Here is a 40,656-nt window from a genome sequence, read left to right as displayed (position 1 = left end):
TCACCGACTTGGCGAGCATCGGCTTCACGGGCGGCATCACCGGCAGATCCATACATAGGGTTCTGCGGCGGCCCCCCCCCCCCCCCCCGCTCTCCCCCCCCCCCCCCCCACGCCTACCGTGGCGCACATGGGTGCTGCCGGTGGTGCGATCGAACTCGAGGCGGGCGGGCGGACGGTACGGCTGTCCAGCCCGGACAAGGTGTACTTCCCGGAGCGGGGCCTCACCAAGCGGGACGTCGCCGAGTACTACCTGGCCGTCGCCGACGGGATCACCCGCGCCCTGCGCAACCGTCCCACCACCCTGGAGCGGTACCCCGACGGAGTGGAGGGGGAGTCCTTCTTCCAGAAGCGGGCCCCGAAGAACCTGCCCGACTGGATCCCCACCGCGCACATCGCCTTCCCCAGCGGCCGTACGGCCGACGAGATCTGCCCGACCGAGCCGGCCGCCGTCCTGTGGGCCGCCAACCTGGGCTGCCTGACCTTCCACCCCTGGCCGGTGCGCCGGGAGGACACCGACCGGCCGGACGAACTGCGGATCGACCTCGACCCGCAGCCGGGCACCGACTACCACCACGCGGTGGCGGCCGCGCACGAACTGCGGGCGCTGCTGGACGAGCTGGGGCTGCGCGGCTGGCCCAAGACCTCCGGTGGCCGGGGCCTGCACGTCTTCGTCCCGATCGCACCGCGCTGGACCTTCACCGAGGTCCGCCGTTGCGCGATCGCCCTGGGCCGGGAGCTGGAGCGGCGGATGCCCGGGAAGGTCACCACGGCCTGGTGGAAGGAGGAGCGCGGCGAGCGGATCTTCGTCGACTACAACCAGACGGCGCGTGACCGGACCATCGCCTCGGCGTACTCGGTCCGCCCCCGCCCGCACGCCCCCGTCTCGGCGCCGCTGCGCTGGGACGAGGTGGACGACGCGGAGCCGCGCGACTTCGACATCGTGACGATGCCGGCCCGCTTCGCCGAGCTGGGCGACCTGCACGCCGACATGGACGAGCACGCCTTCAGCCTGGACGCCGTACTGGAACTCGCGGCCCGGGACGAGCACGAGCACGGCCTCAGCGACATGCCGTACCCGCCGGACTACCCGAAGATGCCGGGCGAACCGAAGCGCGTCCAACCGAGCCGGGCGAAGCACGAGGACTGACGCCTAGTCTGGCGGCATGCCCGCTCTTCCCCCGCGCCCCTTGCTCTTCCTCGATGTGGACGGCCCGCTGATCCCCTTCGGCGGGACGGGTTACCGCACGGCCGCCGGCCCCTGGGAGGGATCCGGCAATCCCCTGCTCGCCAGGCTCGACCCCGCCCTCGGGCCCCGGCTGCTCGCCCTGCCGTGCGAACTGGTGTGGGCCACGACCTGGTCGGACGAGGCCAACGAGACGCTCTCCCCGCGCCTGGGCCTGCCGTGCCTGCCGGTGGTCGACTGGCCCGAGCCCTCCCACGACGAGGGCCGGGATGGCCTCCACTGGAAGACCCGGACGCTCCTGGCCCGGGCGGCCGGGCGCCCCTTCGCCTGGGCGGACGACGAGATCACCCCCGCCGACCGGGCCTGGGCGGCGGCCCGTCACCCGGCCCCCGCCCTCCTCCACCGGGTCGACCCCCGCACGGGTCTGACGGACGCGGACTTCGACACCCTCGCCCGCTGGCTCGAGCGGGCGGCGGCACCGGTCCGTTAGTCCGTGTCCGTGGCCGCGAGGACCGCGAGGCGGCGGCGGTCCGGGGAGAGGGCGGCGATGCCGAAGTCGGCGCCGATCTCGTTGTGGAACCACTCCGAGTCGGCCTCGAAGCGGAACCAGGTGGTCCCGCGTGCCAGGCGCTCCACCTCTTCCGCGCCGGCGCCCGCCGGGGCGCCGGCCAGACCCGCCATCGAGCGCCACGCCCACATCCGCCCGTAGGCTCCGCCCACGCCCCCTCCGTACACCCCGCCCATCGAGGCGGCGGCGAAGAGCAGCCGCCAGACCTCGCCGAGCGGGCTGAGCGCGACCTCGAAGCGGCCCGTCGGCCCGGCCTCGGCGCAGGGCATGGGCAGCACCGGCAGCAGAGCCGGCACCAGCCCGGGGGCGAGTTCCTCGTCCAGCCGGAAGACCCAGGCGTCGAAGTGCCCCCAGTCGCCGGCCTGCGGAGCGGAGACGATGTTCTCGTGGACCTCCACGGTGGCCGTGTTCCGCAGGGCCGGCCGCACGGTGGTGCGGGGCACCGGCGGGTCGAGGCGTCCCTCGGTGGGCATCGCGGTCCCGAGCCCGCCGGCGGAGCCGTTGACCGTGCGGCGCGGGAAGGCGGCGCCGGTCTCGAAATCGCGCAGCCGCGGCGGCAGCCAGGCCAGGGTGTGCGAAGAACGCGGCCGGGGGATTCCCCGCATGTCCGCGCTCCGGAGCAGCAGCTCGTGGAAGAGGCACGGGCCCAGCTCGTCCGCCGCCCCGGCGCCGGGGCGGTCGAAGACGGTCGCGGCGAGGTCGGCGGGCCGCTGGTGCTCCGCGAGGAGCGAGGCGAGCTCGCGGGGATGGGACGGGGGCCGCTTCTCGTCGACGAGCCGCAGCAGCTCCACGAGGCTCTCCCGGCCCGGTGTGAGGGCCAGCACCCGTATCACGTGCCCGAGCTGGTGAGCGTACGTCCGTGCCCGTTCCGTGGCGTCCTGGTACTGCTCGCTGAGCCGTGCCCCCAGCTCCCGCAGGTACGCGACGTCGCCCAGCGCGGCCCGGCGCTCGGCCTCGCCCCATACGAAGGCGCCGACGGGATCGTCCTGAGTGTCTTCCATGATCGTCAGCCTAGTCCCCGCGTTCTAGACTCCACGGATGACCAGCGACCTCCTCGGGCTCACCGTCCTGGGCTCCGCGACGCCCTACGCCCGCGTGGACAACCCGTGCTCCGGCTACCTGGTGTCCGGCGGCGGCACACGGGTGTGGGTGGACGCGGGGAGCGGGACGCTGGCGCAGTTGCAGCGCTACGTCGGGCTGGACGGCCTGGACGCGATCTGGATCTCGCACCTGCACGCCGACCACAGCGCGGATCTGCTCACCGCGTACTACGCCGCGCTGTACGCGGACATACGGCTGACCGCTCCCATCCCCCTGTACGGCCCCCCGGGCACCGCCGACCGGCTGGCCCACTTCCTCACCAACGGCTCGACCCGCAGCCCGGTCGAAGCCGCCTTCGCCGTCCACGAACTGCACGACGGACACCGGGCCCGGATGGGCGCCCTCACCCTGACCAGCCGGGCTGTCGCGCACGGCATCCCGGCCTTCGCCCTGCGGGTCGACACCGCCGGCGGGTCGCTGGTCTACTCCGGGGACACGGCGCCGTGCCCCGCCCTGACCCGGCTGGCCGAGGGCTGTGACGTACTCCTGTGCGAGGCGGACAGCGACCGGCCGCCCACCGACGGCGAACAGGTGCACCACACTCCGGAGGACGCGGGCGACACGGCGACCGCCGCCCGGGCGGCCCGGCTGATCCTCACCCACGTCGGCCACGCGCTCACCCCCGCACAGGCGGTGGCCCGGGCCGCCGCACGCTTCGAAGGCCCCGTGTCCTACGCCGCCCCCGGGGCCGCCTTCCCGATCGCCTGATCAACGGGGGCACGCGTGCCGGCCGCACCGTCTGCCGGAGCGCGCCCGAGGCCGTGGCCCGGTGTTGATGAGGTGTTGATCGGACGTCCATCCGGCCCGTTCACGATCGGCACATGTCGATGAACTCCACAGCCGCCCCCGCCTGGTACGACCAGGCCCTGTGTGCCCAGACCGGCCCGAGCTTCTTCTTCCCGGAGCCGGGGTCATCGCTCCAGGACGCGAAGCGGCTCTGCGGGGCGTGCGAGGGCAGGGCGGCGTGTCTGGAGTACGCGCTGGCGAACGACGAGCGCTTCGGGGTCTGGGGCGGGCTGTCGGAGGCGGAGCGGTTCGCCCTGCGCCCGCGCGGCTGACCGGTACGTCCGGCCGCGCGGGCCCGACGCGAACCACCCGGGACCGGCGGAAGGGTCCGGCGGAGCCCCCGGCGCGGCGGAGCCCCCGGCGCGGCCGGGGGCTCAGGGGGCGCGGCTCAGCCCTTGCGGGCGGCCAGGCGCGCGGCGCGCGCGGCCAGGCGCTCGTCGAACTTGCGGGCCTCGCTGTCCAGGCCGTTCATGAAGAGTCCGAGCTCCTCCTGGGCCTTCTGTCCCTCCGGACCCAGGTCCTGGATGTCCATGATCTTGAGGAAGCGGATCACGGGGCTCAGCACGTCGTCGTGGTGGATCCGCAGGTTGTAGACCCCGCCGATCGCCATCTGCGCGGCCATCCGCTCGAAGCCGGGCATGCCGTGGCCCGGCATCCGGAAGTTGACGACGACGTCCCGCACGGCCTGCATCGTCTGGTCGGGGGCGATCTCGAAGGCCGCGGCGAGCAGGTTGCGGTAGAAGATCATGTGCAGGTTCTCGTCCTGCGCGATGCGGGCCAGCATCCGGTCGCAGACCGGGTCACCGGACTGGTGGCCGGTGTTGCGGTGCGAGATCCGGGTCGCGAGCTCCTGGAAGGCGACGTACGCCACCGAGTGCAGCATCGAGTGGCTGTTGTCGGACTCGAAGCCCTCGGACATGTGCTGCATCCGGAAGGCTTCCAGCTTGTCCGGGTCCACGGCGCGCGAGGCCAGCAGGTAGTCGCGCATCACGATGCCGTGGCGGCCCTCCTCGGCGGTCCAGCGGTGCACCCAGGTGCCCCAGGCGCCGTTGCGGCCGAAGAGGGTCGCGATCTCGTGGTGGTAGCTGGGGAGGTTGTCCTCGGTCAGCAGGTTCACGACCAGGGCGATCTTGCCGATGTCGGTGACCTTGGACTGCTGCGGGTCCCAGGCCTCCCCGTCCTCGAAGAAGCCGGGGAAGTTGCGGCCGTCGCTCCACGGGACGTACTCGTGGGGCATCCAGTCCTTGGTGACCTTCAGATGGCGGTTGAGTTCGTTCTCGACCACCTCTTCCAGCGCGTACAGCAGCTTGGCGTCGGTCCACGCCTCCGAGCTGCCGAGGTGGGGAGAGGTGATCGTCACGGGTACTCCTGGGGACAAAGCGAATTACCTACGGTTCCGTAGCCTACGGAGTCGTAGGTTAAGCGCGACATCAAGGAGCGCCAAGCCCCAGGCATCGTTCTGCCCGGCTACATCCGGTTATCTATGCAGTTGGACGGGGTCCCAGGCCGCTCCACAGCGGTGAGAATCACGCGAGAAGGTGGTCCGTGGCTCCCGCCTTGACGGCGGAAGCCACGGGGCCGGGGGCTATCCGGGCCCTGACCCCGTCCGGCGGGGTCAGGACCCGGGCGCTACTGCGCCATGGCGGCCCGCACCTCCTCGGCCGTGGTCGGCCGGAGCCCGCCGTCGAGCGCCAGCCACCGCGTGATGCCGATCGACTCCAGGAACGGCACGTCGTGGCTGGCCACCAGCAGCGCGCCCTCGTAGGACTCCAGCGCCCCGCAGAGCTGGCGGACGCTCGCCAGGTCCAGGTTGTTCGTCGGCTCGTCCAGCATCAGCAGCTGGGGAGCCGGCTCGGCCAGCAGCAGCGCCGCCAGCGTCGCCCGGAAGCGCTCGCCGCCCGACAGGGTCCCCGCCGCCCGGTCCGCCCGCGCGCCCCGGAACAGGAAGCGCGCGAGCCGCGCCCGGATCACGTTGTTCGTGGCGTGCGGAGCGAACCGCGCCACGTTCTCCACCACCGAGCGCTCGTCGTCCAGGACGTCGAGCCGCTGGGGCAGGAAGCGGGCCGGAACGTGCGCCACCGCCTCTCCGGACGCGGGCGGCAGCAGCCCGGCGATGGTCCGCAGCAGGGTCGTCTTGCCCGAGCCGTTCGCGCCGACCAGGGCGATCCGCTCCGGACCGCGCACCTCCCACTCGCCCGCCGCCCCCGCGCCGTGGGCCAGGCGCAGATCGCTCAGGGTCAGCACCCGTCGGCCCGGTGGGACCTGGGTGGCCGGCAGCTCGATCCGGATCTCGGCGTCGTCGCGTACCGCTTCGACGGCCTGGTCCAGTCGCTCCCGGGCGTCCGCCAGTTTCTCGGCGTGCATGACGCGGTGCTTGCCCGCCGACTCCTGGGCGGCGCGCTTGCGGGCGCCCATGACGATCTTCGGCTCGCGCTTGTTCTCGTTCATCTTCTGGCCGTACCGCTTGCGCCGGGCCAATTTGACCTGGGCTTCGGCCAGTTCGCGCTTCTGGCGCTGTACGTCGGCCTCGGCGACCCGGACCATCCGCTCGGCCGACTCCTGCTCGGCCGCGAGCAGCCGCCCGTAGTCGGTGAAGTTGCCGCCGTACCAGCGGACTTCGCCGTCGCGGAGATCGGCGATCTGGTCGACCCGCTCCAGCAGCTCGCGGTCGTGACTGACCAGCACCATCACCCCGGACCAGGACTCGACGGCCGCGTAGAGGCGGCGCCGGGCCCGCAGGTCCAGGTTGTTGGTGGGCTCGTCGAGGAACAGGACGTCCGGCCGGGCGAGCAGCAGCGCCGCCAGCCGCAGCAGGACGCACTGGCCGCCCGACAGCTCGCCGACGGTCCGGTCCAGGCCGATCCCGGCGAGGCCGAGCTGGTCGAGCATGGCCAGGGCGCGCTCTTCCACGTCCCAGTCGTCGCCGACGGCGGCGAAGTTGGCCTCGGTGGCCTCGCCCGCCTCGATGGCGTGCAGGGCGGTGCGGGCGGTGCGGATGCCGAGCGCCTCGTCCACCCGCAGGGCGGTGTCGAGGGTGGCGTTCTGCGGCAGGTAGCCGATGCTTCCGGCGACCGACACCTGTCCCGAGGACGGGGTCAGTTCGCCGGCGAGGAGCTTCAACAGGGTGGACTTGCCACAGCCGTTCAGTCCGACCAGGCCGGTCCGGCCGGGCCCGACGGACAGGTGGAACCCGTCGAAGACGGGAGTGCCGTCGGGCCAGTCGAAGGAGAGGTCGGAGCAGGTGGCGAAAACAGGGGCATGACTCATGGAGGCCTCCAGGTTGCGTGAAAGGTGCGTGCAACGCGGGGAGACAGCCGACTGTCACGGGGATCGCGAGGATGCGGTGGTGGTCGGTGTCTCGGACCTCAGAAGAGCAATGTCCTACTCCGTTTCGGCGACTACAGGGCCTTCACGAAGGTACGGACGGCCGGTAGCCGCCCGCAAACGAATAACTCAGCAGGAGCCGCGCATCAGCTCGGCGAGGCTGTGATCCATGTCGAGGTAACGGTGTTCCAGCCCTGGCGGTACCAGCGCGGAGGTGCGTTCGAGGAACCGCTGGAGCTCGCCCGTGGTCATCAGTACGATCGCCACCCCCTCGGGCGCGTGGAACTCGACCGTCGTCCGGTCCCCGTCGTACGGCCGTACCCGCACGTCGCCGCAGCCGGCCGGGTGGCGGAGCCCGGACATCAGCAGCTCCCGGGCGAAGGTCCAGGAGACCTCGACGCCCTCCAGCGTGGCCAGGGCGGGGAAGGCCATGCGGACGGCGAAGGGATCCGAGCGGTCGTAGCAGAGGGTGACGGGGACGGTCTCGACCTTCGGTGCGGTGGCGATCAGTCGGGCCTGCACGGCCTGCTCGATGACAGTGATCAAGGCTCGCTCCCTTACGGCGGATCTGCTGTCGGGCCCTGGGGTGGAGCCCGGCAACCGGATAGACGCCGGAATCGGCACATCCGTGCATGGCGGATGACGTGAGCTGGGTCACCGATTGGCGGGATCTCGCCCGTCCGATCGCACAGAGTGAGGGCGCGTGCCGTATGGGTAAAGGGTGCCGCGGGGCTCCTGCGTCCCGCTCGGCGATCACAATACGTCCGGTATTCGATCGCTCCACAGGCGTAAGCGGATGCCGGAAGGGGCCGGAGGGGCGGGGGAGGCGCCCTGGACGGGGCATGCGGGGTGCGTTAGCTTCCCGCGCCATGAGACTTCTGCGAGTTGGCATGTGCGCGGCAGCCCTGCTGGTCGGTGCGGCCGTGGCGCCGGCGCGGGCGGACACCGGCGCGGACCCGTCGCCGGTGATCTCCGGACCCGGCCTGCGGGGCGTCAGCTGGGCGGTCAAGGAGACCGGGCAGGAGGCCGCGAAGGACGTCCGCTTCCGCGGCCTGGCGGCGGTCAGCCGCAGCACGGCCTGGCTGGCGGGATCCAAGGGCAGGGTCCTGCGCACCGGCGACGGCGGCCGCCGCTGGCGCGACGTCTCACCGCCCGGGGCGGTGGCCGAAGGCCTGGAACTGCGCGACATCGAGGCCTTCGACGGACGGCGTGCCGTCGCCCTGTCCATCGGCGAGGGAGAGGCCTCCCGGATCCTGCGCACCGAGGACGGCGGCGCCACCTGGACCGAGACCTTCCGCAATGCCGATCCGCGTGCCTTCTACGACTGCCTGACCTTCTTCGACTCCCGGCACGGGCTCGCCGTGAGCGACCCGGTCGACGGCAGGTTCCGCCTGCTGGCCACCGACGACGGCGGGCGCAGCTGGCGGGTGCTCCCGGACGCCGGGATGCCGCCGGCGCTGCCCGGCGAGGCCGGATTCGCGGCGAGCGGCCAGTGCCTGACGGCCGCCGGGCCGCGTGACGTGTGGCTGGCCACCGGCGGCGGTCCGGCCGCGAGGGTGATGCACTCCGCCGACCGGGGCCTGACCTGGCGGGTCGCCGATTCCACGGTGCCGGGCGGCGACCCGGCGCGCGGGGTGTTCGCCCTGGCCTTCCGCGACCGTACGACCGGCCTCGCGGTCGGCGGCGACTACCGCACGGGCGAGGCCTCGCCCCGGGCCGCGGCCCGCTCCGCCGACGCGGGCGGGAGCTGGACCCAGGCGGCGGTCCCGCCGCCGGCCTACCGCTCGGGCGCGGCCTGGTACCCGTACGGGCACGCCACGGCCCTGGCGGTCGGACCGACCGGCACGGACGTCACCACGGACGCGGGACGCACCTGGCGGCCGCTGGAGACGGGGTCGTTCGACACCGTCGACTGCGCCGCCGACGGGGGCTGCTGGGCGGCGGGGGAGAAGGGGCGGGTGGCACGGCTGGAGCGGCGCTGAGGCGGGCTACGACGGGAGGGTCTCGCGGACCGGGTCCAGGTGGGACGAGGTCGTGGAGGCGATGAACTCCGTGATGCGGTACGCGCAGACGCCCGCCACCGCGAAGGGGTCCTCCGACGCGATCTTCTCTATCTCGGCCCGGGAGACCCCGCGGGCCAGGATCATCCCGCCGTCGCGCGGGACCTTGCGGCCCGAGGCGAGGAAGACGCCGGAGGCGTAGTGACCGTCCAGCCAGGCGACGTGCGCGTCCATGCGCGCTTCGACGGCTTCGAGGGGCGCGGTGTAGGTGAGCTCCATGACGAACATGATCGCCAGGCTACTCTCGCACCCCATGACGACTGTGAAGACCCCCGCCGACGAGGCCGAGGCCCGGGCGATACAGGATGAACTGCGCGATCTCGTCGTCCTCGACGAGGCCGGCCCCCCGCCCGGGCGGGGGCTGGTCGCCGGGGTGGACGTGGCCTACGACGACGAACGCGACCTGGTCGCGGCCGCCGCCGTCGTGCTCGACGCCGCGACCCTGGAGGTCGTGGCCGAGTCCACCGCCGTCGGGCACGTCAGCTTTCCCTACGTGCCCGGCCTGCTCGCCTTCCGCGAGCTGCCGACCCTGCTCGCCGCCCTGGAGGCCCTCCCCGTCACCCCCGGCCTCGTCGTCTGCGACGGCTACGGCCTCGCCCACCCGCGCGGCTTCGGCCTGGCCTGCCACCTCGGGGTGGTCACCGGCCTGCCCAGCATGGGCGTCGCCAAGAACCCCTTCACCTTCACCCACGAGGAGCCGGGAGCCCCGCGCGGCGAAGTCTCCCCGCTGCTCGCGCCCGACGGCACCGTCGTCGGCCGGGCCCTGCGCACCCAGCACGGGATCAAGCCCGTGTACGTGTCCGTCGGCCACCGGATCTCCCTGGACAACGCCTGCGCCCACACCCTCGCGCTGAGCCCCCGCTTCCGCATCCCCGAAACCACCCGCCGCGCCGACTCCCTGTGCCGGCGCGCCCTGCGCGAGGCGGTCGACGCCGTTCAGTGACGGGCGGCCGCCCGCCGGTCCGCGCCGTCGTGCGGTGGTTACGCCTCCGCCGCCACCCGGAAGCGGATGCCGGCCTTCTGGAGCCGGGACAGCAGGGCGTCGCCCATCGCCACCGCCGTGGTCAGCTGGCCGGAGCGGTCCGGGAGGGAGTCGTGGGCCAGGCACAGCGCGGACTCCGCCAGCATCTTCGCCGTCTCCCCGTAGCCCGGGTCGCCGCCCGAGACCTCGGTGAACACGCGGCGGCCGCCGCCCTCGCCGACGAAGCGGACGGTGAACCAGCTGCGGGCGCGCCGCTCGGCGTCCGGGCCGCGGCCCGGTTCCCAGTGGCTCAGCAGCCACCGCCGGGCGGCCGGGACCTGTGCCAGCGCCGCCGTCGCGCCCACCGCCGCCGTCAGGCCCACGGCGACCGGCAGGTGCCGTACGGAGGCGTAGTGGCGGTAGCGGAAGTCCGGCCCGTACCGCTCCAGCGCGGCCGCCGACCGGGTCACGATCCGCGGGTCCAGCACGGGCAGCGGCAGCGCCCAGGTCCCGGTCTCCCGGCTGAACCGCGGGGCGCCCACGGGGCCGCGTACCCGGCGCCCCGGCAGCCGGGGCTCGTGCAGCCTGCGGGCCCGGGCGGCCGCCAGGGTCTGGGGCCCCCGGCCCAGCGCCGTGACGGCGGAGGCCAGCGTGCCGCCGGAGGCCAGCGCACCGGCCCGCAGGAACCCGTCCACCCGCAGCGGCACCCCGGAGGGCAGCAGGCCCACCGTGAAGTACGCCCCGAGGTCGGCCGGGATCGAGTCGAACCCGCACGCGTGCACCAGCCGCGCCCCCGTCTCCCGGGCCCGCGCGTCGTGCTCGACGTACATCCGGTCCACGAACTCCGGCTCGCCGGTGAGGTCCACGTAGTCGGTGCCCGCCTCGGCGCACGCCGCGACCAGCTCCGCCCCGTACCAGACGTACGGCCCGACCGTGGTGGCCAGCACCCGGGTGCTCGCCGCCAGTTCGCGCAGGGCCCTCGCGTCCCCGGCGTCCGCCCGCAGCAGCGGCAGGTCCGCGCAGGCCGGGTTCAGGGCGGCCAGCCGCTCGCGCAGCCGCTCCAGCTTGCCGGGGTCGCGGCCGGCCAGGGCCCACCGGCAGCCGGCGGGCGCGTGCTCGGCGAGGTACTCGGCGGTCAGCGCGCCGACGAACCCGGTCGCGCCGAAGAGCACGAGGTCGAAACCCCGCTCCGGACGGCCTCCGCGGACGGGCTCCTCGTGGACGTGCTCGGTCATGAACCGCTCCTCCCAGCTGGTGTCGGTGGCTGAGGTTAGCGTTGGAGCCCACTGTCCGTGCGAGCAGGTGTGACCGGCGGAAACCGGAGGCGTCGATGAGGGCTGCGGTGCGCAAGTGGGAGGCGGTGCGGGAGTTCGCGCTGGGGCTTCCGGAAGCGGTGGAAGAACATCCCTGGGGGCCGGAGGACGGCGTGGTGAAGGTCAACAAGAAGATCTTCGTCTTCCTGGGGAACGCGGACGGCCCCCGGCCGCCCGGCCTGTCCGTCAAGCTGAAGGACGAGGACCTGCACGGGCACGCGATGACCGCCCCCGGCGCCGAACCCACCGGGTACGGACTGGGCAGGGCGGGCTGGGTCTCCGTGCCGCTGGGGGAGAAGGGGGCGCCGTCGGTGGAGGTGCTGTGCGAGTGGGTGGAGGAGAGCTACCGGGCCGTCGCCCTCAAACGGCACGTCGCGATCCTCGACGCCCGGACCGCGGAGGGGACCTGACGGAGACGGGGACGGTACGGGGACTCCCGGCGGGAACGCCGCCGGAACTCCCGGCGCGAACGAGCCAAAGGCGAAACCGGCTAAGCGCTTGCTCTTGTGCTGAGTGGAACGCGTTCCTAGCATCACTGGTGTTACATCAGTTGTGTCACACACGCGCACACACCCACCCTCACACCAGGATGCCGGGGGCTCGATGGCAGTGACAGCAGGCCCGCTCGCGGGAGTACGCGTCGTCGAACTGGCGGGCATCGGCCCCGGCCCGTTCGCCGCCATGCTCCTCGCCGACCTCGGCGCCGACGTCGTCCGCGTGGACCGGCCGGGCGGCGGCGGTCTCGCCGTCGACCCGGCCTACGACGTCACCAACCGCAACAAGCGCTCCGTGCTGGTCGACCTGAAGGCCGCCGGGGGCCCCGCCCGGGTGCTGGACCTGGCCGAGCGCGCCGACGTACTGATCGAGGGGTTCCGCCCCGGGGTCGCCGAGCGGCTCGGCGTCGGCCCGGACGACTGCCTCGCCCGCAACCCGAAGCTGGTCTACGGCCGGATGACCGGCTGGGGCCAGGAGGGGCCGCTGGCCCACACCGCCGGGCACGACATCGCGTACATCGCCGTCACCGGCGCGCTCGGCATGATCGGCGGCCCCGGCGAGCCCCCGGCCGTCCCCGCCAATCTGGTCGGCGACTACGCGGGCGGTTCGCTCTACCTCGTCATCGGGATCCTCGCCGCCCTCCAGCACGCCCGCACCCCGCAGGGCGCCGGCCAGGTCGTGGACGCCGCCATCGTCGACGGCACCGCCCACCTCACCGCCATGATCCACGGCATGGTCGCGGCCGGCGGCTGGCAGGACCGGCGCGGGGTCAATCTCCTCGACGGCGGCTGCCCCTTCTACGGCACCTACGAGACCTCCGACGGCGGGTACATGGCGGTCGGCGCGCTGGAGCAGCAGTTCTACGACACCTTCGTGGAACTGCTCGGCATCGAGGACCGGGCACCCGCCCGCAAGGACCTCGCCCGCTGGGGCGAGCTGCGCGAGGCCGTCGCCGCCCGCTTCAAGTCCCGTACGCGCGAGGAGTGGACGGCGCTCTTCGAGGGAACCGACGCCTGTGTGGCGCCCGTGCTCTCGCTGCGCGAGGCCCCGCACCACCCCCACCTCGCCTCCCGGGGAACCTTCACCGAGTACGGCGGGATCACCCAGCCCGCCCCCGCCCCGCGCTTCTCCGCGACCCCGACCCGCGTCACCTCCGGACCCGCCCTGCCCGGCGCGGACACCGAGTCGGTGGCCGCCGACTGGGGCGTACCCGCGCTGCTCCCGAAAGAGGCCTGATGGAACTGTCCATGCTGCTCGACTACGCCGGTGACCCGCGCCGGGCCGCCGACGAGGCGGCCGCGCTGGAGTCCGCCGGTCTCGACGCCGTGTGGGTCGCCGAGGCCTGGGGCTTCGACTCCCCGACGATCATGGGCTACCTGGCGGCCCGCACCGAGCGGATGAAGATCGGCTCGGCCATCGTCAACGTCTACTCCCGCACCCCCGCCCTCATCGCCCAGACCGCCGCCGGCCTGGACGCGGTGTCGGGCGGCCGGGCCCTGCTCGGCCTCGGGGCCTCCGGCCCGCAGGTGATCGAGGGGTGGCACGGGAAGCCGTACGACAAGCCGCTCGGCCGGACCCGCGAGACCGTCGAGCTGTGCCGGCGGATCTGGCGCTGCGAGACCATCGACCACCACGGCATCACCGACATGCCGCTGCCCGCCGCCAAGGGCGGCCGGCACGGCAAGCCCCTGAAGATCCTCACCCGCCCGGTCAGGGACGCCATCCCCGTCTACGTCGCCTCCCTCGGCCCGGCGAACGTGGCACTGACCGCCGAGATCGCCGACGGCTGGCTCCCCACCCTCTTCATCCCGGAGAAGGCCCGCGACGTGTGGGGCGGAGCCCTCGCCGAGGGCATGGCCAAGCGGCCGCCGGAGCTCGGCCCGCTGCGCACCGTCGCGGGCGGCCTGCTGGCCATCGGCGAGGACGCGGCCGCCGTACGGGACCTCGCGCGGCCCCAGATCGCCCTGTACGTCGGCGGGATGGGCGCCGTCGGCAAGAACTTCTACAACGACCTCGCCGTGGCCTACGGGTACGGGGAGCAGGCCCGCCGGATCCAGGAGCTGTACCTCGCGGGCCGCAAGCGCGACGCGGCGGCGGCCGTCCCGGACGAGTTCTGCGAACTGATGACCCTCTGCGGCCCCGAGGGGTACGTGCGCGAGCGCGTCGAGGCCTTCCGGGAGGCCGGGGTCACCATGCTCAACGTCACGCCGGTCGGCCCGGAGCCGGCCCGGCTGATCGAAACCGTCAAGAGCTGGCTGTAGGGGGCCCCGATGCGACGACGCATCTACGACGCCGACCACGAGGCGTTCCGCGAGACCGTACGCACCTTCCTGCACAAGGAGGTGCTGCCGCACTACGAGCAGTGGGAGAAGGACGGCATCGTCAGCCGGGACGCCTGGCGGGCCGCCGGCCGGCAGGGCCTGCTGGGCCTGGCCGTCCCCGAGGAGTACGGAGGCGGCGGGAACCCGGACTTCCGCTACGCGGCCGTGCTCGCCGAGGAGTTCACCCGGGCCGGGACCCCGGGGCTGGCGATCGGCCTGCACAACGACATCATCGGTCCCTACCTGACCTCGCTCGGCACGGAGGAGCAGAAACGCCGCTGGCTGCCCGGGTTCTGCTCCGGCGAGACCGTCACCGCGATCGCGATGACCGAGCCGGGCGCCGGTTCCGACCTCCAGGGGATCCGCACCAGTGCCGAGGACCGGGGCGACCACTGGCTGCTCAACGGCTCCAAGACCTTCATCTCCAACGGCATCCTCGCCGACCTGGTGATCGTCGTCGCGAAGACCACCCCCGAGGGCGGGGCGCACGGACTGTCCCTGCTCGTCGTCGAGCGCGGCGCGGAGGGCTTCGAACGCGGCCGCAACCTCGACAAGATCGGCCAGAAGGCCCAGGACACCGCCGAACTGTTCTTCAACGACGTACGCGTCCCCAAGGAGAACCTGCTCGGCGAGCCGAACGGCGCCTTCCTCCACCTGATGACCAACCTCGCGCAGGAGCGACTCGGCATCGCGATGGCCGCCATCGCCGCCGCCGAACACCTGCTGGAGATCACCACCACGTACGTCAAGGAGCGCGAGGCCTTCGGCCGGCCGCTCTCCAAGCTCCAGCACGTCCGCTTCGAGATAGCCGAGATGGCCACCGAGTGCGCGGTCACCCGTACCTTCCTCGACCGCTGCATCACCGACCACGCCCACGGCGAACTGGACCACGTCCACGCGTCGATGGCCAAGTGGTGGGCCACCGAACTCCAGAAGCGGGTCGCCGACCGCTGCCTCCAGCTGCACGGCGGATACGGCTACATGACCGAATACCGGGTCGCGCGGGCGTTCACCGACGGCCGCATCCAGACCATCTACGGCGGCACGACCGAGATCATGAAGGAGATCATCGGCCGCTCCCTCCTCGGCTGACCACCCCTCGGCGCACCGGCCCCGGGACCTCCCCCGGGACCTCCCCCTCCGGACCATCCCCCGGACCATCCCGTGGACCACCCCTTGGACACCTCCGAAAGGCTTGACCAGTGAGCACCGAAGCTTACGTATACGACGCGATCCGCACCCCGCGCGGCCGCGGCAAGGCCAACGGCGCCCTGCACGGCACCAAGCCGATCGACCTGGTCGTCGGCCTCATCCACGCCCTGCGCGAACGCAACCCGGATCTGGACCCCGCCGCCATCGACGACATCGTGCTCGGCGTCGTCGGCCCCGTCGGCGACCAGGGCTCCGACATCGCCCGCATCGCGGCCATCGCCGCGGGCCTGCCGGACACGGTGGCCGGCGTACAGGAGAACCGCTTCTGCGCCTCCGGTCTGGAAGCCGTCAACCTGGCCGCCGCCAAGGTCCGCTCCGGCTGGGAGGACCTGGTCCTCGCCGGCGGCGTGGAGTCCATGTCCCGCGTCCCGATGGCCTCCGACGGCGGCGCCTGGTTCGCCGACCCCATGACCAACTGGCACACCGGCTTCGTCCCGCAGGGCATCGGCGCCGACCTCATCGCCACCATCGAGGGATTCTCCCGGCGGGACGTGGACGAGTACGCGGCCCTGTCCCAGGAGCGGGCCGCCACCGCCATCAAGGAGGGCCGTTTCGCCAAGTCCGTGGTCCCCGTCACCGACCGCAACGGCCTGGTCGTCCTGGACCACGAGGAGTTCGTCCGCCCAGGGACCACCGCCGACACCCTGGCCAAGCTGAAGCCCTCCTTCGCCGACATCGGCGACCTCGGCGGCTTCGACGCCGTCGCGCTCCAGAAGTACCACTGGATCGAGAAGATCGACCACGTCCACCACGCCGGCAACTCCTCCGGCATCGTCGACGGCGCCTCGCTCGTCGCCATCGGCACCCGCGAGGCGGGAGAGCGGGGCGGTCTGCGCCCGCGCGCCCGGATCGTCTCCGCCGCCGTCTCCGGCTCCGAGCCCACCATCATGCTCACCGGCCCCGCCCCGGCGACCCGCAAGGCCCTCGCCAAGGCTGGGCTGACCATCGACGACATCGACCTGATCGAGATGAACGAGGCCTTCGCCGGCGTCGTGCTGCGCTTCGTCAAGGACATGGGCGTCTCCCTGGACAAGGTCAACGTCAACGGCGGAGCCATCGCGCTCGGCCACCCGCTCGGCGCCACCGGCGCCATGCTGCTCGGCACCGTCGTCGACGAACTGGAGCGCCAGGACAAGCGCTACGGCCTCGTCACCCTCTGCGTCGGCGGCGGCATGGGCGTCGCCACCATCGTCGAACGCGTCTGACCCGTCCTGATCCCCGATCCGCCCCCGACACGGAAGTAGCGAACATGAGCGAGTCCACCACGATCCGCTGGGAACAGGACGAGACCGGCGTCGTCACCCTGGTCCTCGACGACCCGGACCAGTCCGCCAACACCATGAACCAGGCCTTCAAGGACTCCATCGCCGCGGTCGCCGACCGCGCCGAGGCCGAGAAGGACTCCATCCGCGGCATCATCTACACCTCCGCCAAGAAGACCTTCTTCGCGGGCGGCGACCTCAAGGACATGATCCGGCTGCGCCCCGAGGACGCCGGACTCGCCTTCGAGACCGGGAACGCCATCAAGCGCTCGCTGCGACGCATCGAGACCCTCGGCAAGCCCGTGGTCGCCGCCATCAACGGCGCGGCCCTCGGGGGCGGTTACGAGATCTGCCTCGCCTCCCACCACCGCGTCGCCCTCGACGCGCCCGGCTCCAAGATCGGCCTGCCCGAGGTCACCCTCGGCCTGCTCCCCGCCGGCGGCGGCGTCACCCGCACCGTGCGCCTGATGGGCATCGCCGACGCGCTGCTCAAGGTGCTGCTCCAGGGCACCCAGTACGACCCGCGGCGCGCCCTGGAGAACGGCCTGGTCCACGAACTGGCCGCCACCCCCGAGGAGATGCTGGCCAAGGCCCGCGCCTTCATCGACGCCAACCCCGAGTCGAAGCAGCCCTGGGACGTCCCCGGCTACAAGATCCCGGGCGGTACCCCGTCCAACCCGCGTTTCGCCGCGAACCTCCCGGCCTTCCCCGCCAACCTCAAGAAGCAGCTGAACGGGGCCCCGTACCCGGCGCCGCGCAACATCCTGGCCTGCGCCGTCGAAGGCTCCCAGGTGGACTTCGAGACCGCCCTGACCATCGAGGCGCGGTACTTCACCGAGCTGGTCACCGGGCAGACCGCCAAGAACATGATCCAGGCGTTCTTCTTCGACCTCCAGGCCGTCAACGCCGGCCGCAGCCGCCCCCAGGGCACCGAACCGCGCAAGGTCACCAAGGTCGCGGTCCTCGGCGCCGGGATGATGGGCGCCGGCATCGCCTACTCCTGCGCCCGCGCGGGCATCGAGGTCGTCCTCAAGGACGTCACCGCCGAGGCCGCAGCCAAGGGCAAGGCGTACTCCGAGAAGCTGCTCGGCAAGGCCCTCGCCAAGGGCCGCACCACCGAGGCCAAGCGGGACGAGCTGCTCGCCCGGATCACCCCGACCGCCGACGCCGCCGACCTGGCCGGCTGCGACGCCGTCATCGAGGCGGTCTTCGAGGACACCGCCCTCAAGCACAAGGTGTTCCAGGAGGTCCAGGACGTCATCGCACCCGACGCGCTGCTCTGCTCCAACACCTCCACCCTCCCCATCACCGGACTGGCCGAGGGGGTCGCGCGTCCCGCCGACTTCATCGGCCTGCACTTCTTCTCGCCCGTCGACAAGATGCCGCTGGTGGAGATCATCAAGGGCGAGCGCACCGGTGACGAGGCCGTCGCCCGCGCCTTCGACCTGGTCCGCCAGATCAACAAGACCCCGATCGTGGTCAACGACTCGCGCGGCTTCTTCACCTCGCGCGTCATCGGCCAGTTCATCAACGAGGGCGTGGCGATGGTCGGCGAAGGCATCGAGCCGGCCTCCGTCGAGCAGGCCGCCGCCCAGGCCGGCTACCCGGCCAAGGTGCTCTCGCTGATGGACGAGCTCACCCTCACCCTGCCGCGCAAGATCCGCAACGAGACCCGCAAGGCCTTCGAGGCCGAGGGCCGCGAGTGGACCGAGCACCCCGCCGACCGGGTCATCGACCGCATGGTCGAGGAGTTCGGCCGGCCGGGCCGCAGCGGCGGGGCCGGCTTCTACGAGTACGACGAGACGGGCAAGCGCGTCCGCATCTGGCCGGGCCTGCGCGAGCACTTCGCCAAGCCGGACGCCCGGATCCCCTTCGAGGACATGAAGGAGCGCATGCTCTTCTCCGAGGCCCTGGACACCGTCCGCTGCCTCGACGAGGGCGTGCTCACCTCCATCGCCGACGCCAACATCGGCTCCGTCATGGGCATCGGCTTCCCCGCCTGGACGGGCGGCGTGATCCAGTACATCAACGGCTACGAGGGCGGCCTGCCCGGCTTCGTGGCCCGCGCCCGTGAGCTGGCCGCCACCTACGGCGAGCGCTTCACCCCGCCGGCCTCCCTCGTGGCGAAGGCCGAGCGCGGCGAGACGTACGCCGACTGACGCCAGCCGCCGGTGCTGCCCGCCCGGGCCCGCGGAGGCGGGCCCGGGACCCGGGCCTAAGGCCGGAGGTACGCGAACGCCCCACGCCGCCCGGAGCCGTCCGGGGCGGACCAGCCGGCCACCACCTGCGCGAGCAGGCCGTCCGCGGAGGCGGTTCCGGGACGCAGCACCCGGTTCAGGGCCAGGGTCAGGGTCGGGGCGTCCAGGCCCGCCGGGCCCACCACGACCTCGGTGTGCCCGGCGGCGTCCGTCACCGTCCCGGGGCCGGTCAGGCCCGCCGGTGCGCCGGAACCCTCGGAGCGGACCTCGACCGTCGGGTCGGGGGTGTCGCTCTCGCTCTGGGCCTGGGCCGTCACCCGGCCCGCCAGCAGCGCCAGCAACTGCTCGACCGCGACCGGGTCGTGGGCGCCGTCGTACACCCAGCGCTTGCCCAGCACCCCGTGCTCCATGGTGCCGATCAGGCCCGCCTCCGCACCCTCCAGCGGGGCGCCCCGGTAGGTGAGGGGCACCAGGTAGGCGACGGGCTCCGAGTCGGTGCCGGTGCCGGAATCGGAGCCCGAGGAGTCGGTGACCACCATGAACTCGACGCCCACCTCGCCCTCGGGGTCGTCGAGCCGGAAGCCGCCCGCCTTGGCCAGCGGTGCGGTCTTCTCCGTACCCCGGTACCAGGGCCTCAACGGCAGCCAGTCGGCGAGGAGTTCGAGTTTGGTCGGGGACAGCGTGGTGTGGTGGATGATCGCCATACGGCCGAACCTACCCTCCCTCCGAGGCGAACGCCGCCCGCAATTCCTCCTTCAGCGACCGCTGGAAGGCCGTCACCAGGGCCTGCACCACCATCGGCTGCATGTGCGCGGACAGCGCCTTCATCGACTCCACCCGCTCCGGGTCGTCCTCGTCCTGCGTGAACGGCCCCCACACCTCGTCCCGGAACAGCGCCGTGAGCTGGTGCGCCGCCGTCCGCGCGTGCTCCAGCAGGATGCCCCGCGCCACCAGCAGTGTCTCGTGGGCGATCGGTACGTCCAGCAGCGCGACCCCCAGCCGCAGCAGACCCACGTCCACCCGGAAGCCCTCCCCGGAGGGCGACACCACGTTCATCGCGGCCAGTCGGCGCAGGTCCCCGTCCGACAGGCGCCGCCCCGCCCGCCGCTCCAGCTCCGCCCGCGACACCTCCTGCGCCGCGTCCGGCGCCCAGGTCGCCACCAGAGCCCGGTGGATCGCCAGGTCGTGCGCGCTCAAGTCGTCCGGCAGGGCGTCCAGATAGCGCTGGATCGCCGACAGGGTCATCCCCTGGTGCTGGAGCTCCTCGATCAGCGCGAGCCGGGACAGGTGCTCCGGGCCGTAGTGCCCCACACGACGCGGTCCGATCACGGGAGGGGGCAAAAGCCCGCGCGTGCTGTAGAACCGTACGGTGCGGACGGTGACACCGGCCCTGGACGCCAGTTCGTCCACGGTGAGCATCGGCTCGGTCGCCCGGTCGGCCATCGTCTGCGCCTCGCTCTCTGCTCCACGGCTTGGTTCAACAGTATTGCTGTCGCACCAACGATGTGAAACGTCCAGGAGCTGCCCATGACCACGAACCTGCGACTGCCCGGACAACCCGCCGACCTCACCCTCCCCGCCCTGCTGGCCCGCAACGCCGCCGAGCACGCGGACCTGCCCGCCCTCTCCTGGCGCGAGGGGGACGGCTGGACGACCCTCACCTGGGGCGAGGCCCGCCGCGGGATCGCCGTCCTCGCCGCCGGCTACGCCGCCCTCGGGGTCGAGCGCGGCGAACACGTCCTGCTGATGATGGGCAACCGCCCAGAGCACTGGCTCAGCGACCTCGCCCTCGTCCACCTCGGCGCCGTCCCCGTCACCGTCTACGGGACCTCCGCGCCCGAACAGATAGCCCACATCGCCCGCCACAGCCGGGCCCGGGTGGCCGTCGTCGAAGGCGCCCGCGAACGCGACCGGTGGGCGCCGCTGCTCGACGACCCCGGGATCCCGCTGGAACGCCTCGTCATCGCGGAGGCCGCCGAGGCCGGCCCGCACACCGCCTACGCCTCCGTGTACGCGAGCGGCGCCCGCCCGCACCGCGCCGACGACTTCGAGAAGGCCTGGCAGGAGATCCGCCCCGAGGACCCCCTCACGGTCGTCTACACCTCCGGCACCACCGGTGACCCCAAGGGCGTCCGCCTGACCCACCGCAACATCCTGCTCCAGTCCGTCCGCCTCGACCGCGACGTCCAGCTCCCCGAGCACGCCGAGCACGTCTGCTACCTGCCCTTCGCGCACATCGCCGAGCGGATCCTCGGCATCTACCTGCCCCTGCTGCGCGCCGCCCACGTCCGGCTGGTCGCCGACCCCACCGGCGTGGCGGCCGCGGTCCGCGAGCTGCGCCCGGTGCAGTTCTTCGGGGTGCCCCGTGTCTGGGAGAAGCTCGCCGCCGGCGTACGGGCCGTCCTGGCCGGCCTCCCCGAGGAGCGGCGGCGTGCCATCGAGGACGCCGGGGACGTGGCGCGCGCCCGCGCCGGCCACCGGGAGCGCGGGGAGGAGGTGCCGGCCGCGCTCGAAGCCTCGTACGCCGAGGCGAAGGAGCGCGTGCTGGACCCGCTGCTGCGGATGGCGGGGCTGGACCGGCTCGTCTGGACGGCCAGCGCCACCGCGCCGATGCCGATCGACGTGGTGCGGTTCTGGGCCGGCTGGGGGATCACCATCATGGACGCCTGGGGGCTGACCGAGACCGCCGGTGTGTGCACCGTCAACAGCGACACCCCCGACGGGTTCAGGCTGGGCTCGGTGGGCCGGCCCATCGAGGGGCTGGAGCTGAAGGTGGCCGCGGACGGGGAGATCCTCACGCGCGGTGCGACCGTCTTCGACGGCTACCTGCGCCCCGACGGGTCGGTGGAGAGCGCGGTCGACGCCGAGGGCTGGTTCCCCACCGGGGACATCGGGCGGCTCGACGAGGACGGCTTCCTCTGGCTGACCGACCGCAAGAAGGAGCTGATCATCACCTCGAACGGCAAGAACGTCTCCCCGGCCCTGGTGGAGAACACCGTCAAGGAACACCCGCTGATCGGCCAGGCCCTGGTGCACGGGGACGGCCGCTCCTACTTGGTCGCCCTGCTGGTCCTGGACCCCGAACTGGCCCCGGCCTGGGCGGCCGCCCGCGGCATCCGGGCCACCTCGCTCGCCGAGCTGGCCGAGCACCCGGCCGTCCTGGAGGAGGCCGACCGGGCGGTGGCCGCCGCGAACGCCCGCCTCAACCGCACCGAGCAGATCAAGCGCTACCGGCTGCTGGCCGAGGAGTGGGGCCCGGAGACGGGAGAGCTCACCCCGTCGCTGAAACTGCGCCGCCGGGTGGTCCGGGAGAAGTACGGGACGGTGATCGAGGGGCTGTACGGGGCCTGACGGGGCCGACGGGGGCGTCAGAGCCGGCAGGGGCGGGAGGGCGGGTCCCTCAGGGATGCGGCAGGAGCCGGGAGCCGGCCCGCCGGGCCCCCGGGAGGCCCGGCTGCCCGCACCACATGTTGGCCGGCCCCCCTGCGGAGTGCCCAGCCGCATCAGATCGCTAGGCGCGCCTTACCGGCGCGGCCACGGCGCCTGACCTCAGCGGCCGATGACCGGGTAGTGGTCCGAGAGGTTCGAGTACGTGTAGGACTTGCCCCAGCTGGAGACCGTCCAGGGGGCCGACTCCTCCTTGACCACGTTGTTCTCCCAGCCCGCCGGGCGGGCGTTGCCCTTGCGGTACAGGACGTAGTCCAGGTCCTCGCGCGGGTCCGTCGGGTAGCGGTAGCTCGCGATCGTGTTCAGCGCCGTGTCGAAGGAGTACGGGTGGCCCGTGCGCGAGTCGGTGCCGGCCAGGTCGGCGTCCGCGAGCATGGAGGCGTACTCGGGGGTGCGGGAGTCCACGTTCATGTCGCCCGCGACGATGACCTGCTCGTTCGCCGGGATGGCCTTGGCGTCGAGGAAGGCGTCTATGTTCTTGAACTGCCGGCTGCGCATCTGCGCCGCCTCGCCCGCGCCGCAGCCGGGGTCGGTGGACTGGGCGTGGGTGCCGACCACGTGCACCTTGGCCCCGTTCACGTTCAGCACCACGTACGCGAAGCCCTTGTTGGACCACCAGTCGGCGCCGCAGGCGTCCTTGTAGACGACCTGCTCCTTGCGCAGGATGGGCCACTTGCTCAGGATCGTGACGCCGCCGTCCTCCGGGGTGGTGGTGGAGTAGGAGCCTCCCGTGGCGTCCCAGCCCGTCTTGCCGCGGCCCACGACCGGGGTCTGGTACGGGTACTGCGCCGCGGAGTTGGCCTGCAGCGCGTCCGAGGCGCCGTTGTCGAAGGCCTCCTGGAGCACCACCACGTCGTGGCCCTGGTAGAAGGAGGTCCTGGGGATCTCGGCGGCCCGGTGGTCCTGGCCCCAGTTCGGGTACAGGCTCTTGCTCATCAGGAACACGTTGTACGTGAGGACGCTCAGCCGCGGGGCCACGGCGGAGCCCTCGGCGGCGGTGGCGGCGGGCGCGGTGGTGAGGGCGAGCGCTGCGGCGGCGGTCGCGGCCACGGCCGTGGCGGCGGCGCGGCGCGGGCGGTGCGAGATCTGCGGCATGGAGGTCTCCGTCATTCCTGCGGGGGAAGATCGACGCCGTAATCCAAGCAGCCGCGGTTACCTCTGGGTAACACCCATGACAAGACTTTCTGTCCGGACCGAGGACTTCTCGCGCTCGCATAATTGACCCATGAACGACACGGCCCGCATCACCGGGCGTCTCGACCCCGAGCCGCCGCCGCCCGGCGGGGTGCTGTGGACCACCACCGGCGACATCCGCTCGCTGCTGACCCTGCCCGCCGCCTTCACCCTGCAGGTCGCCCACCCCGCCGTCGGGGCCGGCGTCGACCAGTACTCGGTCTTCCGCACCGACCCCTGGGGGCGCGGCGAGCGCTCCCTGCGGTCCGTGATGCTGTGGGTCTACGGCGGGGCCGAGGCCGCCGCCGAAGGGCGCCGGGTGCGCCGCCTGCACAAGGGGATCCGGGGCACCGACACCCGGGGCCGCAGCTACCACGCCCTCGACCCCGCCTGCTACGCCTGGGTGCACGCCACCGGCTTCCCCGTCGCCGTGTACGCCGGGCGCTACCTCTTCCGCCGCATCACCCCCGCCCAGGAGCGGCAGCTGTACGCGGAGTGGCTCCGGGTGGGCCGGATCCTGGGGCTGCGCGACCGGGACATGCCGCAGAGCGTCGAGGAGTTCTGGCCGTACTACCACCGGATGCTGGCCGAGGAGATCGAGCCGACCGAGGTCGCCCGCGAACTGCTCTCCACCGAGGTGGACCTGCCCCGCCCCGAGGCGGCCTCCCCGGTCCTGCGGCTGCTGCTGCGGATGACCTGGCCGGTCCTGCGCGTCGGCTACCTGCGCTTCCGGGCCTTCGTCACCGTCGGGTACATGCCGCCCGACGCCCGGGCCGCCCTCGGCCTGGAGTGGACCCCCGCGCAGGAGCGCCGGCTCCGGCGGTTCAGCACCGCCGTACGGCTCCTCGTACCGGTGCTGCCCGAGCGGCTTCGCTACCTGCCGAGGGCCCGCGCCGCGCGGGCGCGGTGGCGCGCCGGCACCTGGTAGGGCGGCCGGCGCGCGAGTCCGCGTACCGCCGTGGGTCAGTGGTCGTGGACCGAGTTCGTCGCGGCGATCTTCTTCCAGGACTTGGGCTCGGCGACCGGGCCGGCCGGGGACTGGAGGGCGCGGGCGCCGGTCTTGGCGGCCGGCGGGGCGAAGGCCGGCTTGCCCGGGGTGTACAGCCAGGTCTCGAAGAGCTGCGCGAGCGGCTTGCCCGAGACCTTCTCCGCGTACCGGACGAAGTCCCCGACCTTGGCGTTGCCGTACGCCCTCTCGGTCGGCCAGCCCTTGAGGATCGTGAAGAACTTCTCGTCGCCGATCTCGTTGCGCAGCGCCTGGAGCGCGAGCGCCCCACGGTCGTACACGGCCCCGTGGAACTGGTTGTCCGGACCCGGGTCACCGGGCTTGACCTGCCAGAACGGGTCCTCGGCGGGGCGGGAGGCGTACGTCCATTCGGCGAGCTCCTGGGCGGTGCCCTCGCCCTCCTTCTCCGACCAGAGCCACTGGCTGTAGCGGGCGAAGCCCTCGTTGACCCAGATGTCCTTCCAGTGGTCCACGGACACGCTGTCGCCGTACCACTGGTGGGCGAGCTCGTGCACGACGACCGAGATGTTGGCGCCGTTCGCGAACTGCCGCGGGCTGTAGAACGGCCGCGTCTGGGTCTCCAGCGCGAAGCCGCTGGGTACGTTCGGGACGTAGCCGCCGAGCGCGTTGAAGGGGTACGGGCCGAAGATCCCCTCCAGCCACTCCGCGACCTCGCCGGTCCGCTCCACGCTGGCGCGGGCCGCGCCGGCGTTGTCGCCGAGGTCCTTGCTGTACGCGTTCAGGATCGGCAGGCCGTTCGCCGTCCTGCCGGTGGTGATGTCGAACTTGCCGATCGCGAGCGTGGCCAGGTAGGTCGCCTGCGGCTTGTTGGAGCGCCAGTTGTAGCGGGTCCAGCCGAGTCTCGAACTCTGAGACTGGAGGACGCCGTTGCTGATGGCCTGGGTGCCGTCCGGGACGTTGACCGACACGTCGAAGGTGGCCTTGTCCAGGGGGTGGTCGTTGCTGGGGAACCACCAGGCGGCCGCGTCGGGCTCCTGTGCCGCCACGCCGCCGTCCGGGGTCCGCTGCCAGGCCGACCAGCCGTCGACCTTGAACTCCGAGGGCTTCCCCGCGTACTTGACGACGACCGTCGCCTGACGGTCCTTCTGGAGCGGCTGGGCGGGCGTCACTTCGAGCTCGTGCGTGCCGGATGTGGCGAACTTCGCCTTGGCCCCGTTGACCCGGACCTCGCTGACCTTGAGGCCGAAGTCGAGGTTGAACCGGGACAGGTCCTGCTTCGCGGTGGCCAGAAGGGTGGCCGTGCCCTCCAGCAGGTCCGTCCCGGGCTGGTACTTCAGGCGCAGGTCGTAGTGGGAGACGTCGTAGCCGCCGTTCCCGCTGGCCGGGTAGTAGCTGTCGCCGATGCCCGGGGCGCCGGGACCCGCGCTGGCCGCCGACGCCGGGATCACCAGCAGGAGGGAGGCGGCCAGGACGCTCGGGGCGATGACTTTGCGGTGCACGAAGAGCTCCAAGGGGTAGGGGAGACAAGTCGGTTCGTGGTCCGACGTCCGAGGTTCGTCGTTCGACGGTATTCACCCGTGATCGCTCACGTCATGTCCATGGCCCCTGCTGTCACACGATCGCCATTCGGACGTCACGAACCCGGCCCAGTCGGCCCGCCGCCGGCCGGGCGTACCGTCCGAGCTGCACCGATGCCCCGGTGACGGCAGGGCGCAGAGTGGCCGGAACGGCACGGTTCCCGGGCCGTCGAGGGGACGGGGGAGGGGCCGACGTCAGCGACATACTGAGCAGTCGGTAACCTGCGGCGCATGACGCTTCCCCAGCACGCCGCGCGCCGCGTCTGGCACGCCGCCATCAACCCCCTCCACGCCACCAGCTACTTCTCCCCGGACCTGGCCACCGAGCTCGGCGCCCTCGGCATCACCCACCGGGTCGCCGTCAACCTCGCCAGCCGCTCCGCCGCCATGGGCGCCGTCGGCCCCGGCGTGGTCACCGCCGCCTTCTACAACTACCGGCACGACCTCGTCGCCGCCCACCTCCCCGCCGTCTGGGACACCGCCACCCCCGAACAGGTCCTCGCCGCCCGGCTGCGCGCCGCCGACAGCACCCTGCGCCGCCTCCTCGGGGACGAGGTCATCGCCTCACCCGAACTCGCCGAAGCCGCCGGCCTCGCCCTGCGCGCCACCGAGGCCTGCACCCGCCACGGCCGGGCCCTGTACGCCGCGCACGCCGACCTCCCCGTCCCAGAGGAGCCGCACCTGCGGCTGTGGCACGCCACCACCCTGCTGCGCGAGCACCGCGGCGACGGACACCTCGCCGCGCTGCTGCAGACCTGCCTGGACCCGCTGGAGGCCCTGGTCAGCCACACCGCCACCGGCCGCGGCATGAACCCCAAGTGGGTCAAGAGCATCCGCGGCTGGGACCAGGCCGACCTCGACGCCGCCGCCGGCCGGCTCCGCGACCGCGGCGTCCTCGACGCCGACGGCGAGCTCACCGAGGAGGGCCACGCGCTGCGCGAGCGCCTGGAGACCGAGACCGACCGCCTCGACGCCGCCCCGTACGAGCACCTCGGCGCGGCCGGCCTCGCCCGGCTCGGCGAACTCGGCGGCGCGTTCGCCAGCCGGGCCATCGGCGCCGGAGCCTTCCCCCGCGACCTCTTCGGAAAGGGCTGAGGGGCTCCCCGGGTCCGCCCGCGGCACCTGCCACAATTGACAGCCTTCCACGCAAACGCACGAAGGCAGGCGGGACCGCACTGTGACCATGTCCATCGAAGGCAGGATCGCCGAGGAGCTCGGCGCACGGGAACGGCAGGTCAGGGCCGCCGTCGAGCTGCTCGACGGCGGCTCCACCGTGCCGTTCATCGCGCGCTACCGCAAGGAAGCGACCGAGATGCTCGACGACGCCCAGCTGCGCACCCTCGAGGAGCGGCTGCGGTACCTGCGCGAGCTGGAGGACCGCCGCGCCGCGATCCTCGACTCCGTGCGCGAGCAGGGCAAGCTCGACGCCGCGCTGGAGGCCCGGATCAACGAGGCCGACACCAAGGCCCGGCTGGAGGACATCTACCTCCCCTTCAAGCCCAAGCGCCGCACCAAGGCGCAGATCGCCCGCGAAGCCGGCCTGGAACCCCTCGCCGAAGGACTGCTGGCCGACCCGTCGGTGGAACCGGCCGCCGCCGCGGCCGCGTTCGTGGACGCGGACAAGGGCGTCGCCGACGCGGCCGCCGCCCTGGAGGGCGCCCGCGCCATCCTCACCGAGAAGTTCGCCGAGGACGCCGACCTGATCGGCGACCTCCGCGAGCGCATGTGGAGCCGGGGCCGGCTCGCCGCGAAGGTCCGCGAGGGCAAGGAGGAGGCGGGCGCGAAGTTCTCCGACTACTTCGACTTCGCCGAGCCGTTCACCGCCCTCCCCTCGCACCGGATCCTCGCCATGCTGCGCGGCGAGAAGGAGGACGTCCTCTCCCTCGACCTGGAGCCCGAGGAGCCCTCCGACACGCCCGGTCCCTCCACGTACGAAGGGCTCATCGCCCGCCGCTTCGGCATCGCCGACCGCGACCGCCCCGGCGACAAGTGGCTCGCCGACACCGTCCGCTGGGCCTGGCGCACGAAGATCCAGGTGCACCTCGGCATCGACCTGCGGACCCGGCTGCGCGCCGCCGCCGAGGACGAGGCCGTACGGGTCTTCGCCGCCAACCTGCGCGACCTGCTGCTCGCCGCCCCGGCCGGCACCCGCGCCACGCTCGGCCTGGACCCCGGCTTCCGTACCGGCGTCAAGGTGGCCGTCGTCGACGCGACCGGCAAGGTCGTGGCCACCGACGTGATCCACCCCCACGTCCCCGCCAACAGGTGGGACGAGGCCCTCGCCAAGCTCGCCCGGCTCGCGAAGGAGCACGCGGTCGAGCTGGTCGCCATCGGCAACGGCACGGCCTCCCGCGAGACCGACAAGCTCGCCGGGGACCTCATCACCCGCCACCCCGAGCTGGGACTCACCAAGGTGATGGTCTCGGAGGCCGGCGCCTCCGTGTACTCCGCCTCGGCCTTCGCCTCGCAGGAACTCCCGGACATGGACGTGTCGCTGCGCGGCGCGGTCTCCATCGCCCGCCGCCTCCAGGACCCCCTGGCCGAGCTGGTCAAGATCGACCCGAAGTCCATCGGCGTCGGCCAGTACCAGCACGACCTGTCCGAGGTGAAGCTGTCCCGCTCGCTCGACGCGGTCGTCGAGGACTGTGTGAACGGCGTCGGCGTGGACGTCAACACCGCCTCCGCCCCCCTGCTCTCCCGGGTGTCGGGCATCAGCGGCACCCTCGCCGAGAACATCGTCGCCCACCGCGACGCCAACGGCCCCTTCCGCAGCCGCAAGGGCCTCAAGGACGTGGCCCGCCTGGGCCCGAAGGCGTACGAGCAGTGCGCGGGCTTCCTGCGGATCCGCGGCGGGGACGACCCGCTGGACTTCTCCAGCGTGCACCCCGAGGCCTACCCCGTGGTGCGGGCCATGGGCAAGGCGGCGGGTGCCGAGGTGGCGGCGCTCATCGGCAACACTTCCGTACTGGCCTCCCTGCGGCCCGAGCAGTTCGTCACCGAGGCCTTCGGCCTGCCGACCGTCACCGACATCCTGCGCGAGCTGGAGAAGCCGGGCCGCGACCCGCGCCCCGCCTTCAAGACGGCCACCTTCAAGGAGGGCGTCGAGAAGATCGGCGACCTGGCGCCCGGCATGATCCTGGAAGGGGTGGTCACCAACGTGGCCGCCTTCGGCGCCTTCATCGACATCGGCGTCCACCAGGACGGGCTGGCGCACGTGTCCGCCCTGTCGAAGACCTTCGTCAAGGATCCCCGCGACGTGGTCAAGCCCGGCGACATCGTCCGGGTCAAGGTCATGGACGTGGACATCCCGCGCAAGCGGATCTCGCTCACCCTGCGGCTGGAGGACGAGGCCGGCGCCGAGCGCGGCGCCGGGGCCCCCAGGCAGCGGGACGAGCGCCAGGGCGACCGCCGCGGCGGCGGGCGCCCTCCGCGGCAGCGCGGCGGCGGCCAGGGTCAGGCCCAGGCTCAGGCCCAGGCGCAGGGTCAGGCCCAGGGGCAGGCCCAGGCGCAGGGCCAGCGCGGCGGCGACGGCAGGCGGCAGGGCGGCCAGGGCGGCGGAGGACAGCGCCAGGGCGGCGCGGGCCAGCGCTCCGGCGCCCCGGCCCCGGCCAACAGCGCCATGGCCGACGCCCTTCGCCGGGCCGGGCTGACCGGACAGGAGGAAGGCCGGGGGCGCCGTTAGGCCGTCCCTTCCGGATCTTGCCCGACCCGCGCCGCTCCCCGGCTACCGCTGGGAGGTGCCCCCGGGCCACGGCCCGGCCGCCGACCGGCAGGAGTGGCCGAATAGCCACCCCCGCCAGGGGGACGCGCTTGCCAACCGCCCCGGATGATCTGTAGGCATGGTGGAACGTCCGTTCGCCCGTTCGCCGGCGCGGACGGGCGTTCCCGCTCCTCCCTCCGGGACCGCACCCCCCGAGGCCGCCTCCAGGCACAGGACCCCATGCCGATGCCCACCCCCCACGCCTACCGCCGCTGCCCGAGAAAAGGCCCGAAGAGGGAACGCATGCCCTACCGGGACCTCGGCCTGCGCAAACGCTGCGCGACGATTCTCGGTCACCTGGATCTGACGCCCCCGTTCTCCCTGGAAGGCCTGTGCGCGCACATGGCCGACCGCCGCGGCCGGCCCATCCGGCTGCACCCACTGCCCAGCGAGGCCGCCGGATCCGGCGTCTGCGGGCTGTGGGTCGGCACCGACACCGTGGACTACGTCTTCTACGAGGCCCAGACCACCCCCCTGCACCGCGAGCACATCGTGCTCCACGAGCTCGGGCACATCCTCTTCGGCCACCACTCCCTGGAAGGGGAGGAGACCGACGGCCGGGCCCCCGTCGTCCGCGGCCGCACCGACTACACCACCCGCCAGGAGCAGGAGGCGGAGATGCTCGCGAGCATGATCCGCGTCCACACCTCCGCCCCGGGCCGCCCCTGCCGCGCCACCGCCCCCCGGGGCGCCCTCGACCGGCTGGAATCCGCCATGGGTTACGCACGGGGTCACCGCGATGGCAGCTGAACTCGCCGCCGCCGGCGACTGGCTCGCCGTCCCCGCAGTCGTCTGCCTGTGGATCGCCGTCCTGCTCCGGGCTCCCGGCGCCCTGCGCTCCCCGGAACAGCGCGGACTGTGGCTCGCGGTCGCCACCGCGGCCGCCGCGATGACCCTGAACCTGCCCGCCGTCGTCCGGTACGCCATGACCGCCGGGCCCTCGTACGCGCACACGGTCGGCCTCGCCCGCAATCTGATCGGCGTCCTGTCGGCGGGCGCCGTGCTCTACTTCGTCGCCGCCGCCACCCGCGGCCGCAGGCTCCAACTCGCCTCCTGGGCGGGCGCCGTGCTCTGGATCGCCGTCCTCCTCACCCTGGACGCCGCCGCGCCCGGACACGGCACGCACACCATCCCGCCCGCCGGGAGCCCGGTGCCCTCCCTCGCGTACTGGCTCGTGCTGATCTCCGCCCACCTGATCGCCAACACCATCTGCGTCCACGTCTGCCGGCGCTACGGCCGCCGCTCCGAGAGCCGCGCGCTCGCCCTCGGACTGCGCCTGTTCGGCCTCGGCACCGCGCTGGCCTGGGTGTTCTGGTTCGTGTACCTGCTCAAGGCCCTCTTCGGCAGCACCTGGGCGCTGCCCGCGCTGCCGCTGCTGATGAGCCTGCACGGACTGCTGCGCGCCGCCGCCATCCTCGTGCCGACCCTGTTCACGCTGCGCCGCGCCCTCGCCGACACCACCACCGCCTGGCTGCTGTGGCCGCTGTGGCGGGACCTGGTCCAGGCCGTCCCGTACGTGGCGCTCACCGAGCCCCGGACGGGACGGCTGCTGGAGCTGCTCTGGCCGCCCGTGCCGCGGGACCTGCTCGTCTACCGCAAGGTCATCGAGACCCGCGACGCGATCCTGATCCTGGGGGAGTACGTCCCCCCGGGCCTGCCCGAGCTCGCACGCGGCCACGTCGCCGGTGCGGACGTCCCCGAGCGGCAGCGCGCGGCCGCCGCGCTGGCCTGCGTACTGAAGGAGGCCCGGCGCACGAAGCTCGCCGGACTGCCCGGGCAGCCGTCCGGGGCCACCGCACTGGAACTGCCGGCCGCGATGCGGACCTCCATGGAGGGCGGCGGCCTGGAGGACGAGGCCAGGTTCCTCGTGGACGTCGCCCGGGCCTACCGCTCGCCCGCGGCCGCCGCCTTCGCCCCGCCACCCGGACCGCCTGAACGCCAGGAAGCGAACGCCACGTGACCACCACCGTACTGATCACCGGGGCCAGCGCCGGCCTCGGCGCCGCCTTCGCGCGGGCCTTCGCCGCCAAGGGCTGCGACCTGGTCCTCGTCGCCCGGGACAAGGACCGCCTGGAGGCCCTGGCCGCCGAACTCACCCGCCGGACCGGCAGCACCTGCGAGGTACTGCCCGCCGACCTGCTCGACCCCGCCGCCCGCGCCACCGTCGCCGACCGGCTCGCCGACACCGCGCGGCCCGTGGACGTCCTGGTCAACAACGCCGGATTCGGCCTGCCCGCGCCCTACCCGTACAACCCCGTCGAGGACGAGGAGCGGATGCTCGACCTCCTCGTGAAGGTCCCGCTCCGGCTCACCCACGCGCTCCTTCCGGGCCTGCGGGAGCGCCGCCGGGGCGCCGTGCTCAACGTCTCCTCCGTCGCCGGCCTGCTCCCGACCGGGACGTACGGGGCGGCGAAGGCGTGGGTCACCGCCTTCAGCGAGTCCCTCCGGGTCGACATGGAGCCCTACGGGGTCCGGGTGCTCGCGGTGGTCCCGGGCTTCACCCGCACCGAGTTCCAGGAACGCGCCGGCATGGACGTCAGCGCCCTGCGCGACGCGGTGTGGCTGGAGCCCGAGGCGGTGGTCGCCAAGGCCCTGCGCGACCTCGCCCGCCGCCGCCCGATCAGCGTCACGGGCCGCCACTACCAGGCGTACGCCTTCGCGGCCCGCCACCTCCCGCGCGCCTTCGTGGCCCGCAGGATGGCCCGCGCGCGGCGCCCCCCGGCCGGCCCGCGGGCCTGAGCGGACCGGTTTGCGGGGCCGCGGTCCGGGCAGCCGCCGGACGAGGGGGACAACGGCCCTCGGCAGAGGAGGACGTGCCATGGACGAGCAAGGCGGCGCCGGAGGCGTCCCGCTCCACGGCGAGGACGAAGGACAGCAGCAGCGCAAACCGCACCCCGGGCGGCACCACACCTCCCGGGAATCCCGGCCGAAGCCGGGGCCCGGCCCCGTCCGGGCCGAGGACACGGACGAGGCGAGCCGCCTCGACCACCCCCGGACCCAGGACCCGGACGAGCCGCGCAAGCACCGCAGCCACGGCAAGGGCCCGAAGGAGTTCTAGGGCGCCCGCCCCGGAGCTCTCGGCTCAGAGCTCGGTGACCTTGCCGTCCGCCACTTCCAGCCTGCGGGTCACGTGCACCGCGTCCAGCATCCGGCGGTCGTGCGTGACCAGCAGCAGCGTGCCCTCGTAGACCTCCAGGGCCGACTCCAGCTGCTCGATCGCCGGCAGGTCGAGGTGGTTCGTCGGCTCGTCCAGCACCAGCAGGTTCACCCCGCGCCCCTGGAGCAGGGCGAGGGCCGCGCGGGTGCGCTCGCCGGGCGACAGGGTCGCCGCCGGGCGCAGCACGTGCGCCGCCTTCAGGCCGAACTTGGCCAGGAGCGTACGCACCTCCGCCGGCTCGGTGTCCGGGACGGCCGCGCAGAAGGCCTCCAGCAGCGGCTGACCGCCGAGGAACAGGCCGCGCGCCTGGTCCACCTCACCGACCAGCACGCCCGAGCCGAGCGTGGCCGAGCCCGAATCCGGGGTCAGCCGGCCCAGCAGCACCGCGAGGAGGGTGGACTTGCCGGCGCCGTTGGCCCCGGTGATCGCCACCCGGTCCGCCCAGTCGATCTGCAGGCTCGCCGGGCCGAAGGAGAAGTCGCCGCGCTCGACGGCCGCCTCGCGCAGGGTCGCCACCACCGAGCCGGAGCGCGGGGCCGCCGCGATCTCCAGGCGCAGCTCCCACTCCTTGCGGGGCTCCTCGACGACCTCCAGGCGCTCGATCGCCCGCTGCGTCTGGCGGGCCTTGGCGGCCTGCTTCTCGCTGGACTCGCCGCGCAGGTTCTTGCCGATCTTGTCGTTGTCGCTCGCCTTGCGGCGGGCGTTGCGGACGCCCTTGTCCATCCAGTTGCGCTGCATCTGGGCCCGGCCCTCGAGCGCGGACCTCTTGCCGGCGTACTCCTCGAACTCCTCGCGGGCGTGGTCCCGGGCGCGTTCGCGTTCCTCCAGGTACGAGGCGTAGCCGCCGCCGTAGAGGTTGATCTGCTGCTGCGCCAGGTCCAGTTCGAGGACCTTCGTGACCGTCCGGGTCAGGAACTCGCGGTCGTGGCTGATGACCACCGTGCCCGCGCGCAGCCCCGTCACGAACCGCTCCAGGCGCTCCAGCCCCGCCAGGTCGAGGTCGTTGGTGGGCTCGTCCAGCAGGAACACGTCGTAGCGGGACAGGAGCAGCGAGGCGAGGCCGGCCCGGGCGGCCTGGCCGCCGGACAGCGCCGACATCGGCAGGTCCAGGCTCACCGCCAGGCCCAGCTCGTCCGCCACCTCCTGGGCGCGCTCGTCGAGATCGGCGCCGCCGAGGTCCAGCCAGCGGTCGAGGGTCTCCGCGTACGCGTCGTCCGCGCCGGGGGTGCCGTCCACGAGGCCCTGCGTGGCCTCGTCCAGCGCCGCCTGCGCGGCGGCCACACCGGTCCGGCGGGCGAGGAACTCCCGCACCGACTCGCCGTCGCGCCGCTCCGGCTCCTGCGGGAGGTGGCCGACGGCCGCGCCGGGCGGGGAGAGCCGCAGCTCACCGGTCTCCGGGGTGTCCAGCCCGGCGAGCACGCGCAGCAGGGTCGACTTCCCGGCGCCGTTGACGCCGACGAGTCCGATGACGTCGCCGGGCGCGACGACGAGGTCGAGACCGGCGAAGAGCGTGCGCTCACCGTGCGCGGCGGTGAGGTTCTTGGCGACGAGGGTTGCAGTCATGATGCCCCGATCCTATCGGCGCGCCGCCGCCCTACCGCCCGATCAGCCGCAGTCCCGCCCACAGGGCCGTCACCGCCGCCGCGAGGGACACGGGCGTGGTGAGCAGCCCGAGCCGGGTGAACGCGCCCAGCCGGACGTCCTCGCCGTGCGCGTGCAGGAGCCGCCGCCACAGCAGGGTGGCCAGGGAGCCGACGTACGTGAGGTTCGGGCCGATGTTCACGCCGATCAGCACGGCCAGCACCACCCCCGCCCCGCCGGGCGCGGCCAGCGGCAGCAGCGCGAGCACCGCGGGCAGGTTGTTGATCAGGTTGGCCAGTACGGCGGCCACCCCGGCCACGGCCAGCAGCGCGGGCAGCGAGTCCCCGTCGGGCAGCAGCCACTGGAGCCCGTCACCGAGCCCGTGGTCCACCACGGCCCGTACGACCACCCCCAGCGCCAGCACGAACAGGCAGAACGCCGGCGCGGTGGAGGCCACCAGCCGCCGCGGGGTGGTCTCCCGGCGGAGCAGGGCCCGCACCCCCAGCGCCACGGCCCCGGCCAGCGCGGCCCAGACGGGGCCGGCCCCCAAGAGGGAGGCCAGCGCGAAGCCCGCCAGCGTCAGCAGCAGCACGGCCAGGGCGAAACGCGGCACCGGCGCCGGTTCCGCCGCCTCGGGCCGGTGCTCGGGCGGGGCTGCCAGGTCCGCCCGGAAGAAGCGGCGGAACACCGCGTACTCCACCGCGATCGCGACGGCCCACGGCAGCGCCATCAGCGCCGCGAACCGGGTGAAGGTCAGCCCGCTCGCGGTGAAGGCCAGCAGGTTCGTCAGGTTGGACACGGGCGGCAGCAGCGACGCCGAGTTCGCCAGGTGCGCGGTGGCGAACACGTGCGGGCGGGGCCGGGCGCCCAGCCGGGCGGACGTCGCCAGCACCACCGGCGTGAGCAGCACCACCGTGGCGTCCAGGCTCAGCGTGGCGGTGACCGCCGAGGCCACCAGGAACACCCCGCCCAGCAGCCCGGCCGCCCCGCGCCCGGCGGCCCGTCGGGCCACGGCCGCCCCGGCGGCCCGGAACAGCCCCTCGTCCGCGCACAGCTGCGCGAGGGCCAGGACCACGGCCAGGAACCCGACCACGGGCAGCAGCTCCCGCGTCTGCTGCCAGGCATCGGCCGGGGACACCACACCCAGGGCGACGAGCAGCCCGGCGGCCGGCACGGCGGCCGCCGCCTCGGGCAGCCCCCGCGGCCGCAGCACGGCGAAGGCCAGCACGGCGAGCAACAGGACGACGGACAGGGACTCGGCGACGACGGTGTTCAGGGCGGTGCTCCGGACGGCGGGACGGGAACGCCCAAGGATCGCACCCCGCCGCCGCGCGTCCGTAAAGGTGGGACACCCGTCATTGCGGCCACGGCGAGCGTGGTCACAGGATGGAGGCATGTCACCGCGAAACGTGCTCGTCGTCCTCTACGACGGGGTGCAGAGCCTGGACGTGACCGGCCCCGTCGAGGTCTTCGACGGAGCCGGCCGCCTTCCCCGGCAGGAGGGGTACGCGATCCGTACCGTCTCCCCGGGAGGCGCGCCGGTACGGACCAGCAGCGGACTGACCCTGCTGTCCGACGGGGCGCTGGAGAGCGCCCGCCCCGGCCCCGGGACCACGCTGCTGGTACCCGGCGGCCGCCGCACGGCGGACTTCGAGCCGAGGCTCACCGACTGGCTGCGCGCGTACGGGGGCGGTGCGGGCAGGCTGGTGTCGGTCTGCACCGGGGGGCTGCTGCTGGCCGAGGCCGGGCTGCTGGACGGACGGCGGGCCACGTCGCACTGGTCGGTCTGCGAGCGGATGGCACGGGACTACCCCCGGGTGTCGGTGGAGCCGGACCCCATCTACGTCCGGGACGGCCCCGTTTCCACCTCGGCCGGGGTCACCGCCGGGATCGACCTGGCGCTGGCGCTGGTGGAGGAGGACCTCGGGCGGGACGCGGCCCTGCTGATCGCCCGGCACCTGGTGGTGTTCCTGCGCAGGCCCGGCAACCAGGCGCAGTTCAGCGCGCAGCTGGCGGCGCAGACGGCACGGCGGGCGCCGCTGCGGGACGTCCAGCAGTGGATCAACGAGCATCCGGGCGGGGACCTGAGCGTCGAGGCCCTGGCGGCGCGGGCGGCGCTCTCGCCGAGACACTTCGCGCGGGCCTTCCAGGCGGAGACGGGGGTGACTCCGGGCCGGTACGTGGAGCGGGTGCGGGTGGAACACGCGCGGCGGCTGCTGGAGGACAGCTGCGAGGGCGTCGCGCAGATCGCCCAGTCCTGCGGCTACGGGACGCCGGAGGCGCTGCGCCGGGCCTTCGTCAAAACCCTGGGTCAGCCCCCGGCCGAGTACCGCCGCCGCTTCGGCCGCCGCCGCCCTTCCTGACGCGGCCCCCTGCCGCCGTCTCTCCCGACGCGGCGGCCCCTGCCGGCGCCTCTCCTGATGCCGCACCCTGCCGGTGCACGTCCGCGCGCTGCCCAGCGCCGGCGCGCTCCGGCTCCGCGGGGCGGCGCACCCCCGCACGCGGAAACCGCGCCCGGTCCGGCCGAGCCCGGCCCGGCGCCCGGCCCGGCGGCGCGGAACGCGCGGCGCGTGCGGAAGGCGTGCCGCCCGGCACCGTACGGGCGTTGTCACAGCGCCCCGCACATCGACCTCCGCCCCACGACCGGGGCGGCCTACCGCTCCGGAGGAGCCATGCAGATCGCCGTACTGCTCTACGACCGCTTCACCGCGCTCGACGCCGTCGGGCCCTACGAGACCCTCAGCCGCGTGCCCGACGCCGAGACCGTGTTCGTCGCGGAGCGCCCGGGCCCCGTGCGCACCGACAACGGGGCGCTCGCCCTCGTCGCGGACAAGGCGCTCGAGGAGGTGACCCGGCCGGACATCGTCATCGTGCCCGGCGGACCGAACCCCGAGGTGGAGATGGAGAACCCCGCGGTGCTCGAGTGGCTGCGGGCCGTGGACGCGACGACCACCTGGACCACCTCCGTCTGCACCGGCTCGCTGCTCCTCGCCGCGGCCGGCCTGCTCGAGGGGCGGCGCGCGACCAGCCACTGGCTCTACCTCGACCGGCTGGTCCCCTTCGGCGCCGAGCCCACCGGCGAGCGGGTCGTCTTCGACGGCAAGTACGTCACCGCCGCCGGGGTGTCCTCCGGCATCGACATGGGGCTCGGCCTGCTCGGCCGGATCGCCGGGGACCCGTACGCCGAGGCGGTGCAGCTGCTGTGCGAGTACGACCCCCAGCCGCCCTACGACGCCGGTTCCCCGGAGAAGGCCCCGGCCGAGCTCGTCGCCCGGCTGCGCGCCGCTAATCCCCTGACGGACGCCAGCTGAATTCCGGAGCACGGCGCTCCAGGAACGCGGCGACACCCTCGGCGGTGTCGCCGCTCGCCGCGGCCTGACCCGCCCAGTACGCCTCCCGGCCGGTGCGGCCGTCCGCGTACTCCTTGGCGGCGGCCTGCGTCAGCAGCGAGCGGGCGGCCAGGATCCCCGCGAACTCGGCCACCCGCTCCTCCAGCCGGCCCGCCGGCAGCAGCTCGTTCAGGAACCCGGCCCGCAGGGCCGTCTCGGCATCGATCAACTCGGCCGAGAACAGCAGGTACTTGGCCCACGCCGGGCCGACCGCCGAGGCCAGCCGCCGGGTGGAGGAGGCCGGGTAGACGATGCCCAGCTTCGCCGGGGTCACCCCGAACGCCGCGCCCTCCTCCGCGAACCTCAGGTCGCAGGCCGCCGCCAGCTGGCTGCCGCCCCCCACGCAGAACCCCCGGATCGCGGCCACCGTCGGCCTCGGGAAGGAGGCCAGGGCCTCCTCCGCGGCCACCGCCAGGGCCTGGGGGTCCTCCTTGCCGGTGAGCGAGGAGATGTCGGCCCCCGCGCAGAAGGTCGGGCCGGCCCCGGTCAGCACCAGCACCCGTACGGCCTCGTCCGCGGCGAGCAGCTCCAGCAGCTCCGGAAGGGCCCGCCACATCGCGGCGGTCATGGCGTTCCGCTTGGCGGGGTGCGAGATGACGACGGTGGCGACCCCGTCGGCGACCGTGTGGTGGAGGGCTGCGTCCATGCGCCGGATGCTATCCCGGCCGGCCGATCCTATGATCAAGGGGAATCCGACCCCGGGGGGTGCCGAGGAGGTGGCACGTCCATGGGCGCCGACCGCAGCGACCCGTTTCCGCAGCAGCGGGAGAAGAAGCAGCTGAAGCGCGGCTTCGGGCTTCTGGCCCTGCTCGGGGTGATCCTCGTACTGGCCGGCCTGGTGGGCCTGGTCTACACGGGCGTGGCCACTCTGACCTCGATGTTCCTCTTCGGCTGGCTGCTGCTCATCGGCGGTGTCGTCGGCCTCGCGCAGGCCGTGCAGTCGCGCGGGACGAGCTACTTCTGGCTGGCCGTCATCGTCGCCGCCATCAACCTGGCCGCGGGCTTCGTGATCCTGCGCCGCCCGGAGGCGAGCGCCGAGGCACTGACCATGTTCGCGGCCCTGCTCTTCCTCACCGGCGGGGTCTTCCGCCTCGTGGGGGCGCTGGTGGTGCGCGGCGCCAACTTCGGGATCTCGCTGGTCCAGGGCGCCTTCGGGCTCCTGCTGGGCATCCTGATCCTCTCGGGCTGGCCGGGCAACAGCCTGTACGTGATCGGAACCTGCTTCTCGCTCGCCCTGCTGTTCGACGGACTCAGCCTGATGGGACTGGGTCTGGGGGCCCGCCGGATCCTCGGACTGGTCAGGGAAGAGGAGACAGACGCTGCCAACCGGAGCCTGCCGGATCAGGAACAGACCCACAACTGACTCCGTCATAAGCCAGTGGTCAGAAAGCGTCCGATTGACGCTGACTTCTGGTCAGCAGCGTGGGCGGGACCAGGGTGTTCCCCACTCTTGACGCGTGGAGACGATCGAGCGTGAAGACGGGGGCCGGAAGATGGACGACAGCGGGAGCATCCCGCCGGCCGGGGGAGGTGAGGTGTCGGCTCCGGCCGACCCTCCCGCTTATGAGGGAGTGTGGCGCTTCACCGCGCCCGCGGTTGAAGAATCCGTTCCGCAGGCCCGCCGCGCGGTCCGCGAGCTGCTCGGCCGCCAGGGGGTGCCGGCCCAGCAGGACCTGGTGTACTCCCTGCTGCTGATCGTCTCCGAACTGGTGACGAACTCGGTCCGGCACGCGGCCCTGCTCTCCCCGGAGGTCGCCGTCGAGGTGGCGGTGGGCCGGGAGTGGGTACGGGTGGCCGTCGAGGACAACCACCCGTACCGGCCCAAGGCGCTGGAGGCCGACTTCGGCCAGACCGGCGGCCGGGGCCTGCTGCTGGTCCGGGAGATCACCCGGGAGGCGGGCGGGGTGTGCGACGTGGAACACACCGCGACGGGCGGCAAGGTGATCTGGGCGGCCCTGCCGCTCCCGGCCCGGGCGCCCGGGGCCTGACCCCCGGGGACCGGCCCCGGACGGCCCACCCGGGCGTCCGCACCTGAACGGCGCAGCGGCTACCAGCCGGCCGCGTCGCCGGTCAGCTCGCGGATCGCGGGGCGCGCCGCGTCCAGCACCGTCATGAACCAGGCGGAGAACGGCTGCTCCGCGTGCTGCTTCGCCAGCTCCTCGGCCGTGACGAAGGCGGTGTCGCCGACCTCCTCCGGATCCGGGGCCGGCGCGGCCTGGGCCAGTCCCACGAACAGGTGGTTGTACTCCTGCTCCACCAGTCCGGACGCCGGGTCCGGGTGGTTGTAGCGGACCGTCCCCGCCTCCGCGAGCAGCGAGGGCGAGAGCCCGAGCTCCTCATGGGTGCGCCGGGCCGCCGCCGCGAACGGCGACTCCCCGGGATAGGGGTGACCGCAACAGGTGTTCGACCAGACGCCGGGGGAGTGGTACTTCCCGAGGGCGCGCCGCTGGATCAGCAGCCGCCCCTGCTCGTCGAAGAGGAACACGGAGAACGCCCGGTGCAACAGGCCGGGCGCCTGATGTGCGGAGAGCTTCTCCGCCGTGCCGATGGTGTTGCCGGACTCGTCGACCAGTTCGAGCATGATCGATTCTCGAGCTCCGGTGCCGGCGGACGCGCTGCTGGTGGCGTCGGTGGCTGGTGTGGTCGGCATACCCATCCTTCGCTTCGGACTTCGGCCTTCAGTCTGCCGTACAAAAGCGGCTTGTCCCCACTTCGGCGATCCACGCATGTCCGCCGGGGGGGGGGGGGGGGGGGGGGGGGGGGGGGGGAGGGGGGGGGGGAGGGAGGGGAGGGGGGGGGGGGGGGGGGGGGGGGAGGTGGT

The 40,656-nt window shown here is 73.3% G+C and carries 38 protein-coding genes; 24 read left to right on the top strand and 14 right to left on the bottom strand.

From position 1 onward, the window contains the following. Positions 1 to 127: 127 nt before the first annotated feature. Positions 128 to 1,147, top strand: coding sequence for a non-homologous end-joining DNA ligase (gene ligD / locus ACZ4WZ_RS08525; RefSeq protein ID WP_467886845.1), 1,020 nt, complete (start codon positions 128 to 130; stop codon positions 1,145 to 1,147). A gap of 16 nt (positions 1,148 to 1,163) precedes the next feature. Beyond that, positions 1,164 to 1,673 carry an HAD domain-containing protein gene (locus tag ACZ4WZ_RS08520; protein ID WP_467886843.1) on the top strand — a complete coding sequence of 170 codons (510 nt, stop codon included), beginning with the start codon at positions 1,164 to 1,166 and terminating at the stop codon, positions 1,671 to 1,673. On the opposite strand, the gene ACZ4WZ_RS08515 is transcribed toward ACZ4WZ_RS08520, so the two are convergent. Beyond that, positions 1,670 to 2,752: a DUF6183 family protein gene (locus ACZ4WZ_RS08515; RefSeq protein WP_467886840.1), complete on the bottom strand. Its 1,083-nt coding sequence runs from the start codon at positions 2,750 to 2,752 to the stop codon at positions 1,670 to 1,672. The genes ACZ4WZ_RS08520 and ACZ4WZ_RS08515 overlap by 4 nt on opposite strands. Positions 2,753 to 2,789: 37 nt before the next feature. Between ACZ4WZ_RS08515 and ACZ4WZ_RS08510 the strand changes: the two genes are divergently transcribed. Beyond that, positions 2,790 to 3,560 carry an MBL fold metallo-hydrolase gene (locus tag ACZ4WZ_RS08510; RefSeq protein ID WP_467886837.1) on the top strand — a complete coding sequence of 257 codons (771 nt, stop codon included), beginning with the start codon at positions 2,790 to 2,792 and terminating at the stop codon, positions 3,558 to 3,560. Between the two features lie 113 nt (positions 3,561 to 3,673). Further along, positions 3,674 to 3,910: a WhiB family transcriptional regulator gene (locus ACZ4WZ_RS08505; RefSeq protein WP_467886834.1), complete on the top strand. Its 237-nt coding sequence runs from the start codon at positions 3,674 to 3,676 to the stop codon at positions 3,908 to 3,910. Positions 3,911 to 4,026: 116 nt separating this feature from the next. On the opposite strand, the gene ACZ4WZ_RS08500 is transcribed toward ACZ4WZ_RS08505, so the two are convergent. From ACZ4WZ_RS08500 to ssgD, 3 genes are all read right to left on the bottom strand, one after another. Further along, on the bottom strand, positions 4,027 to 4,998 hold the full coding sequence (locus ACZ4WZ_RS08500) for an acyl-ACP desaturase (RefSeq protein WP_467886832.1): 972 nt from the start codon (positions 4,996 to 4,998) through the stop codon (positions 4,027 to 4,029). A 269-nt stretch (positions 4,999 to 5,267) separates the two neighbouring features. After that, complete coding sequence (locus tag ACZ4WZ_RS08495) at positions 5,268 to 6,905, bottom strand: ABC-F family ATP-binding cassette domain-containing protein (RefSeq protein ID WP_467886829.1); 1,638 nt, start codon at positions 6,903 to 6,905, stop codon at positions 5,268 to 5,270. A 186-nt stretch (positions 6,906 to 7,091) separates the two neighbouring features. Next, a complete protein-coding gene (gene ssgD / locus ACZ4WZ_RS08490; protein WP_388930890.1) occupies positions 7,092 to 7,508 on the bottom strand; it encodes a spore wall synthesis regulator SsgD in 417 nt (138 codons plus the stop codon). Positions 7,509 to 7,852: 344 nt separating this feature from the next. On the opposite strand from ssgD, the gene ACZ4WZ_RS08485 reads away from it, so the two are divergent. Then, a complete protein-coding gene (locus ACZ4WZ_RS08485; protein ID WP_467886825.1) occupies positions 7,853 to 8,944 on the top strand; it encodes a WD40/YVTN/BNR-like repeat-containing protein in 1,092 nt (363 codons plus the stop codon). A 6-nt stretch (positions 8,945 to 8,950) separates the two neighbouring features. On the opposite strand, the gene ACZ4WZ_RS08480 is transcribed toward ACZ4WZ_RS08485, so the two are convergent. Continuing rightward, positions 8,951 to 9,250 carry a YciI family protein gene (locus ACZ4WZ_RS08480; RefSeq protein WP_467886822.1) on the bottom strand — a complete coding sequence of 100 codons (300 nt, stop codon included), beginning with the start codon at positions 9,248 to 9,250 and terminating at the stop codon, positions 8,951 to 8,953. Between the two features lie 25 nt (positions 9,251 to 9,275). On the opposite strand from ACZ4WZ_RS08480, the gene ACZ4WZ_RS08475 reads away from it, so the two are divergent. After that, positions 9,276 to 9,965 (top strand): endonuclease V, encoded by a 690-nt coding sequence (locus tag ACZ4WZ_RS08475; RefSeq protein WP_467886819.1) that lies wholly within the window; start codon positions 9,276 to 9,278, stop codon positions 9,963 to 9,965. A 38-nt stretch (positions 9,966 to 10,003) separates the two neighbouring features. On the opposite strand, the gene ACZ4WZ_RS08470 is transcribed toward ACZ4WZ_RS08475, so the two are convergent. After that, positions 10,004 to 11,218 (bottom strand): saccharopine dehydrogenase family protein, encoded by a 1,215-nt coding sequence (locus ACZ4WZ_RS08470; RefSeq protein WP_467886816.1) that lies wholly within the window; start codon positions 11,216 to 11,218, stop codon positions 10,004 to 10,006. 95 nt (positions 11,219 to 11,313) lie between these two features. On the opposite strand from ACZ4WZ_RS08470, the gene ACZ4WZ_RS08465 reads away from it, so the two are divergent. From ACZ4WZ_RS08465 to ACZ4WZ_RS08440, 6 genes are all read left to right on the top strand, one after another. Beyond that, a complete protein-coding gene (locus tag ACZ4WZ_RS08465) occupies positions 11,314 to 11,706 on the top strand; it encodes an MmcQ/YjbR family DNA-binding protein (RefSeq protein WP_467886814.1) in 393 nt (130 codons plus the stop codon). Between the two features lie 193 nt (positions 11,707 to 11,899). Beyond that, a complete protein-coding gene (locus ACZ4WZ_RS08460; RefSeq protein WP_467886811.1) occupies positions 11,900 to 13,027 on the top strand; it encodes a CaiB/BaiF CoA transferase family protein in 1,128 nt (375 codons plus the stop codon). Then, positions 13,027 to 14,052 (top strand): LLM class F420-dependent oxidoreductase, encoded by a 1,026-nt coding sequence (locus tag ACZ4WZ_RS08455; RefSeq protein WP_467886809.1) that lies wholly within the window; start codon positions 13,027 to 13,029, stop codon positions 14,050 to 14,052. The genes ACZ4WZ_RS08460 and ACZ4WZ_RS08455 overlap by 1 nt, the downstream gene beginning before the upstream one ends. Positions 14,053 to 14,061: 9 nt before the next feature. After that, a complete protein-coding gene (locus ACZ4WZ_RS08450; RefSeq protein ID WP_467886806.1) occupies positions 14,062 to 15,204 on the top strand; it encodes an acyl-CoA dehydrogenase family protein in 1,143 nt (380 codons plus the stop codon). A gap of 110 nt (positions 15,205 to 15,314) precedes the next feature. Continuing rightward, complete coding sequence (locus ACZ4WZ_RS08445; protein WP_467886803.1) at positions 15,315 to 16,529, top strand: acetyl-CoA C-acetyltransferase; 1,215 nt, start codon at positions 15,315 to 15,317, stop codon at positions 16,527 to 16,529. Between the two features lie 44 nt (positions 16,530 to 16,573). Beyond that, positions 16,574 to 18,745 carry a 3-hydroxyacyl-CoA dehydrogenase NAD-binding domain-containing protein gene (locus ACZ4WZ_RS08440; RefSeq protein ID WP_467886800.1) on the top strand — a complete coding sequence of 724 codons (2,172 nt, stop codon included), beginning with the start codon at positions 16,574 to 16,576 and terminating at the stop codon, positions 18,743 to 18,745. 56 nt (positions 18,746 to 18,801) lie between these two features. Here ACZ4WZ_RS08440 and ACZ4WZ_RS08435 read toward each other — a convergent pair whose 3' ends face one another. Continuing rightward, positions 18,802 to 19,488 carry a maltokinase N-terminal cap-like domain-containing protein gene (locus ACZ4WZ_RS08435; protein ID WP_467886798.1) on the bottom strand — a complete coding sequence of 229 codons (687 nt, stop codon included), beginning with the start codon at positions 19,486 to 19,488 and terminating at the stop codon, positions 18,802 to 18,804. Between the two features lie 10 nt (positions 19,489 to 19,498). After that, positions 19,499 to 20,227, bottom strand: coding sequence for a MerR family transcriptional regulator (locus ACZ4WZ_RS08430; RefSeq protein ID WP_467886795.1), 729 nt, complete (start codon positions 20,225 to 20,227; stop codon positions 19,499 to 19,501). 84 nt (positions 20,228 to 20,311) lie between these two features. Between ACZ4WZ_RS08430 and ACZ4WZ_RS08425 the strand changes: the two genes are divergently transcribed. Continuing rightward, a complete protein-coding gene (locus ACZ4WZ_RS08425) occupies positions 20,312 to 22,135 on the top strand; it encodes an AMP-dependent synthetase/ligase (RefSeq protein ID WP_467886792.1) in 1,824 nt (607 codons plus the stop codon). Between the two features lie 198 nt (positions 22,136 to 22,333). Here ACZ4WZ_RS08425 and sph read toward each other — a convergent pair whose 3' ends face one another. Next, a complete protein-coding gene (sph, locus tag ACZ4WZ_RS08420) occupies positions 22,334 to 23,326 on the bottom strand; it encodes a sphingomyelin phosphodiesterase (RefSeq protein WP_467886789.1) in 993 nt (330 codons plus the stop codon). Positions 23,327 to 23,456: 130 nt separating this feature from the next. On the opposite strand from sph, the gene ACZ4WZ_RS08415 reads away from it, so the two are divergent. Then, the gene (locus tag ACZ4WZ_RS08415) at positions 23,457 to 24,332 is read left to right on the top strand and encodes an oxygenase MpaB family protein (RefSeq protein ID WP_467886786.1); all 876 of its coding nucleotides are present in this window, start codon (positions 23,457 to 23,459) and stop codon (positions 24,330 to 24,332) included. Between the two features lie 35 nt (positions 24,333 to 24,367). On the opposite strand, the gene ACZ4WZ_RS08410 is transcribed toward ACZ4WZ_RS08415, so the two are convergent. Then, positions 24,368 to 25,870, bottom strand: a complete 1,503-nt coding sequence (locus ACZ4WZ_RS08410; protein ID WP_467886784.1) for a M1 family metallopeptidase — start codon at positions 25,868 to 25,870, stop codon at positions 24,368 to 24,370. Between the two features lie 309 nt (positions 25,871 to 26,179). Here ACZ4WZ_RS08410 and ACZ4WZ_RS08405 point away from each other — a divergent pair, with 309 nt between their 5' ends. The 6 genes from ACZ4WZ_RS08405 to ACZ4WZ_RS08380 all read left to right on the top strand — a co-directional run bounded on the left by ACZ4WZ_RS08405 (position 26,180) and on the right by ACZ4WZ_RS08380 (position 32,766). Continuing rightward, on the top strand, positions 26,180 to 27,043 hold the full coding sequence (locus ACZ4WZ_RS08405) for an SCO6745 family protein (protein WP_467886781.1): 864 nt from the start codon (positions 26,180 to 26,182) through the stop codon (positions 27,041 to 27,043). Between the two features lie 82 nt (positions 27,044 to 27,125). Beyond that, positions 27,126 to 29,630 (top strand): Tex family protein, encoded by a 2,505-nt coding sequence (locus tag ACZ4WZ_RS08400; RefSeq protein WP_467886778.1) that lies wholly within the window; start codon positions 27,126 to 27,128, stop codon positions 29,628 to 29,630. A gap of 321 nt (positions 29,631 to 29,951) precedes the next feature. Beyond that, complete coding sequence (locus ACZ4WZ_RS08395) at positions 29,952 to 30,458, top strand: M78 family metallopeptidase domain-containing protein (protein WP_467886776.1); 507 nt, start codon at positions 29,952 to 29,954, stop codon at positions 30,456 to 30,458. Next, positions 30,448 to 31,668: an MAB_1171c family putative transporter gene (locus ACZ4WZ_RS08390; protein WP_467886774.1), complete on the top strand. Its 1,221-nt coding sequence runs from the start codon at positions 30,448 to 30,450 to the stop codon at positions 31,666 to 31,668. Before ACZ4WZ_RS08395 ends, ACZ4WZ_RS08390 begins: the two co-directional genes overlap by 11 nt. After that, entirely contained in the window at positions 31,665 to 32,447 is a 783-nt protein-coding gene (locus ACZ4WZ_RS08385) for an SDR family NAD(P)-dependent oxidoreductase (protein ID WP_467886772.1), read from the top strand. Before ACZ4WZ_RS08390 ends, ACZ4WZ_RS08385 begins: the two co-directional genes overlap by 4 nt. Positions 32,448 to 32,526: 79 nt before the next feature. After that, the gene (locus ACZ4WZ_RS08380) at positions 32,527 to 32,766 is read left to right on the top strand and encodes a hypothetical protein (RefSeq protein ID WP_467886770.1); all 240 of its coding nucleotides are present in this window, start codon (positions 32,527 to 32,529) and stop codon (positions 32,764 to 32,766) included. Positions 32,767 to 32,790: 24 nt separating this feature from the next. On the opposite strand, the gene ACZ4WZ_RS08375 is transcribed toward ACZ4WZ_RS08380, so the two are convergent. Next, positions 32,791 to 34,428 (bottom strand): ABC-F family ATP-binding cassette domain-containing protein, encoded by a 1,638-nt coding sequence (locus tag ACZ4WZ_RS08375; RefSeq protein ID WP_467886768.1) that lies wholly within the window; start codon positions 34,426 to 34,428, stop codon positions 32,791 to 32,793. Positions 34,429 to 34,459: 31 nt separating this feature from the next. After that, positions 34,460 to 35,698, bottom strand: coding sequence for an SLC13 family permease (locus ACZ4WZ_RS08370; protein WP_467887379.1), 1,239 nt, complete (start codon positions 35,696 to 35,698; stop codon positions 34,460 to 34,462). Between the two features lie 142 nt (positions 35,699 to 35,840). On the opposite strand from ACZ4WZ_RS08370, the gene ACZ4WZ_RS08365 reads away from it, so the two are divergent. Both ACZ4WZ_RS08365 and ACZ4WZ_RS08360 read left to right on the top strand, forming a co-directional pair. Further along, positions 35,841 to 36,809 (top strand): GlxA family transcriptional regulator, encoded by a 969-nt coding sequence (locus ACZ4WZ_RS08365; RefSeq protein ID WP_467886766.1) that lies wholly within the window; start codon positions 35,841 to 35,843, stop codon positions 36,807 to 36,809. Positions 36,810 to 37,118: 309 nt separating this feature from the next. Next, entirely contained in the window at positions 37,119 to 37,757 is a 639-nt protein-coding gene (locus ACZ4WZ_RS08360) for a DJ-1/PfpI family protein (protein ID WP_467886764.1), read from the top strand. On the opposite strand, the gene ACZ4WZ_RS08355 is transcribed toward ACZ4WZ_RS08360, so the two are convergent. Beyond that, a complete protein-coding gene (locus ACZ4WZ_RS08355; protein ID WP_467886762.1) occupies positions 37,732 to 38,481 on the bottom strand; it encodes an enoyl-CoA hydratase/isomerase family protein in 750 nt (249 codons plus the stop codon). The genes ACZ4WZ_RS08360 and ACZ4WZ_RS08355 overlap by 26 nt on opposite strands. Before the next feature lie 81 nt (positions 38,482 to 38,562). On the opposite strand from ACZ4WZ_RS08355, the gene ACZ4WZ_RS08350 reads away from it, so the two are divergent. Together ACZ4WZ_RS08350 and ACZ4WZ_RS08345 are read left to right on the top strand one after the other, a co-directional pair. Beyond that, positions 38,563 to 39,198 (top strand): HdeD family acid-resistance protein, encoded by a 636-nt coding sequence (locus tag ACZ4WZ_RS08350; protein WP_467886761.1) that lies wholly within the window; start codon positions 38,563 to 38,565, stop codon positions 39,196 to 39,198. 130 nt (positions 39,199 to 39,328) lie between these two features. Then, a complete protein-coding gene (locus tag ACZ4WZ_RS08345) occupies positions 39,329 to 39,823 on the top strand; it encodes an ATP-binding protein (RefSeq protein ID WP_467887376.1) in 495 nt (164 codons plus the stop codon). 59 nt (positions 39,824 to 39,882) lie between these two features. Here the strand turns inward: ACZ4WZ_RS08345 and idi are convergent, their stop codons facing one another. Next, a complete protein-coding gene (idi, locus tag ACZ4WZ_RS08340; protein ID WP_467886759.1) occupies positions 39,883 to 40,485 on the bottom strand; it encodes an isopentenyl-diphosphate Delta-isomerase in 603 nt (200 codons plus the stop codon). Between the last annotated feature and the right edge of the window lie 171 nt (positions 40,486 to 40,656).

This window comes from Streptomyces sp. NPDC029122, from assembly GCF_055569445.1.
The sequence above is the reverse complement of the archived record's forward strand: the minus strand, read 5'-3'. Positions and strand labels throughout refer to the sequence as shown.

Bases quoted from the DNA above. Each gene is read 5' to 3' on its own strand.
- ligD (WP_467886845.1), top strand. From the start codon at position 128: ATGGGTGCTGCCGGTGGTGCGATCGAACTCGAGGCGGGCGGGCGGACG.
- ACZ4WZ_RS08520 (WP_467886843.1), top strand. From the start codon at position 1,164: ATGCCCGCTCTTCCCCCGCGCCCCTTGCTCTTCCTCGATGTGGACGGC.
- ACZ4WZ_RS08515 (WP_467886840.1), bottom strand. From the start codon at position 2,752: ATGGAAGACACTCAGGACGATCCCGTCGGCGCCTTCGTATGGGGCGAG.
- ACZ4WZ_RS08510 (WP_467886837.1), top strand. From the start codon at position 2,790: ATGACCAGCGACCTCCTCGGGCTCACCGTCCTGGGCTCCGCGACGCCC.
- ACZ4WZ_RS08505 (WP_467886834.1), top strand. From the start codon at position 3,674: ATGTCGATGAACTCCACAGCCGCCCCCGCCTGGTACGACCAGGCCCTG.
- ACZ4WZ_RS08495 (WP_467886829.1), bottom strand. From the start codon at position 6,905: ATGAGTCATGCCCCTGTTTTCGCCACCTGCTCCGACCTCTCCTTCGAC.
- ACZ4WZ_RS08485 (WP_467886825.1), top strand. From the start codon at position 7,853: ATGTGCGCGGCAGCCCTGCTGGTCGGTGCGGCCGTGGCGCCGGCGCGG.
- ACZ4WZ_RS08480 (WP_467886822.1), bottom strand. From the start codon at position 9,250: ATGTTCGTCATGGAGCTCACCTACACCGCGCCCCTCGAAGCCGTCGAA.
- ACZ4WZ_RS08475 (WP_467886819.1), top strand. From the start codon at position 9,276: ATGACGACTGTGAAGACCCCCGCCGACGAGGCCGAGGCCCGGGCGATA.
- ACZ4WZ_RS08470 (WP_467886816.1), bottom strand. From the start codon at position 11,218: ATGACCGAGCACGTCCACGAGGAGCCCGTCCGCGGAGGCCGTCCGGAG.
- ACZ4WZ_RS08465 (WP_467886814.1), top strand. From the start codon at position 11,314: ATGAGGGCTGCGGTGCGCAAGTGGGAGGCGGTGCGGGAGTTCGCGCTG.
- ACZ4WZ_RS08460 (WP_467886811.1), top strand. From the start codon at position 11,900: ATGGCAGTGACAGCAGGCCCGCTCGCGGGAGTACGCGTCGTCGAACTG.
- ACZ4WZ_RS08455 (WP_467886809.1), top strand. From the start codon at position 13,027: ATGGAACTGTCCATGCTGCTCGACTACGCCGGTGACCCGCGCCGGGCC.
- ACZ4WZ_RS08450 (WP_467886806.1), top strand. From the start codon at position 14,062: ATGCGACGACGCATCTACGACGCCGACCACGAGGCGTTCCGCGAGACC.
- ACZ4WZ_RS08440 (WP_467886800.1), top strand. From the start codon at position 16,574: ATGAGCGAGTCCACCACGATCCGCTGGGAACAGGACGAGACCGGCGTC.
- ACZ4WZ_RS08435 (WP_467886798.1), bottom strand. From the start codon at position 19,488: ATGGCGATCATCCACCACACCACGCTGTCCCCGACCAAACTCGAACTC.
- ACZ4WZ_RS08430 (WP_467886795.1), bottom strand. From the start codon at position 20,227: ATGGCCGACCGGGCGACCGAGCCGATGCTCACCGTGGACGAACTGGCG.
- ACZ4WZ_RS08425 (WP_467886792.1), top strand. From the start codon at position 20,312: ATGACCACGAACCTGCGACTGCCCGGACAACCCGCCGACCTCACCCTC.
- sph (WP_467886789.1), bottom strand. From the start codon at position 23,326: ATGCCGCAGATCTCGCACCGCCCGCGCCGCGCCGCCGCCACGGCCGTG.
- ACZ4WZ_RS08415 (WP_467886786.1), top strand. From the start codon at position 23,457: ATGAACGACACGGCCCGCATCACCGGGCGTCTCGACCCCGAGCCGCCG.
- ACZ4WZ_RS08405 (WP_467886781.1), top strand. From the start codon at position 26,180: ATGACGCTTCCCCAGCACGCCGCGCGCCGCGTCTGGCACGCCGCCATC.
- ACZ4WZ_RS08395 (WP_467886776.1), top strand. From the start codon at position 29,952: ATGCCCTACCGGGACCTCGGCCTGCGCAAACGCTGCGCGACGATTCTC.
- ACZ4WZ_RS08390 (WP_467886774.1), top strand. From the start codon at position 30,448: ATGGCAGCTGAACTCGCCGCCGCCGGCGACTGGCTCGCCGTCCCCGCA.
- ACZ4WZ_RS08380 (WP_467886770.1), top strand. From the start codon at position 32,527: ATGGACGAGCAAGGCGGCGCCGGAGGCGTCCCGCTCCACGGCGAGGAC.
- ACZ4WZ_RS08375 (WP_467886768.1), bottom strand. From the start codon at position 34,428: ATGACTGCAACCCTCGTCGCCAAGAACCTCACCGCCGCGCACGGTGAG.
- ACZ4WZ_RS08365 (WP_467886766.1), top strand. From the start codon at position 35,841: ATGTCACCGCGAAACGTGCTCGTCGTCCTCTACGACGGGGTGCAGAGC.
- ACZ4WZ_RS08360 (WP_467886764.1), top strand. From the start codon at position 37,119: ATGCAGATCGCCGTACTGCTCTACGACCGCTTCACCGCGCTCGACGCC.
- ACZ4WZ_RS08355 (WP_467886762.1), bottom strand. From the start codon at position 38,481: ATGGACGCAGCCCTCCACCACACGGTCGCCGACGGGGTCGCCACCGTC.
- ACZ4WZ_RS08350 (WP_467886761.1), top strand. From the start codon at position 38,563: ATGGGCGCCGACCGCAGCGACCCGTTTCCGCAGCAGCGGGAGAAGAAG.
- ACZ4WZ_RS08345 (WP_467887376.1), top strand. From the start codon at position 39,329: ATGGACGACAGCGGGAGCATCCCGCCGGCCGGGGGAGGTGAGGTGTCG.
- idi (WP_467886759.1), bottom strand. From the start codon at position 40,485: ATGCCGACCACACCAGCCACCGACGCCACCAGCAGCGCGTCCGCCGGC.